We start from the raw sequence: 56,879 nt of genomic DNA, 5'->3' as shown, positions 1-56,879 counted from the left end.
GCGATCTGCGGGTTCTCGTCCTCCTGCATCCAGGAAGCGGTCAGCCCGTTCGCGATCATGCCGACGCCGTTCTTGCCAAGCGCCTGCAGCATCGTGTCGGGAATGCCGGCCGGGGTCATGATCGGAAAGTCCAGCCCGTAGCCGCGCGCCTGATTGACGAAGGCGGTCAGGTCGTCCCCCACGGCGAGCGCCAGATAGATACCGTCCGCATCACTGGACTGGATCTGCGCAATGGCGCTGGACCAATCCGCCGTGCCGACGGGGCGGCCGGCCTCGCCGGCGATCTGGATGCCGGGGATATGCGCGAATTCGGCCTTATTCGACAGGCCGTAGGCATAGTCGTGATAGACCACGAACCATTTCCGTCCGATCATGTCGGGCCGCTCGGCGAACATCGCCGCGCTGGCCTTGGCCGTATTGCCGTCATGGGGCACGGTGCGGAACATGAAGCGGCTGCACTGTTCGCCAGTGATCGGTACCGCCTGAGCGTTGGTGGTGATGATCGGCACGTTGAGGCGTGGCGCCTGGGCGTTGATGCCCAGCGTGACCGCGCTGCTTGCTCCGCCCAACAGCAGCGAGACCTTGTCCTCCAGCACCAGCTTTTGCGCCTTGCGCAGCCCATTCGCGGGATTGCCGCCGGTGTCCTCGACGATCAGCCTGACCGGCTCGCCCTTGACGGTGGCACCCTTCGCAGCCAGCAGGAAGCCATTGCGCATGTCATTGCCGAGGGGCGCCAACACCCCGGTGGTGGGCACGAAGACCCCGATGGCGACCTCGGCCGTCGCCGGGCCGCCCGACAGCACCGCGCAAGCCGCAAGAGCACACACCGCCATCCCGCTGAACCGAAACTTTCCCATTTTCTCCTCCACTCTCGCAATGCGGGCATAAGATACCTCCCGGCGCCCCCTCCCCGAGGCGCCGACGACCGGGTTCGTTCCCGCGTTGTGAACCCGTTGATTATGCTCCGGCCGAACGTCGCTCCTTTTCGAGCCGCTCGTGTATGGCCAGATCGCCTACGGTGATATCGGCCATCAGCTTTCGCACGGCCTGACGCGCCCGGACGGGATCGCCCGCGCGGATCGCCTCGCTGATCGCCTGCCAGTTGCCGGCCCAGGTCAGGCGTTCGGCCTCGTCCTGGAACAGGCGTCGCGTCAGCGGTAGGGTCTGCCGGCCCAGCGAGAACAGGATCGAGCGCGCGATCTCGTTTCCGGCCGCCTCGGCGACATACATGCTGAGTTGATAGACGATGGCGATGAACTCCTCCTCATCACCAGCCTTGTTGGCCGCCAGAAGGCTTCTGGTTCCTTCGTCCACAATCGACTGAACCTCGGGGTCCCGACGTTCGGCAAGTTCCTCGGCGCATATGCCCATCAATGCCGCGCGCACATTGAAGATGTCACGCAACCGCGCGGCGGTCAGCCGGGTGACGCTGGCGCCGCGGCGCGAGGCCATGGTCACCAGCCCCTCACGCTCCAGAATCCGTAGCGCTTCCCTGATCGGACCGCGACTGACCTCGAACCGTTCGGCCAATGCGCTTTCCTGCAATCTCTGACCCGGCTCGAACTCGCCGTTGATGATCAATGCCATGATCCGGGCGCTGAGTTGCTCGGGCAGGGTTTGCATACCCTCGGCCGGATCGGTCCGGAATGTCCTGGCCAGATCGACATGAGTGCCGAATGTCGGGGTTTGTGGATTGCTGGAAGCGCGATTGGTCAATTCTACATCCCTTTGCCGTGAACCAGTCTTGCCTGAGCACGAACGGCCCGTGATGTCGATTGATACACCGAAATTCCTTGTTTCAGGAACTTCACGCGCTGGTCGCGGACGAAATCGTCCTGGTACTTGTCGCCCGAACTGCGCAATGCCAGCGACATCGCCGCGCCGTCAGGACGCGCACGGGCAATGGAATCGCAGATCCGTTCCAGGGCGACCAGACCGGCCTCGTCGCTGTCCATGAAATCGAGCACCCAGCCCATCTCCACGAAGACCACCACCCGGTCGATGACCGGCGACACCTTCAGCAGGTTGATGATTTCCTCAAAGATGTAGCGCTCGCCGTCGCGCAGGCCCCAGACCGGGATGTCGATGGGATTGGCGACGCTGGTGCCGGGAATACCGAAGCGCCTCAGCCCTTCCTCGGTGGCCGGGTCGAGCGCAGGCACCACCAGCCCCGCCCGCGCCGCCGCATCCGAGGCGGTGACGCTGACCCCGCCGCCCGAGCCGAAGATCGCCAGCCGCGCGCCCGGTCCCCGCCCATGCGCGGTCAGCGCCAGCAGCGTGTCCATCAGGTCGTCCACATTCGAGACCTGGATGACCCCGGACTGCGCCAGCGCCGCGGCCCACAACAGGCTGTCGGTCGCCATCGCCGCCGTGTGGCTGGAGGCCGCGACCTGACCCTGCTCGGTCTGGGCCCCGCGCAGGATTACCACCGGCTTCTCCAGCGCCGCCGCCGCGCGGAAGAACAGCCCCGGATCACGCAGGGATTCCATGTAGAAGGCGATGATCTTCGTCTCGGGATCCTGCGCGGCCTGCAGCAGCAGATCGACCATGTCCACGTCCGAGCAGTTGCCGCAGGACAAGGCCCGCCCAAGCGGCAGACCCCAGACCTGCGCCCTGCGCACCACGTCGCCGGCAAAGGTGCCGCTTTGCGAGAAGAAAGTGATGCCGCCGCCCTCGGTCGGGTTGTAGCGCGCCGCCCCGATCGCCATGCGCGAGCTGGCCGAAAAGGTGCCGATGCAGTTCGGCCCGACCATGCGCATCGCCCCGTCCGCGACCTGTTCCAGCATCCGGCATTCCAGGTCGGCGCTGTCGCTGGAAAACTCGGCGAAGCCCGCCGTCAGCACCTGCGCCAGCTTGACCCCCTTGGCGCGGCATTCGGCCAGCACGTCGGGCACGCGATGGCTGGCGACGGCGACCAGCGCGCGGTCGATCCCGTCCGGCGCATCGGTGATCGTCGGATAGGCCTTGAGGCCGCAGATCTCGTCGGCGCTGGGGTGGATCGGATAGATCGGGCCGGTGAAGCCGAAATCGACCAGGTTGCGGATCATGTGATGGCCCAACTTGTCGGGCGAGGTCGAGGCGCCAACGAAAGCGATGGCCTTGGGATTGAACAGCGCCCCCATCCCGGACAGCTTGGCACGGCGGGCGTCAAGCGCGGCGGCGGTCTCGGCCGCGCCGCGCGGAGTGGCGGCAGGGCGTTCGCCGCCCGCCACCGCATCGACCGCGACCGCGCGGGCGCCGGAAAGGATGATCGGGTTGATGTCAAGCTCGGCGATGTCCTCGTTCAGCAGCATGCCCTCCGGCCCGCCCACCGCCATCAGGCAGCGGACCAGCGCGACACGGCCGACCGCATCCTCGGCCGCGAAGGGGGCCGGGAAGGCCGCATCGATCATCGACCGGGCCTCCGTCTCCGTCAGCGGCGCAAGCGCGGCAACAGGCTTACCGCGTTGCTCTACCCCGCTGCCGCCGGCGCCGAACAGCACTACCGGCCCGTAATCCGGATCGATCCGCCCGCCGATGAAGACTTCAAGCCCCGCCGACACCATTTCCTCGACCAGCACGCCGTCGATGCGCGCCGAAGGGTACGAGGCCCTGCAGGCGTCCATGATCGACCGCCAGGCATCCGCCGCCCCTTCCGCCGTGACCGACAGGCGGACACCGCCAGCATCGACCTTGTGGACGATATCGGCCGAGACGACCTTCAGCGCGCAGGGCGCGCCGATCCGCGCGACGATGGCATGCGCCTCCTCCGGCGAGGCCGCCAGTTCCGGCAGCGTGGTCTCGATCCCGTAGCGCGCCAGAAGTTCCTTGGATTCGATTTCGGTTTTCATCTCGTTCCTGAATATTGTTCCGTGAAGCGCAGCCGTGCCCGATGGCGGCAGCCGCCGTTTCAACCCGTTTATATTTGCCCGTGCGGATCACTCGACCGTCAGCATCCGCTCCAGCCCTTCCCGATCCGCCAGCGCCTCATCGCGCGTGTAGCTGCGGCTGATCTGGCCGTTCTCGACAATGTGGAAGGCATCCCCGACCGAAAGCGCCAGCGGGATGCTCTGTTCGACCAGGATGACCCCGATGCCGCGCTTGCGCGCCTCTTCGATGGATTGGGCGATGGCGCCGACATAGCTGGGCGACAGGCCCTCGGTCGGCTCGTCCAGCATCATGTAGGCCGGGTTGGCCAGCATGGCGCGGGCCACGACCAGCATCTGCTGCTCGCCGCCGCTCATCGTGCCGGCCTTCTGGCCCATCCGCTCGCCCAGGCGGGGAAAGATCTCGACCGCCTCGGCAATGGTGAAGTCCTGCCCCGATCCGGTCGGCCGGCGCGCGACTTCCAGGTTTTCCTCGACCGTCAGATTGGCAAAGACCTTGCGATCCTCGGGCACCAGCGTCACCCCCATCTGGGCGCGGCGAAAGGTCGGGCCGGTCACTTCCCGGCCGTTCAGGGTGATCCGGCCCTCGGTCCGGTCAACCAGCCCCATGGTGGCGCGCAGCGTCGTGGTCTTGCCCATGCCGTTCAGGCCCAGAAGGCAGGTCACCGAAGCGGCCGGCACGTCGAAGCTGAGCCCGTGCAGGATCTGGCTGACGCCATAGAAAGCCGACAGGTTGTCGTAGCGAAGCACGGCGTTCATTCCGCGAAACTCCCATGCAGATAGGCTTGACGGACGGCCTCGTTGCCGCGGATTTCCTCGGGCGGGGCATCGGCGATGACGGTGCCGTGCTGCATGACGGTGATCCGGTCGGACAGCCGCATGATCATGCCCACGTCATGCTCGACCACGATGATGGTCAGGCCCATGGTATCGCGCAGCAGGGTGATCAGCGAGGCGATGGTCTCGCGGTCGCCGCGCGACATGCCGGCCAGTGGTTCGTCCATCAGGATCAGCCGCGGCTTCAGCGCAAGGCCGATGGCGATGTCCAGCGCGCGCTGATAGCCATGCGCCAGCATTCCGGCCTTCGCATCCTCGCGCCCGCGCAGCCCGACGCTGGCAAGGATACCCCGCGCCTCGTCGGCGTCCTCGTCCTCGTGCTGGTGCGACTGCCATAGCGCGGCAGAGCGCCCTTCGCGCGACCGGATCGCCAGCATGACGTTCTCCAGCACCGGCAGGTCCATGAAGATGCTGGTGCGCTGGAACGTGCGGGCAACCCCGCCGCGCGCCAGCCGCTCGGGCGGCCAGCCGGTGATGTCCTGCCCTTCGAACAGGACGGTGCCGGACATGGGACGGATCGAGCCGGTGATGAGGTTGAACAACGTGGTCTTGCCCGCGCCATTCGGCCCGATGATCGAGTGGATCGATCCCCGCTGCACCCGCAGGTTCACCCCGTTCACCGCCTTCAACCCACCGAAATGCTTGGTCAGTTCACTGACTTCCAGGATGATCATTGCGCGGTCCTCCGTCCCGACTTACGGGCCGACAGGCGTTCGGCGATCCGCGCCGCGCCACCGAACAGCCCGCCCGGCGCGACGATGACGATCAGCACGAAAAGCGCGCCGAAATAGATCAGCCAGGCATCGGTAAAGGTGCTGACGTAATGTTCGGCCAGCGTGAAGACCACCGCACCGATCACCGGGCCGAAGATGGTGCCGACGCCGCCGAGGACGACATACATCAGCACCTTGCCCGACTCGAGCCAGTGCAGCAGATCGGGCGAGGTAGCACCGTTGAACAGCACGAACAAAACACCGGCAAGAGAGGCGAGCCCGGCCGAGATAACATAGGACATCAGCTTCAGCTTGTTGACGTTCATGCCGATGAAGCGTGCCCGCTCACCGTTCTCACGGATGGCCAGCCAGGCCCGGCCGAGCGGCGAGCGGCGCAGATGCAACGCCCCCGCCAGCGCTAGCAGCAGCGCAACCAGCAGAATTGCATACCAGGTGGTCGGGCTGACGATCTGCATCCCGAGGAACGTGGCCATGGGAATGCCCTGCAGCCCGTCCTCGCCCCCGGTGATGTCGGAGAAGACGAAGACGATGGCAAACATGATCTGGCTGAGCGCAAGGGTCAGGATGGCGAAGGTCTTGCCGATCTGGCGCACCAGAACCGCCCCGATGACCCCGGCAACCAGGACCGTGGCTGCCAGCGTCAGCAGGCTCAGCACGACAATGTCGGAACTGGCGCTTTTCGACAGCAGCCCCGCGACGTATGAGCCGAAGCCGAACCAGGCGGCATGTCCGAAAGACAGCAATCCGGTATTGCCGGTCAGCATGTCTAGGCTGAGCGCGAGGATTGCCGCGATCAGGGCATGCGATGCCAGCATCAGCAGAAACGGCTGGCCCGCACTCGCAAAAGGCAGGACGATGCCGGCCAGCGCGACGATGGCCAAGCCGATCAGCCCGCCCCGGCTGCGCGTGCGGCGCTCTGATAGGGTTGCTCCGGTCATTCCGTTCTCCCTTCGCCGAAAAATCCGCGCGGCCAGTTGATCAGCATCGCCATGACCATGATGAACAGCAGCATCAGCGCCAACTGGCCGCCGAAATAGCCCTCGCCGAAGACAAGGATCAGGCCGACGACGTAGGCGGCGACCACCGCCCCACGCAAGCTGCCGAGACCACCGAGAATGACCGTCATGAAGGCCAGGATCAGGATCTTGTCGCCGACCACCGCATGGGCGGTGAAGATCGGCGCGGCCGCGACTCCGGACGCAGCGGCCAGTGCTGCGCTGACCCCCACGACCGAGTGCATCAGCCGCTCGCGGTCGATGCCGATACATGCGCCCATTTCGGGGTCGTCGTTGGCGGCGCGCACGCGCAAGCCCCATTTCGAGTTCTTCAGGAACAGGATCAGCGCAACCGTCAGTGCCACCGCCAAGATCGAGACGAAGATGCGGTAGGCCGGCAGGCTGATGCCACCCATCGAGATCACGCCGCCCAAGACCTGGGGGATGGGCATGATCTGGACATTGCGACCGCCAAGTTCATAGAGAATCCCGGTGATGAGCAGCGCCAGGCCGAAGGTCAGAAGCAGGCTGTCCACCATCGGACGATCGCGGATCCGGGCAAGGATCGCCCAGTCGATCAGCACGCCGATCAGTCCCACCCCCACCGGCGCGACGACCAGCGCGAGGCCGAACGGAACGCCAGATGCGACCAGCCAGACGCCGGCCATGGCTCCGGCGCTGAACAAAGCGCCATGAGCAAAATTTACGATACGGCCAACACCGTAGATCAAGGTCAGCCCAAGGCTGAACAAGAGCAGTACCGAGCCCAGAACGATACCGTTCAGGACCAACGATAGTGCAAGCATTTTCGGCTCCTCCCTCCGAATGCTCCGCTGATTCGAAGGGTGCGGATTCTTTGTCTTAATGTCAACAATCTTAAAGTTGACATTAGTAATGGACGCCATCGTTAGAGCTCTCTGGAGGTGTTAGCAAAAACGTGCTTCTGGAGGGTCTGAAGTTGTCCGATTTCTACCCCTGTCTATCCCCCGCTACGCCATCCGGCAGAAGCGCCTTCCCTGAAGCCTCGATCCCTGCTTCGCTCAAGGAAACGCAACTGAAGCGGGGTGTCGGGATGGCCGCACCAGTTCCACAGAAGCTGATCGTCGAGGTTGTTTCGCCCGGTCGGAAGCCAGCCTCCGGCCAAGCAGCCAAGCAAGCGGTGCGCGCATTGGCGCAGATCATCGGCCGTCAGATCGCCAGGGAGCAGTTCAGGAACCAGCAGGAGACGTCTCCCGAACCCCGCGACCGGGAAGCTCGGCGCGCCCAGCGAGCTCCTGATCTGAAAGAACCATGATCCTTGCCATTCACGGAAAACTTCGCGCACAGCAGTGGCAAGGAGCGCACCGCCGCCTTCAGCAACCGACAATTACTTCTGGACATGCGGCACGGATCGCAGCCAGTATTGAAGCGACGACCTGCGGAGCCGCGCTCGACGCCTATTTCCGCAGGTCCAGTACGGGACCCGCGACGGGTGTTTTACCAGATCAGGAGCCTCCGCCGCGGAATTGCGGTGCGACTTGGCTTCATGACCAGCCCGGTAGCCGGGCACAGAACACCAACGCGGCGGCAGGTGCCGCCATCGTCGCAGATCGCATCCGGGAGCCCAGCCATGACCCGCATTGCCCTTTACGCCCGCTATTCCTCCGACCAGCAGCGCGAGGCCTCGATCGAGGACCAGTTCCGCATCTGCCGCGACCGGGCGAAGAAGGAAGGCTGGCGGATCGTCGACATGTATCAGGACGCGGGCATCTCCGGCTCCAGCATGATCCTGCGCCCCGGCATCCAGTCGTTGCTGCAGGACGCGCAGGCGGGTCGCTTCGACATGGTGCTGGCCGAAGCGCTGGACCGGATCAGCCGCGACCAGGCCGATGTCGCGACCCTGTTCAAACATCTGCAATTCGCCGGGGTGCCGATCTTTACCCTCGCCGAAGGCGAGATCAGCGAGTTACATGTCGGGCTCAAAGGCACGATGAATGCACTGTTCCTGAAGGATCTCGCCGCCAAGACTCATCGCGGGCTGCGCGGCCGGGTCGAGGACGGCAAATCCGGCGGCGGCATCTCCTTCGGCTACCGGGTGGTCAAGCAACTCGATGCCCGCGGCGACCCGATCCGCGGCGACCGCGAGATCGAACCGCGGGAAGCCGAGATCGTTCGCCGTATCTTCCGGGACTTCGCCGCCGGCATCGGCCCCAAGACCATCGCCAAGACCCTGAACGACGAAGGCGTCCCCGGCCCCGGCGGCAAGCCCTGGGGCGACACCACCATTCGCGGCCACGTCAAGCGCGGCACTGGGCTGGTCAACAACGAGATCTATATCGGCCGCCTGGTCTGGAACCGCATGCGCTACGTCAAGGATCCGCGCACCGGCAAGCGGGTCTCGCGCATGAACCCGGAATCCGAATGGGTGATCACCGAGGTGCCCGAGTTGCGCATCGTAGATCAAGAACTCTGGAACGCGGTGAAGACCCGGCAGGCAGAGATCGCCGAAAAGTATGTCAACGTCACCGAGGCGGTTCGCAGGCACCATCGCGACAACCGGCTCAACGCAACGCATCGCCCAAAATCGCTGCTGTCGGGGCTGGTGTTCTGCGGCTGCTGTGGCGGCCCCTACGCGCTGCGCGGCGCCGGCCGCTTCGCCTGCTCGAACCATATCAGCAAGGGCACCTGCGCCAACAAGGTGACCATCCGCCAGCAGGAACTGGAAAGCCGCGTACTGGCCGGCATCCAGACGAAACTGATGGCCCCGGAAATCGCCGCCGACGCGATGAAGGCCTATGCCGAGGAGATGAACCGGCTCAACCGCGAGCGCCGCAGCAGCGGCAATGCCTGGCGCAGCGACCTGGCCAAGGTCGAGAAGGACATTCGCGGCGTTATCGAGGCCATCAAGGCCGGCATGTTCCATCCGAGCATGAAGGGCGAGATGGACAAGCTGGAGGCGCGCAAGGCCGAGTTGACCGAGCTGCTCGACAACACTCCGCAGGACACGCCGGACATCCTGCCGGCGGCGGCGCAGATCTACGCCCGACGGGTCGCCGAACTGAGCGAAGCCCTGAACCACCCCGAGACCCGAGCCGAATCCGCCGACCAGCTCCGCGTATTGATCGAGAAGATCGTCCTCACGCCGGGACCGAAGCGCGGCGAAGTTTTCGCCCGCCTGCATGGCGATCTGGCGACGATCCTGGAATGGGTGGCGCGTCAGGACAGACAGACCGGCACGAAAAGCAAAACTCCCGGCGGGAACCGCTCGGGAGTGTTGGTTTCAGTGGTTGCGGGGGCGCGATTCCAGAAATACTTGCCTTTGCATCAAGGCGGCTGGCAGCCGGCAGGATCCCTGGCCGCATGAGCATTACTTGTGGGAAATACTACCCCAAGATCGCACCCGAAACACCCCGGCGACCGGATTCGCGATATAGCGGGCATCAGCACTATCCCTGGATCGGCTTCGCTTGATCCAGCCGGCCCACCGTAGATGACGGCACAGATGAGAACCTCCCGCGCGCCATCGTCAACCTTGAAGACAACCACGCCCTCGCGCAGCCAGCCCTCCGCGAGCCGGGTTTAGCGAGCACAGTCCGCCTTCGGTTCATGGGTCAGGCGCAGGGCCGGAGAGGTGAGCGAGCCAAGGGTGGCGGCTCCGGGTCGCGTCTACGGGGACAGGATGTTGAGGATCATATCGGCGAATGGACGCCCTGCCAGGCCTTTGCCGCCTTGCCGATCGGCACCCTGGATCGCGCAAGCCTCGTCTCCAGGCTGCACGAGATCGGACTCTCCGCAGGCGCAAGCGGAGCAGCGGACGGCATGGATGTCGTGATCTATCACAACCCGGATTGCGGCACCTCGCACAACGTGCTGGCCATAATCCGCAAAGCCGGGATGGGGCCGCATGTGGTGGAATATCTCAAGACGCCCTCGCGCGCGATGCTGGAGCAACTGATCGCCCACATGGGCATCACGCTGCGCGCGTTGCTGCGCCAGAAGGGCACGCCCTATGGCGAACTCGGGCTGGACGGCCCGCCCTGACCGATGCGGCACTGATCGACGCGATGATGATGGCGCATCCGGTGCTGATCAACCGCCGCCGGCGATCCGCTGCTCACGCCATTGACGCCGGACCTTTTCCGGCGCGGCGGGCTCTGCCGGCTATCTCTCGCCCAGCCCGATCGCCGCCAGATCCTCAGCCATCCTGCCTGCGAGCCATTCGCAGATCTGCGGAACCACCGGCGGCAAAGGCTTCGACCGGGGTGCGATCAGCGAGTGATCGCGGCCCGTGCGCAACCTCTTGTCCGACGCTTCGACCATCCTTCCCTCGCGCAATGCGCGCGAGACGACGCTGATCCAGCCAAGCGCGATACCCTCGCCCCGCTCGGCCGCCTGCAAGACCACGGAGTAGTCGGAAAAGCTGTGCCACTGTCCCGACCGGGCGAAGCCAGGGCCCAGCAGCTTTTGCCAATGGACCCCGTGCGCGTCATCAAGGTTCAGAAAGACATGGCCTGACGGATCGTTCTTCAACGGTCCCCGCTCGGTCAGATAGTCGGGGCTGCAGACGGGCAGGATGACCTCGGGCGCGAAGGACCAGACATGGTAGCGCGGGTCATCGTCGCGCACGATTCGGGTGGCGATGTCTGCATGGGCGGGTGGCTCGCCCAGCATTCCCTGGGCCAGATCCAAGCGCAACTCGATGCCAGGAAAGGCGGCTTTGAAGCTGCCCAGCCGGGGCAGCAGCCAGTGGGTCGCAAAGGAACTGGAAAAGGACAATGTCACCCTGGTCCGGGCAAAGCGGTCCTGCGCCTCTGCAACGGCCGCGGCGATGCCGGCAAAACCTTGGGAGACGGCGTCGAAGATGCGCTGCCCGTCTGCGGTCAAGGCAACGCCCGTCGGGCTGCGGTCGAACAGGCGCAGGCCCAACTCGGCTTCAAGCTGGGCGATGGCACGGCTGATCGCCGGTTGGGTTACGTTGAATTCGCGCGCAGCGGCCGAGAAGCTGCCGGTGCGCGCGGCGGCTTCGAAAACGAACAGCGCGCGCGTGGCTGCGCCCAGTCGGAGCGGAGAGGTCATGCCTGCAGCGTATACCCCCCGTCAGGATTATCAAGCTTCCTGCCACGCCTGTCCTCGCGCAGGTTGGAAGACAGCTTGCACCCCAAAGGTGCCGCTGCAGACAGGACCACGAGATGCAGATGATCGCCCCCGACACCCGTTCCGCCGACCCGCTTCTTCGCCCGTTCCGCCTGCGGGGGCTGGAGCTGCGCAACCGCATCGTCAGCACCAGCCATGCCTCGCTGCTGGACGATGGCGGAATGCCGGGCGAACGCTACCAGGCCTATCACGAGGAGAAGGCGCGCGGAGGCGTCGCCATGACGATGATCGGCGGCTCGGCCATGATTTCGCGCGATTCCAGCTGGGGCGGGGGGCAGCTGAACCTTGCAGGTGACGCGGTTATCCCGCATCTGGCGGCGACGGCGGAGCGGATCCATGGCCATGGCGCGGCGATCATCTGCCAGATCTCGCATCTGGGGCGGCGGGCCACGGCGCTTGGCGGGGCCTGGCTGCCCGCTATTGCGCCGTCGCGGGTGCGCGAGACCCGGACCCGCAGCTTCCCGAAAGAGATGGACCGCGCCGATATCGACCGGGTGATCGCGGATTTCGCCGCCGCCGCCCGGCGCTGCCAGGAGGCGGGACTGGACGGGGTCGAGACGCTGACCGGCGGGCACCTGATCGGCCAGTTCCTGTCGCCGCGCACCAACCGTCGCAGCGACGGCTTCGGCGGATCGCCTGCCAACCGCGCCCGCTTCGCGCTGATGGTGCACGAGGCGATCCGCCGTGCCGTGGGCGACGATTTCGTGGTGGGCATCCGCTATGTCGTCGACGAAGGCGGCACGGACGGGCTGACCGCCGGCGACGCTCTGGACATCGCCCGGATGATCCAGGCCGAGGGGCATGTGGACCTGTTCGACTGCATCTATGGCCGCATGGACAGCGACCTGCTGCTGACCGAGGACAACATGCCCGGCATGTTCCAGCCCTCCGCCCCTTACCTGGCGCATATCCGCGCCTTCCGGCAGGCCGTGTCGCTGCCGGTCCTGCACGCGGGCGGCATCCGCGACGTGGCCACCGCGCGCCATGTGCTGCGCGACGGGATCGCGGATCTGGTCGGCATGACGCGCGCCCATATCGCCGACCCGCATCTGGTCGCCAAGATCGCGGCCGGGGTCGAGGATCGCATCCGCCCTTGCGTCGGCGCCTCCTATTGCCTGTATCGCAAGGCGCATTGCGTCCATAACCCCGCAACCGCGCGCGAAACCACCCTGGGCCATGCCATTCCCCGGTCCCCCGCACCGCGCCGCGCCATTGTCGTGGGCGGCGGCCCGGCGGGGATGGAGGCCGCGCGCGTGCTGGCCGAACGCGGCCACCGCGTCACCCTGATCGAGGCAGCCGCGCGCCTTGGCGGGCAGATCCTGGTGGCGGCCAAGGCTCCGGGGCGCCGCGACCTGCTGGGCATCATCGAGTGGCGGCGCAGCGAGTTGGAGCGGCTGGGGGTGGATGTCCGCCTGAACACCTGGGCCGAGGCCGCAGACATCCTGGCCGAGGCCCCAGGCATCGTCGTCGTGGCGACCGGCGGCATTCCCGACCTGGACTGGCTGGAGGGGGCCGGGCATTGCCACAGCACCTGGGATCTGCTGAACGGCGAGGTCGCGGCTCAAGGCGACGTGCTGGTTTATGACGGCACCGGGCGGCAGGCCGCGCCGTCCTGCGCGCTGAAGCTGGCCGAGGGGGACCGCAGCGTCATCCTTGCCACCCCCGACGCGGTCCCTGCAGCCGAGATGCCCTATCAGGATGCGACCAGCTTCCGCAAACGCTTCTACCAGGCGGGCATCGCCACCCTGACCGATCATGCCCTCATCCGGGTCGAGCGCCAGGGAAACCGGCTACGCGCCACTTTCCGCAATGAAATGTCCGGGGCGGAACGCAGCCTGGATACCGCGCAGGTGATCGTCGAACACGGCACGCTGCCGATGGACGATCTGTTCACCGAATTGCGCGCCTCAAGCGAGAGGTTCGCGCTGCACCGGATCGGCGATGCGGTCGCCAGCCGCGACCTGCATGCCTCGATCCTGGATGCCTATCGGCTCTGCCTGGGACTGTGACAGGGTTTTGAGAGGCGGCGGGCGTTACAGCCCGCCGAAATGGAACGCCTTGGTTTCCAGATACTCCTCGATCCCGTCCTGCGCTCCCTCGCGGCCAAGGCCCGATGCCTTGACGCCGCCGAAGGGGGTTTCGGCATGGCTGACCGCGCCGGTGTTCAGGCCGACAAGGCCGAACTCCAGCGCTTCGCCCAGGCGGAAGGCGCGCGCGATGTCGCGGGTGAAGAAATAGGCGGCCAGGCCGAAGGGCGTGCCGTTGGCGATGGCAAGCGCCTCCTCCTCGGTCTCGAAGCGGAAGATCGGGGCGACCGGGCCGAAGGTTTCCTCGGCGGCCAGTTGCATCTCGGTCGTGGCGCCGATCAGAACCACCGGATCGGCATAGGCATCAGGCAGATCGCGCAGGGCTGTCGCGCGGGTCGCGCCCTTGGACAGCGCGTCCTCGACATGGGCGCGGATCTTGGCGATGGCGGCGCCGTTGATCATCGGGCCGATGGTCGTGCCCTCGGCCGTGCCGGGGCCGACCTGCAGCGCATCGACGCGCTTCGCCAGCGCCGCGACAAAGGCGTCGTGGATGCCCGATTGCACCAGGATCCGGTTCGCGCAGACGCAAGTCTGCCCGCCGTTGCGGAACTTGGACAGCATCGCGCCTTCCACCGCCGCATCCAGATCGGCATCGTCGAAGACGATGAAAGGCGCGTTGCCGCCCAACTCCAGCGACATGCGCTTCAGCGTCGGCGCGCATTGCTCGGCCAGCAGCGCGCCCACGCGGGTCGAGCCGGTGAAGGACAGCTTGCGCACCACCGGGCTGGCAGTCAGTGTGGCGCCGATCGCCGCGGGGCGGCCGGTCAGGATGTTGATCACGCCCGCGGGAATCCCGGCACGTTCGGCCAGGACGCCAAGCGCCAGCGCCGAATAGGGGGTGAAGTCCGAAGGTTTCACCACCATCGTGCAGCCCGCCGCCAGGCCAGGGGCGACCTTGCGGGTGATCATCGCGATGGGGAAGTTCCAAGGCGTGATGATCGCGCAGACGCCCACCGGCTCCTTCATGGCAAAGACCTTCTTGCCCGGCACCGGCGAGGGGATGATCTTGCCGTTGATCCGCCGCGCTTCCTCGGCAAACCAGCGCAGGAAGGAGGCGCCATAAAGCACTTCGCCCCGCGCCTCTGCCAGGGGCTTGCCCTGTTCTGCGGTCAGGATCTGCGCCAGGTCGTCCGCGTGGTCCAGCATCAGCTGATACCAGGCCATCAGCAGGTCGGCGCGCTCGGCATGGGTGCGCTTGCGCCAGTCCACCATGGCCCGTTCCGCGGCGGCGATGCCCTGCGCGGTTTCATCCGCCGTGCAGTCGGGCATCGTGCCCATGGCGCGGCCGGTGGCGGGGTTCGTCACCTCCATGTCGGGGCGGGCGATCCATTGGCCGTCGATCAGCGCGGCTTGGCGGAACAGGCCGGGATCGTTCAGCTGCGGGCCGAAATCGGTCATGTGGTTCATGCTTGCTTCTCCAGCGCAGCCAGGACGGCTGCGGTAATGGCATCGGTGCCGTGCAAGCCGGGGCGGATGCCGATACCCCGGGCGGTGGCGGATTCGATGGCGGCCAGCACCGCATCGGCGGCGGGCTTCTCGCCCAGGTGCTCCAGCATCATCGCGCCCGACCAGATGGCGGCGATGGGGTTGGCGACATTTTTCCCCGCGATGTCGGGGGCCGATCCGTGGACGGGTTCGAACATCGACGGGCCGCTGCGGTCGGGGCAGATATTGGCCGAGGCCGCGAAGCCCAGGCCGCCCTGGATCGCCGCACCCAGGTCGGTCAGGATGTCGCCGAACAGGTTCGAGGCCACGATCACGTCCAGATCCTGCGGCGCCATCACCATCTTGGCGGCCATGGCGTCGATATGCATGGGGCTGACGGTCACGTCCGGGTATTCGGCGGCAACCTGCTGCGTCACCTCGTCCCAGAACACCATCGAATATTTCTGCGCATTGGATTTCGTGACCGAGGTCAGGTGCCCCCGCCGCGCCCGCGCCTGTTCGAAGCCGAAGCGAATGATGCGCTCGACCCCCTTGCGGGTGAAGATCGCGGTTTCGGTGGCGACCTCGTTGTCGCGGCCCTGGTGGACGCGGCCGCCGGCGCCGGAATATTCGCCCTCGGTATTCTCGCGGATGCAGAGGATATCGAAGCCTTCCGCCCTCAGCGGGCCTTCCACGCCGGGCAGCAGCCGGTGCGGGCGGATATTGGCATATTGGTCGAAGGCCTTGCGGATCGGCAGCAGCAGCCCGTGCAGCGACACCGAATCCGGTACCGTGGCGGGCCAGCCGACCGCGCCCAGATAGATCGCGTCGAAGGGGCGCAGCTGCTCGATCCCGTCCTCGGGCATCATGCGGCCGGTCGCCAGACAGGTCTCGCAGGACCAGTCGAAGCGGGTCGGTTCCAGCGTGAAGCCGAAGCGCGCGGCGGCGGCGCCCAGCACCTGCATCGCGGCGTCGGTCACATCCACGCCGATGCCGTCGCCGGGGATCAGCGCGATCTTGTGGGCGGTCATGGTCTTCTCCTTCAGATGTCGATCAGCACCGATTTCGTGCGGCGGTTCGCGGCGAATGCCTCGCGCCCCAGATCCTTGCCAAGCCCTGAGGCCTTCCAGCCGCCGGTCGGCAGGATATGGTCACGCGACCGGCCATAGCGGTTGACCCAGACCGTCCCCGCTTCCAGCCGCCGGGTCAGGCGCAGCGCGCGGGACAGGTCGCGGGTGAACAGCCCGGCGCAAAGGCCATAGGTCGGGTGCTGGGCCAGGGCCAGCCCCTCCTCCTCGGTGTCGAAGGTCTGGAAGGTGGCGACCGGCCCAAAGATTTCCTCGGTCACGGCGGGATTGTCGGCCGAAACGCCGCCGATCAGGGTCGGCCGGTAGAAGCTGCCCTCGTGATCGAAGCGGGTGCCGCCGCACAGGATCTCGCCGCCCTGCGCCCGCGCCGCCTGCACGATGCCGTCGATCCGCCGCAGCTGCGGGTCCGAGATGATGGGCGAGAAGCCGGGCCTTTCCGCCCAGGTCGGCGCAGGCCGCGGCCTGGCGAAGCGGTCGGCCAGCCGCGCGGCCAGCGCATCGGCGATGCCGCGCTGCACGATGATGCGCGATCCGGCGATGCAGAACTGGCCCGCATTGGGCAGGATGCCGCGTTCCAGGCAGGTGGCGGCCAGGTCGATATCGGCATCGTCGAACACCAGCATCGGGCTTTTTCCGCCCAGTTCCAGGGTCATCGGCTTGATGCCGGTGCGCGCGATATTCTCCATGATCGCCGCGCCCGCGCAGGTCGAGCCGGTGAAGCTGACCTTGTCGATGCCGGGATGCCCGGTGATCGCCGCTCCGGTGACCGGCCCGTCGCCAAGGACGACATTGACCAGCCCCGCGGGAATGCCTGCGCGCACCGACAGTTCGGCCATGTAGAGCGTGGACCAGGGCGTCATCTCGGACGGTTTCAGCACCACGGCATTGCCTGCGGCCAAGGCCGGGGCCAGCTTCCAGCCCGCCATCGAGATCGGGAAGTTCCAGGGCGCGATGGCGCCGACCACGCCATAGGGTTCGGCGGCGATGAAGCCCAGGCTGCCCGCGCCCGTGGGCACCAGGTCGCCGCCTTCCTTGTCGGCGAATTCGGCGAAGAAACGGATCTGTTCTGCCGTCACCGGCACGTCGCCTGCGGCCACATGCGCGACGGGGCGGGACGAGCAGACCGCCTCCAGCCGGGCGAGCACCGGGGCCTCGGCCTCGATCAGGTCGGCCCAGGCATGCAGCGCGCGCAGACGGTCGCGGGGATGCAGGGTCGCCCATCCCGACACGGCAAGCGCCCGCCGCGCCGCCGCCACCGCGCGGTCCACCATGGCCGCATCGGCCACCGGGACATGGCCGACCACCCGGCCGCTGGAAGGCGCGCGCACCTCGAGCCGCGCCTCGTCCTCGACATAGGCGCCGTCGATGAAATGGCCTGCGGGCAGGGTCAGGGACAGGGGATCGAAGGCAAGGGTCATGGCATCCTCGGCTGTTGGGACAAGGGTGGCGCGGGGCGGTCGGCGAAAGCTGCCGAAGGGGCGCGTCGGGCAGCAGAAATCACCGTGCCGCACCGAGGCACGGAAGATTATGCTGTCAGTCCTCCAGCAACGCGCCGACGGGCACCGGGCGCACCGGGGGCTGGCCGCGCAGCCGGCCCGCCTCCTGCGGGGCAAGACCGGCGTGGCGGGCGATCAGCGCGGCGGCGGCAAGCTGGCAATAGCGGCCCTGACAGCGGCCCATGCCGATGCGCCCCAGGGACTTCACGCGATTGGCCTCGGCCCCGCCCAGGCCTGCAGCATCGCGCATCTGCCCCAGGGTGATCCCCTCGCAGCGGCACAGGACAGCCGCATCGGGCAGCGCATCCAGTTGGCCCGAGGGCCAGGGAAAGGCGTGTGCCATCGCGGCGGCGAAGCAGTGCAGCCGCCGGGCGCGGCGCAGCAGCGCGCGCGTGCCGGGCGTGGCGATCCCCAGGTCGGTCAGGCAGGCATTGGCGGCCAGGGCACCCGCGACCTCGGCGCCGTCCGCGCCCAGGATGCGCAGCCCGTCTCCGGCCAGATAGAGGCCCGGCCCCGCCCGGCCCATCTCATCCGCGACCGGCAGCCATTGCGCCCAGGTGTCGGACCATGCAAAGCGCGCGCCCGCCAGGTCGGCCAGTTGCGTTTCCGCCCGCAGGTGCCAGCCAAGCGCCACCGCGTCGCATTCCGTGACCTGCGCCCGGCCCCAGCCATCGCACCAATGGACCGCATCCGCGGCGATCCGTTCCAGCCGGACGCCGGCGTGATACAGCCGCCCAAGCCGCGCCCGCATCGCCAGCCCCCGCGCCGTCACCGCCGGGCGGGTCAGGGCCATGCCGATGCCGCCCCGCATCTGCGTCGCCAGGGACGAGGTGTCCAGCACCGCCGCGACCCCTGCCCCCGCCGCCAGCAGCTGCGCCGCCACCAGGGTCAGCAGCGGCCCCGATCCTGCCAGCACGATCTGCCGCCCGATGGCCACGCCCTGCGCCTTCAGCGCGATCTGCGCCGCGCCCAGGGAATAGACCCCGGCACGCTGCCAGCCATCCACCGGGACCAGGCGGTCGGTGGCCCCCGTCGCCAGGATCAGCCGGTCATGGGGAATGCGTGCCGCGCCGACATGCGCCACCCCGTCGCGGATCGCATGGACCGCGGAGTGCGGGCGATAGTCCACCTGCCCCGCCGCCACCATTCCGTCGAACAGCGCGTGCAGCGCCCGCGCCTTCCCGGCCTCGGAGCCGTAGAGCTTTTCCGGCGGGCGGGTGAAGCCCTCGGGCGGGCGGCGATAGATCTGGCCGCCGGCCCGCGCGGCTTCGTCCACCACGACCGGGCGCAGGCCCGCGCGGACCAGCCGCTCTGCCGCGCGGATGCCCGCAGGCCCGGCGCCGACGACCAGCACCCGCGTCATGCGGGCCACCCTTGCGGCGCCTCGGAAAGCAGCCGCATCCCCGCCGCAAGGGGCGTCGAGCAGGCGCGCAGGCGCGAGCCGTCCTCGGCCCAGATCCAGCAATCCTGGCAGGCGCCCATCAGGCAGAAGCCCGCACGCCGCTCCGGCCCGAACTCGGCCGGGCGCAGCGATCCGGCGCCGGTCAGGATCGCGGTCAGCACCGTGTCGCCCATCAGCCCGGTCATGTCCCGCCCGTCGAAACGGAAGGCGACCGGCGCGCGCCCCGTCTCGGCCAGCCGGACCAGTTGCCCGGTCATTCCGCGGCCTGCGCAAGGGCCGGGCGCGGCAGGTCGGGGAAACGCGCGCAGACGGCATCGAAGGCGCGGTGCACGGCCTCGGGGCCATTGCCCTCCATGCGGCGGAAGATCTCGGTCTTGGCGAAGAAGCGCCAGTGGATCGGCAGCGCCGTCAGGATCGCCGTCAGGGCCTCATAGGCGGCGCTGGTCCAGCGCGCCTCGAAGCCGTCGCGTTCGGGGCCGAAATGGAAATGCCCCTGATGTTCCGTCGCCTGCGCCCGCAGCGCCGCCGTGGCATCGGCATCGCCGACGACCACGCCGTAATCGCGCCGCGCCGCATCGACCGAGACATAGCCCCGCGCCACATCCTGCTCGACGCGCCAGACCTCGCGCTCGAAGGGGTTGCCGCGCCCGCCGCCCCCGGCGGAACGGATCATCAGCACATCGCCGGGGCCAAGGATCGCGGTGTCGGCGGACCCGGTGCGCCGTTCGTCGGGCGTTCCGGGGTTCACGATCATCTCGGCCAGGCCCGCCGCCTTGCCGCCCAGGATCCCCCAGGGGCGGAAGACGCTGCGGTCGCGGTTGCGCGCGGTGATGCTGCTGTCGGGGGCGAAGACGCGGAAGGCCATCTCGGTGGCCAGCCCGCCCCGCCAGCGACCGGCCCCGCCGCTGTCCTGCGCAAGGCCGTAGCGGACGAATTCCACCGGCACCTCGGTCTCGGTGATCTCGATGGGGGTGTTCTTCAGATAGGCCGCGTCCGCGCCCGAGCCGTTGGTGCCGTCGCGCCAGGGCATGCCGCCGCCGCCGCCCACCACCGGGTTCACGGCAGCGATGACCGTCTTCTGCGTGCGCTCGTCCCGCGTCATCACGTTGATGATGCAGTTGTTGCCGGCGGGCGCGGCGGGCATCCGGTCGGGAATGGCCTGCGAGAATGCCCCGAAGATCACCGACCGCAACCGCGCGCAGGTCAGCGACCGCATCCCCACCGCAGCGGGCGCGACCGGGTTCAGCACCGTGCCTTCCGGCGCGATGCAGGTGAAGGGCCGCGTCAGCCCGGTGTTCAGCAGGATGCGCGGGTTCAGCGTATAGAGGACGTAATAGACCCCCACCAGCAGCATGGTATGCCGCGGATCCCCGCCCGAGGGCACGTTCAGCGAACTGCCAAGCTGCGGGTCCGATCCGGTGAAATCCAGCACCGCGCTGTCGCCCCGGATCTTCAGGGTCAGGTTCAACCGGCAGGGATTGGCCTGGTCGCTGTCCTCGTCGGCGTAATCGGCGAAATGGTAATCCCCGTCCGGGATCGCGCGCAGGATGTCGCGGGCCTGCGCCTCGGCCTGGTCCTTCAGCGCCGCGACGCCCTGGACGAAGCCCTGCTTGCCGAACCGGGCGATCATCTGGTGCACCTTGCGCTCGCCGGTGTTCAGCGCGCCGACCAGCGCCTTGATGTCGCCGATGTTCAGCGCGGGCTTGCGGACATTGGTCTGCATGATCCGCAGGATCTGCTCGTCGAAGACGCCTTCGTTCACCAGCTTCATCGGCGGAAAGCGGATGCCTTCCTGGTGGATCTCGGTCAGGGACCGGGACAGGGACGCCGGCACCGCGCCGCCCATGTCGGTGTTGTGGATATGCCCGCCGGTCCAGGCGACGATCTCGCCATCCGCGAAGACCGGCTTCCACAGGTGGGTGTCGGGGGCATGGGTCGCGACATGGCCGGAATAGGGGTCGTTGGTGAAGGCCACGTCGCCGGGGCGGTAATCCTCCACCATGGCGATAGCCCGGCCATAGGTCAGGCCCGGATACCAGGTCGCGCCCAGGTCCATCGGCACCGCGAAGGTGTCGCCGCCCTTGTCCATCAGCATGACGGTGAAGTCCTGCGTTTCCTTGACGAAGGCCGAATGCGCCGTGCGGTGCAGCGTATGCGCCATGTTCTCGGCCGCCGCGCGGGCGTGGTTGGCCAGGACCTGAAGCGTCATCTTGTCGAACATGGGCTTACTCCGCAAAGCTCAGGTGGATGTTCAGGTGGTCGTCCACCTGGGCCGTCGCGCCTTCGGGGATGGCGAAAGTGGTGTCTTCCTGCGTGACGATTGCGGGGCCGTGGAAACGCGCACCCCCCGTCAGGTCCGCGCGGTCATAGAGCGGGATCTCCTGCCAGGCCCCCAGATGCACCGGCACATGGCGCGCGGGCCGGGGGGGGGCGGGATCGCCCGTCTCTACCGGGAATTCGGGCTTCGGCCCGGCACCGATGGCGGACAGGCGCAGGTTCACGATCTCGATCCGGCCCTCGGGGTCGTCGAAATCGTAAAGACGCAGATGCGTGGCGTGGAAGGCCTGCGCGATGCGGGCGGGATCGTTCAGCCAAGCGGGTTCCAGACCGACCTCGATCTCGTAGCTCTGGCCGGCATAGCGCATGTCGGCGGACAGGTGCAGGTCGGCGGCGCCGTGATGGCCCTGGGCGGCCAGCCAGGCGCGACCGTCATCGGTCAGCGCCCGGAACGGCGCGGTCAGATCCGCGCCCAGATCGGCAAAGACCGTGCGGATGAAGTCGCCGCGCAGATCGGCTACCAGACCGCCAAGCGCAGAGACCACGCCCGGACGGCGCGGGGCGATGACGCGCGAGATCCCCAGCTCGCGCGCCAGGAACGCCCCCAGCATCGGCCCGCCGCCACCAAACGGCATCAGCGCGAAATCCCGCAGATCGACGCCGGCGCGCGAGGACAGCTTCTCGACCTCGACGAACATCTCGGAAATCGCGATGTCGAGGATCGCCTGCGCGGTTTCCTCGGGGCCGCGGCCAAGCTGCTCGGCCAAGGCAGCAACGGCCTGCCGGGCCAGCGCCACGTCCATCTGCAACTGGCCGTAGGCCATCTGGCTGTGGCCCAGCCAGCCGCAGACCGCCATCGCATCCGTCACCGTGGCCTGTGTCCCGCCGCGTGCGTAGCAGGCCGGACCGGGGTTCGATCCCGCCGATTCCGGCCCGACGCGCAGCACCCCCTGCGCGTCCACGCTGGCGATGGAGCCGCCGCCGATGCCGATGGAACTGACCGAGACCGAAGGGATGTGCAACGGAAACTCGCCGATCAGCTCGTCCGATCCGAACTGCACCTGCCCGTCCACGATCAGCGCGAAATCGGCCGAGGTGCCGCCGATGTCCAGCGTCAGGATGCGATCCTCGCCGGCCTGGCGGGCCAGCCAGCTTGCGCCGATCACGCCGGATGCCGTGCCCGACAGCAGCATCGACACGCAGTCGCGCCGCCCCTCGGCCGCGGTCATCAGCCCGCCGTTCGACTTGGTCAGCATGGCGCGGGCCGGAACCCCCTGCCCCGCCAGCCGCGATTCCAGCGCCGTCAGATAGCCCGCGACGCGCGGATGGACATAGCCGTTCAGGATCGCGGTCGAGCTGCGCTCGTATTCGCGGATCACCGGCCAGACCTCCGCCGAGGTGAAGACGAACAGATCGGGCGCCTGCGCCTCGATCTGCGCCTTGACGGCGGCCTCCTGCGAGCCGTCGCGCCAGGAATGCAGCAGCGCCACGATCACCCCCTCGGCGCCTGCGGCCTTGGCGCGGGCCACGGCATCGGCGATGGCGACCCCATCGGGGGCGAGGGTCTGGCGGCCGTCGGCGCGCATCCGGGCTGGGATGCCGAAGATCATGTCGCGCGAGACCAGCGGGTCGGGCCGGTGGCAGAACAGCGAATACATCTCGGGCATCCGCAACCGGGCGAGCTCGATCACATCCTCGAAGCCCGCATTGGTGATCAGCGCCAGGCGCGCGCCCTTGCGCTGGATGATGGTGTTGATGCCGACCGTGGTGCCGTGCACGAAGCGGCTGACCGTCGCCGGATCCAGCCCTTCGCGTTCAGCCAGCAGCCGAAGCCCTTCCAGCAGTTCGGCGCCGGGATCGTCGGGCGTGGTCAGCACCTTCAGCGATGCGACGCGGCCCGAGGTCGCCTCCAGCGCGCAGAAATCCATGAAGGTGCCGCCGATATCGACGCCGATCTTCCAGTCCGCTACGGTCCCGTCCATTCCGCCACTCCATCATTGGTCGAGGCGATGGAACCAGAAGCGGCGATCCGCGTCCAAGACGCAAAGCGGCGCGGGCTATAAGTCGGGCTTATGCCTTCGGATCGTGTCCCGCATCAGGCTTTCCGCGCGCGACAGCACGCGGCCCTTCAGCGTCAGCAGCGACAGGGGCAGCGCCGCATCGTCCAGCAGCGGGCATTGCCGGATGCCCGCGAACTGCGCCCAGGGCAGCAGGGAATCGACCACCGCAATCCCCAGCCCCGCCTGCACGAAGCCCACGGCGGTGATCGACATGTCGATCTCCAGGATCGGCTCGAACCGCAGGCCCTGGACGCGGGCCGCCTGGGACAATTCATGATGTGGGCGGGTCGCCGCGCGATAGGAGATCAATGCCTGATCCTGCAGATCGGCAAGTCTCAGCCCGTCGCGGTCCACGAACGGATGGTCCGGCGGCAAAAGACAGGTAAACCGCGTGCCCCCCAGCGGCTCGACGTCGATATCGGGCGGCATCGTGTCGTCCAGCGCCAGCGCCAGCATGGCATCCCCTGCGCGCAGCATGGTGATCAGCGAGGCGACCGGGGCGACATGGGCGCGCACCAGGATGTCGGGATGCGCCTTGCGATAGGCGGCCAGCACCCCCGGCAGGAAGGACATCGCCGGCGGGGGCGAGGCCGCGATGCGCACCAGCCCCGCCCGCCCCTGCCGCAGGTCGGCGGTCTTGCGGCGCAACCCTTCCAGCCCGCCGAACAGCCGCTCGGCATCGGGCAGCAGCTCCAGCGCCTCGGGCGTGGGGTGCAGGCGGCCCTTTTCGCGGGTGAACAGGGGAAAGCCCAACTCGTCCTCGGCATGCAGCAGCACCTGGCTGAGGGCGGGTTGCGAGATGTTCAGCATCCGCGCCGCAGCGGTGATCGAGCCTGCGCGCATCACCGCCACGAACACCTCAAGCTGCCTGGCCCGCATCATGCCCCCATAGGTTCGACTTATGGTTCACCCAAGAACTCGTCCTTGACCCTTCATGCCCCCCGGCGTTCCCTTGGGCAAGGTTTTCGGGGGAACGCGGATGTCGGTGATCGTTCTGGGCGGCGGCTTGATGGGCAGTGCAACGGCGTTCTTCCTGGCGCGCCGGGGCATCGCCACGACCCTGATCGACAGCGGCCGCATCGGCGCCGGGGCGACCGTCGCATCTTTCGGCAACATCCGGCGCAGCGGGCGCTACCTGCCGCAATTGCCGCTGGCGCATCGCTCGCTTGCCCTGTGGCACCGGCTGGAAGCGCTGCTGGGCCGCGACGTGGAATTCCGCGCGGCCGGCCACCTGCGGCTGATCTTCAACGCCGAGGGCCTGGCGCTGATGCGCCGCTTTGCCGAAGACGCCCGACCCTGGGGATTGGAGCTTGAGGAGCTGGGCCCGGACCAGATCCGACGGCGCTTTCCGGGGCTTGGGCCGGAGGCCATCGCCGCGTCGTTCTCGCCCCGCGACGGGTCGGCCAACCCGCGGCTGATCGCGCCGGCCTTTGCCGATGCCGCGGCGCGGGCGGGCGTGCAGGTGGTGGACCAGGCGCAGGTGCTGTCCGTCCAGCCCGGCTTTACCGTCGAAACCGCGCGCGGGACGTTCCATGCTGATCGGTTGGTCAACTGCACGGGCCATCACGGCGCGGCTCTGGCGGCGCAGTTCGGCGAACCCGTGCCAATCGAGGTTCGCGGCCCGCAGATGGCCGTGACCGAGCCGCTGCCGCACCGCATCCTGCCGGTTGTCGGGGTCTGGTCGGCGGATCACGGCGCCTATCTGCGGCAGGTCGAACGCGGCAACGTGGTCTTTGGCGGCGCGGTGGACCGGGGGACGGTCGGCGCGGATGGCCGCGCCCATGCCGACCCCGCCCGCCTGCCCGCGCAATTGCGCGCGGTGGTGCGCCTGTGCCCGGCCCTGCGCCATGTTGCGGTGATCCGGCAATGGTCGGGGGCCGAGGGCTATGTCCGCGACGGCTTGCCGGTCATGGGCGCCTCGGGGACCACGGCGGGGCTGTTCCATGCCTTCGGTTTCTGCGGCCACGGCTTCCAGCTGGGCCCCGGCGTGGGCGATGCGATGGCGGAACTGGTCGCAACAGGCCGCTGCGAAACGCCGCTGGAGGATTTCCACATCGGGCGTTTTGCGGCATGAGCTCAGAACTTCGCCACCTTGCCCCATTGGCTGCCCTTGAAGCGGTCCAGCCGGTATTGCGCGATCTCGGTGATCGGCGTCCGGCCCAGGATCATGTCGGCCACCAGATGCCCGACCCCCGGCCCGATCCCGAAGCCATGGCCCGACAGGCCCGCCGCCAGGACCAGGCCCGGCAGGCCGCAATCCGCGTCAATGACCGGCACCCCGTCGGGCGTGCTGTCGATGAAGCCCGCCCAGCTGGCCTGCACGGGAATGTCCCGCAACGCGGGCAGCAGGCGGCGGGCGCGGGCCAGCGTTTCCCTGACCAGGGCCTTCGACGGATGCGGGTCGAGAATCCGCACCCGCTCCATGGGCGTTTCGCGATCCAGGGACCAGCGGGCGCGGGTCTCGAACCCCGCAGCCCAGCCCTGCAGCCCGCCGGGGCGCAGGGCGCGCCAGCGTTTCGCGAACATCGGCAGGAAATGCCTGGCGCCGGCGATCATCCGCGGCGTCGGATCCACATTGGCCCGGCCCGAGATCGCCAGCGTATAGCCGCCGTCGCCCCGGCGCGTGGCCGATACGGCAGCGGTATGCAGGGCATCGGGCAGCCCCTCGGCGCCCGGCATCACCGACAGGATCGAACTGCGCACCGAGGCTTGCGGGAAGCCGATCCCCAGCTGGTGCAGGAAACTGCCGGCCCAGGCCCCGCCGGCCATCACCACCGTGCCGGTGCGGATCGTGCCGCGCTCGGTCACGACGCCCGCGACGCGGCCGGCCTCAAGCTCCAGCCCGCGGGCGGCGCAGGACTGGATCACATGGCCGCCATGCTTGACGATGCCCTGCGCGATCAGCGGCGCGGCGCTGGCGGGGTCGGCAATGCCGTCCGTGGGCGACCAGACGCCGCCCAGCCAGGATTTGCCGGTGGCGCGGCCGCGCTCGGCAGCCTCGGGGCCCGACAGCATCCGCGTGTCGATGCCTTCGCCTTGCGCGAAGCGGCCCCAGGCGGCCCAGCCTTCCAGCTCGGCGGGGTCATCGGTCAGATACAAGAGCCCGCAGCGGCGAAAGCCGATGCCGGGGCCCAGGTCGGCGGCCATCTGCTCCCACAGGTCCAGGCTGCGCGTGGACAAGGGCAATTCGCGGGCATCGCGATTCTGCTGCCGGCACCAGCCCCAGTTGCGGCTGGACTGTTCCGCCCCGATGCGTCCCTTTTCCAGCAGCACCACGCTTTGCCCGGCACGGGCCAGCCAATAGGCGGCCGAGACACCGACAACGCCGCCGCCGATCACGACGCAATCGGCGCGGGCGGGCAGGTCTCCGGCGGTCTCGATGGACAAAAGCGGTGCGGGCATGGGGTTCTCCGGTCGTGTCACCGCAGGCTAGCGGCGGGTGGCCAGCCGCATCTGCCGCATCTCGCGGCGGCAGCGGCATTTCCTGTCGAATCGCAGCCGGTTGGCAGCGAGGCCGAATTGCAGCAGAAGGGACCCGGAACGGGAAGGAAGATCGAATGGCACCGCCGCTGAAACTGGACCGCATCGATGTGAAGATCCTGGCCGAACTGCAGAAGAACGGCCGCATCACCAATGTCGAGCTGGCCGATCTGGTCGCGCTGTCCCCCTCGCCCTGCCTGATGCGGGTCAAGAAGCTGCAGCAGGCCGGATACATCACCGGCTACAGCGCCCAGATCAACGTGGCGAAGCTGGGCGAGACGCTGACCGTCTTTACCGAATTCACCCTGAAGAACCACCGCCCGCCGGACTTCGCGCGCTTCCAGGAGGCGCTGGAAAAGATCGACAGCTGCATCGAATGCCATCTGGTGTCGGGCGGATACGACTATCTGGCGAAATTCGTGACCTCGGGGATCGTGGACTACCAGAACATCATCGAATCGCTGATCGACCGCGACGTCGGCGTGGACAAGTATTTCAGCTTCGTGGTGATCAAGACGCCCTTCGTCAAGACGCAGATCCCGCTGACCCGACTATTCGCGGAACGGTCCTGACGCCCGGCCGGACGAGACAGGCGGCGCCCGCCGGGCCTGTGCGGTCCGGCGGCATCCGTGGACAGGACAGCTGGTCGCGAAGGCTTGGGCCCTTGCCCGTCGCAGCTACCGTCCCGCGAACTGCGCCATCAGGGCGGGGTCCTGTTCCAGCCCCTTCAGCCAGCCGGTATCCAGCTGGGGGATCGAGCCGATCAGCAGGCGCGAATAGGGATGCGCGGCCTCGGTCGACATGCGCGCGGCGGGCAGCGCCTCGACCACCCGGCCCTTCAGCATCACCAGGACCTCGTCGCAGATCGCCTCGACCGTGGACAGGTCGTGGCTGATGAACATGTAGGACAGGTTCAGCTCTCGCTGCAGTTCCTTCAGCAGGTCCAGGATGGCCGCCGCGACGACGGTGTCCAGCGCCGAGGTGATCTCGTCGCACAGGATCAGCTCGGGCTCGGCGGCCAGGGCGCGGGCCAGATTCACCCGCTGCTTCTGCCCGCCCGACAATTCCGAGGGCAGGCGGTGGCGCAGGTGGCCGGGCAGGCGCACCATGTCCAGAAGCTCGATCACCCGGGCATTGCGCGCGGCCCCGGTCATGCCGTGATAGAAGGTCAGGGGCCGGGCCAGGATCGTCTCGATCGACTGCGCGGGGTTCAGCGCGGTATCGGCCAGCTGGAAGACGATCTGGACGCGGCGCAATTCGTCCTTGCTGCGCTGTTGCAGCGAGGGCGCCAGTTCCTTGCCGTCCAGCAGCAGGTTGCCGCGATAGGCGGGCAGAATGCCGGCGATGGCGCGGGCGAGCGTCGACTTGCCCGACCCGGATTCGCCGATCACGCCCAGGTTGCGGCCGCGTTCCAGCCGGAAGCTGACATCCTGCAGGATCTTCGCCGCCGGCACGCCGCCGCGGATCACGCCATAGCCCGCGCAGAGGTCCTGCACCGCAAGGATCGGCTCGGCCGCGTCGGGCCGGGCCATGGGGACATGCGGCACCGGCTCGAAGGCATCCAGCAGCTGGCGGGTATAGGGGTGCTTCGGCGCGTGCAGGATCTGCTCGGTCGGGCCTTCCTCCTGCACCACGCCGTTCTTCAGCACGATGATGCGGTCGGCGATCTGCGCCACCACGGCCAGGTCGTGGCTGACATAGACCCCCGCCATGGCGCCCTTGTCCATGACCGACTTGAAGGCGCGCAGTACCTCGATCTGGGTGGTCACGTCCAGCGCGGTCGTCGGTTCGTCGAAGATCACCAGCGCCGGATCGCCGATCAGCGCCATGGCCGCCGACAGGCGCTGCAACTGCCCGCCCGAGACCTGGTGCGGATAGCGGCTGCCGATGGTGTCGGGATCGGGCAGCGCCAAGGCGCGGAACAGCTGCCGTGCCTTGGCCTCGGCCTGCTCGCGCGGCATCAGCTGGTGGATGGCGGTGATCTCGACCACCTGGTCCATGATGCGCTTGGCCGGGTTGAAGGCCGCCGCCGCCGATTGCGGGACATAGGACACCTCGGTCCCCCGCATGGCGGCGCGCTGGCGCTCGGGCATCGCCGTCACGTCGCGGCGGCCCACGCGGATGCTGCCGCCCTGGATGGCGCAGCCGGGCCGCGCATGGCCCATCAGCGACAGGGCGATGGTGGTCTTGCCCGACCCGCTTTCGCCGATCAGGGCCACGATCTCGCCCGGGGCGATGTCGAAGCTGACGCCCTTGATGATCTCGACCTCGCGGCCCGAGTCGGTCCTGGCGCCGATCTTCAGGTCGCGCACGGAAACAAGCGGCTGATCCATCATTCGCTCCTGTCGCGGATGCGGGTGGGCAGGTTGTCGATGAACATGTTGACCGAGATGGTCAGCGAGGCGATGGCGATCGAGGGAAAGATCACCGCCGGCGCCCCTAGGCTGAGGCCCTCGATGTTCTCGCGCACCAGGGCGCCCCAGTCGGCATTGGGCGGCTGCACGCCAAGTCCCAGGAAGGACAGGCCCGACAGCACCAGCACGATGAAGACGAAGCGCAGGCCCAGATCGGCCAGAACGGGGCCCAGGATGTTGGGAAAGATCTCGCGCAGGATGATATGGCCGAAGCCCTCGCCCCGGGCGCGGGCCACGGTGACGAAATCCATGGTATTGACGTTGACCGCCAGCGCGCGGGCAAAGCGATAGGAGCCCGGCAGGTACATGGCCGCCAGCGTCACGATCAGGATCGGGATCGAGGATCCGACGGCAGCCACCACGACCAGGCCGAACAGCAGGTGCGGAATGCCGTTGAAGGCGTCCAGGAAGCGCGACAGCAGCGTGTCGAACCAGCCGCCGACCACGGCCGCGATCATGCCCAGAAGCACGCCGCCCGCGCAGGCCAGCATCACCGCGGCCAGCGCGATGCCGACGGTATAGCGCGTCCCCATGATGATGCGGGACAGGATGTCGCGGCCCAGATAGTCGCTGCCCATCCAGAACTGGCTGCTCATCGGGCCGAAATAGTCGAAATCGACCATGTCGCCGGGGGGATAGGGCGCGATCCAGGGGCCGATGATGGCGATCACCGCCCAGAACAGGATCACGGCCAGGCCGATGCGGCCCACCCAGTTGAAGGAATATCCCAGCCGGGCCGGGGTCGGAAGGCGCAAAGCAAGGGACATCAACGGCGCAACCTCGGGTTGGAGAGAATGGCGATCATATCGGCCAGCGTGATCAGCAGCAGATAGCTGATGCAGAAGATCATCGCGCAGCTCTGGATCAGGGGCAGGTCCCGGGTGGACACCGCGTCGACCATCAGCTTGGCGACACCGGGATAGTTGAAGACGGTCTCGACGATGATAACGCCGCCGACCAGATAGGACAAGGACAGCGCCACCGCGTTGGCAATGGGGCCAAGCGCGTTCGGCAGGGCGTGGCGCAGGACCATCCGCGTCCGCGACGCACCCTTCAGCAGCGCCATCTCCACATAGGGGGTGTTGATCGTCTCGATCACCGCGGCCCGCGTCATGCGGATCATCTGGGCCGAGACGACGAAGGACAGCGAGATGACGGGCATCGCATAGGCGCGCAGCATGTCACCGATGCTGTTCACATTGACCCCGAAGGACAGCGCGGGCAGCCAGTCCAGCCAGACGGCGAAGACCAGCACCGCCAGCGTCGCCACCATGAATTCGGGCACCGAGATGACGGAGATGGTCAGCACCGAGACCAGGCGGTCCAGCCAGGATCCGCGCCACATGGCGGCGGCGATGCCCAGGGTCAGCGCCACGGGCACGCAGACCAGCGTGACGATGCCCGCCAGGCGCAGCGTGTTCATCAGCCGCCCCGACAGCAGGTCGGCCACGGCCATCTTGTTGACATAGGACATCCCCAGATCACCCGTAGCAAGTCCGCCCAGCCAGGACAGGAAGCGCCAGATCGCCGGCTCGTCCAGGCCCATGGCGGTGCGCAGCCCGGCCACGGCCTCGGGGGTTGCGGCCTGACCCAGCAGCACCTCGGCCACGTCGCCGGGCAGCAGTTCGGTCGCGAAGAAGACCGCGAAGGACACGATCAGCAGCGTGATGAGCGCGATGCCCAGGCGCTGGCCGACCAGGATCCAGGTGGTTGCGGAACGCAGCATGTCACACCTCCATCAATGGGGATGCCCCTGCGCGCATTGCGCAGGGGCGCGGGGCGTGGGGATGTCAGCCCTCCAGCCAGACATATTCGGCGAAGGCATAGCCCATCTGGCCGCCCAGGGGATTGGGGCGCATGCCCTTCATCTTCGACGAATGCGCATCGACGTTGGAAATATAGGCGGGAATGATGGTGCCTGCCTCGGCCGCGATCATTTCCTGCATCTCCCAATAGATCGCCTTGCGCTTTTCCTCGTCCAGCAAGCCGCGCGCTTCGACCAGCATGGCGTCGAACTTCTCGGACTTGTAATGGCTTTCGTTCCAGGGCGCGTCGGAGGCGTAGAGCAGCGAGAACAGGATATCCGGCGTCGGGCGCGGGTTGATGTTGCCGAAATGGATCGGTGCCTTCAGCCAGTAGTTCGACCAGTATCCGTCGGACGGCACGCGCTCGATCTTGAAGGGCATGCCGGCCTGGGCGCCGGCCTGCTGGACGACCATGGCATAGTCGATGGCCGAGTTCGCCGCGTCCGAGGTGACGATGGGGATCGCCTGGCCCAGCACACCGGCCTTTTCGAACAGCGCCTTGGCGCGCTCGGGGTCGAATTCGCGCGGCTTCAGGTTCGGGTTGTGATAGCGGTCCATGGCCGAGACGGGCTGGTCGTTGGCGACCTCGCCCAATCCGCGCAGCACGCCGTTCACGATGGCCTCGCGGTTCATCAGGTATTTCATGCCCTCGATGAAGTCGGCCTTGTCGCCCGGCGCCATGTCCAGCCGGATGTTGAGGTTGGTATAGTTGCCCGCCGTCGAGATCGAGCTGACGACATGGCCCTGCCCCTCGATCATGCGCATCGACCGCGGGTTGATCGCGGCGGCCAGGTGGATATCGCCCGACAGCACGGCGTTGACGCGCGCATTGTTGTCCGAGATGGCGAAATATTCGAAGCTGTCCAGATAGGGGCCGGTGCCCTTGAAGTAGTTCGGATTGCGCGTGCCGATGGACCGCACGCCGGGCTCGAAGGTTTCGCAGAGGAAGGCGCCGGTGCCGTTGGCCTTGCTGAAATCGCTGGTGCCTTCGGCCAGGATCATGAAATGGTGCAGCGACAGGATCGTGGGCAGGTCGGCATTGGCCGCCGCCAGCACGATGCTGACGGTGCGGTCGTCCACGGCGGTGATCTCGGCCATCTGTTCGGCGATGGCGGCGGCCTTGGACCCCACGGCCGGATCCTGATGGCGCTTGAGCGACCAGACCACGTCCGACGCCGTCAAGGTCTTGCCGTCGTGGAAGGTCACGTCGGGCTTCAGCCTGATCTGCCAGGTCTTGCCGTCCGTCGTCTCGATGGACTCGGCCAGTTCCATCTTCACCTCGCTGCCCTCCTCGAGGAAGGTCAGCCGGTTATAGAAGGCGCAGCAGCGGGTGTAGTCGGTGGACAGGGACGCCTTGGCCGGGTCCAGCGTGTCGGCGGTCGAGGCCGACCAGCCCGCGGCCTTCAGGTGCCCGCCGGTGACCGGGGTTTGCGCAACGGCCTGACCGGCGCGCAGCAGCAGCGACCCGCCCGCCGACAGCGCCACGCCCGACGCCATCAGCATCTTGAGCAGGTCCCGGCGCGAGGCGCCGCGGCGGATTGCGGCCTCGACCATCGCGTCGTCGCGGCCCGTCCAGTTGTTCGGCTTGAGGTCTTTCATGTCGTCATCCCTGTTGCTTGCCCGGCGGCTCTCGTGTCCGCTCGGGCGGGTGAAGTCAGTTGTCGAAGGCCTTGTCGGCGGCCTCGGCCAGGTCGATCAGTGCGTGGAAGTGGTAGTCGGGTTCGGTGAATTCCGCGGGTTCGATGGTCCCGCCATAGCCTTTCTGGGCATGCCGGCGCTGGATCCAGGCATTCGTCATGCCCAAGGCGCGCGAAATGCCGATGTCGTGGTGCTGGCTTTGCGCGGTATGCAGGATGTCGTCCTTGGTCCCGCCATTCTTGCCGACGAAGTCGAACACCTGCCGGAAGAAGGCCGGATCGGGCTTTTCGGTGCCGGTATCGTCGGTGGTGAAGCTGGCCCAGAAGGGATTGCCCAGCTTTTCCTCGTATTTCTCGAAGGCCCAGCGGCGGGCATTGGTCATGGCGATCAGCTTGTAGCGCGCCTTCAGCCGGGCCATCGCCTGGACGCTGTCGGGAAAGGGCTGCGCCTCGCCCACGGCGTCGATCATGAACCGGCGGTTTTCCGGCGTGTCGGGCAGGCCGGTCGCTGCCGCGATCCGACCGTAGCAGCGGCCCAGGTCGTCCGGGAAGCGCAGCGCGTCCGGCTGATAGCGGGCGTTGCGGTAAACCGCCAGCGCCTCCTCGCCGTCGACGGTCATGCCGGCATCGGCCGTGATCGTCGCCAGCGCGCCGGTGATCGCACCCTCGAAGTCGATCAGCGTGCCGACCACATCGAAGGTGACATAGGAAAAGCGGTCCAGGGGTCTTGCCGCCGTCAGGGTGGCCATGGGGTGAGCTTCCTTTCGCAGATGCCGCGGGCCGCGGCGGTCAGATCGGCGGACGCGCGGGTCGTCACATCCCCTCACATCCAGATTGCGCCATTCCGGGGCTGCAAAACGCCGAAACGGGCGGCCGGCGCAGCAGATTCTTTCGTATTGGGCGGGGGCGCGGCATATCGCGAGCGCCCTAGTATCCCCGGCTGCGGTCCACCAGCCCCGGCACCGGCTGTCCGTCACGGTCGGCGCGGATGACGGCCAGGGCGTGGCGCGCGCCTTCCTCGGCATCGGTATGGGCGGCTATATGCGGGGTGATCAGCACGCGCGGATCGCGCCAGGCCCAGTGATCGGCGGGCAAGGGTTCGGGGTCGGTCACGTCCAGCATGGCGGCAGAAAGCCGCCCGCCGTCCAGCGCCCGGCGCAGCGCCGCCATGTCCAGCTGCGCGCCGCGCCCGGCATGGACCAGTTCCGCGCCCTGCGGCAGCCGGTCGAAGAAGCCGCTGCCCATCAGGCCGCGGGTTTCGTCCGTCAGCGGCAGCAGGCAGACCAGGATATCGGCCCCGGCCAGAAAGGCGTCCAGCCGATTCGCGCCGAAGATCTCGACCTCTTCGACCGGCCTGCCCGAGCGGCTGTATCCCGAAACGGCAAAGCCCAGGGCTTGCAGGCTTGCGGCGGCCAGACGCCCGATCCGGCCCATGCCCATGATGCCCACGCGCCGCGTGCGCGCCAGCCGCGCCGGGCGGGGCTGCCATTCGCCGCGCGCGGCATGATCCAGATAGAACGGCAGATCCCGGTGCAGCGCCAGCGTGGCCATGACCACCCAGTCGCGCACCATCGCCTCGATCCCCGGCGCGATGGTGCGCGACAGCGCCACGCCCTCCGGCAAGGCCGGGAAATGGTCGGTGCCCGCCCCGACGCAGATCACCGTGCGCAGGTTCGGATAGCGCGCCAGATCGGCGGGCGGCGTCCAGCAGGCCAGATGCGTGACCTGCGCGGGGTCTGTCACGCTGGCCTCGTTGGGGATGAAGCCCTCGCCCGCCTCGGCGAAGATGCGCCCCCAGACAGGGCCGCGTTCGGGGGTGGAATGCAGCAGCAGCGCCATCAGCGCAGGACCGCGCGGATTTCCGGGTCTTCCAGCGTCAGATCCAGCACCTTGCGGGTGCGGGCGACGATCTGGTCGATCTGGTCCTCGGTGCAGCACAGGGGCGGCGCATAGCCGAAGATGCCCTGCGCAAAGGACCGCACGATCAGCCCCTGTTCCCAGGCCCGGTCGAACAGCCGCGTGGCGGGCTGGACCTCGGGCGGCAGAGGGGTCCTGGCCTCCTTGTCCACGACCAGCTCGACCGCCGCCAGCATCCCCCTGCCCCGCACATCGCCCACCAGCGGATGATCGCGCAGGCTTTCCAGCCCGGCCTGCAACCGCGCACCTGCGCGGCGGCCGTTTTCCAGCAACCCGCCTTCGTAGAGCGCCAGCACCTCCAGCGCCACGGCGGCGCTGACCGGATGCGCGGAATAGGTGAAGCCATGGCCCACGGCCTTGGCCCCCGCACCGTCGGCGATGGTCTCATAGACATGGTCGCGCATGAAGACCGCGCCCATCGGCACATAGCCCGAGGTCAGCCCCTTGGCCGTGGTCATCAGGTCGGGAACGATGCCCTCGTCCTCGCAGGCGAACAGCGGGCCGGTGCGGCCAAAGCCGGTGATCACCTCGTCGGCGACGAACAGCACGCCGTATTCGGCGCACAGATCGCGCATTGCCCTGATCCAGCCCTTGGGCGGCACCAGCACGCCGCCCGAGCCCTGGATCGGCTCGACATAGAAGGCGGCGACGCGGTCGGGACCGAGCGATTCGATCTTCGCCCGCAGTTCCGCGACCGAGGCCTCGGTCACGGCCTGCGGATCGCGGCCCGCCGGGTTGCGATACAGGTCATGCGACGAAATCTTGTGCTGCCAATCATAGGGCACCCCGAAGCCGTCGTGGAAACCCGGCAGCGCCGTCAGCCCCGCCCCCATGGTCGTCGAGCCGTGATAGCCGTTGGCGACCGAGATGAACTGGTCGCGGCCCGGCTGGCCCTTGGCGTGCCAGTAATAGCGGATGAAGCGGATAGTGCTGTCCACCGCGTCCGATCCGCCCAGCGTGAAATAGACGTGGTTCAGATCGCCCGGGGCGCGTTCGGCCAGGGCGGCGGCCAGGCGGATCGGCGCCTCGGCGCCCAGGTCGAAATAGCCGGTGGCATAGGGCAGCTTGCGCATCTGCTCGGCGGCGGCCTCGACGATGCTTTCGTGGCCATAGCCCGCGTTCACGCACCACAGGCCCGCGAAGCCGTCGATCAGGGTGCGCCCCTCGCTGTCGGTGACGGTCGCGCCCTGCCCGCCGGTCAGGATGCGCACGCCGCGCTGTTCGTGCCCGCGAAAGGACGAAACCGGGTGGATCAGGTGCCGGCGGTCAAGCTCGGCCAGGGAATTGCTTAGCATGGGGGTCTCCGGGTTCAGCCCAGGGCTTGCGAGATCAGGGCCTGGGTCGTGGGTGCGGGGGTGCGCAGGTTGCGGGTCATGGCGGTGCCGCCGCCGGCATGGGCCAGGCCCAGCGTCGCCGCGAAGCCGCCAAGACCCTGTTCCGCGCGCAGATCGACACGCAGGAAGCTGCCTTCGCAGCGGCGCGCGGCCTCGGCCAGCAATGCGCGGGCGGTGGCGGTGTCGGGGGCGACAATCGGCCCGACCACGCGGCCCCGCCCGAAATCGCGCAGCAGGGCAAAGCCGGCATCGCAGGTCAGGACCTCGCCGCCGCCGGCGATGTCGCGCAACAGGGATGCGCGGTCCATGCCGCTGGCGGCGCGGTCGGCATCGGCGAGCCGGTCGATATCGGCGGGACGGCCGGTGGCGACGGGCCGTTCCGGCGCGGTTGCGACAGCAAGGCCCTGATGCTGAACGATCTGGCCGCTGGCCCGGAAGCCGAGTTTTTCGTAAAGCGGCAGCCCGTCCGTGGTGGCGATCAGGCGCATTTCGCGGTCGCCGGCCAGGGCGATGATCGCCTCCATCAGCGCGCGGCCCAGGCCACGCCCGCGCATCGCCGCGTCGACGATGATCATGTTCAGCGTGGCGACTGCGCTGAAGGGCGAACACAGCGCGGTGCCGACCACGCGGCCTTCGTCCAGCGCCACGACGCCCTGCGATACGGACAGGGTCAGCGCCCAGTCCTCTGCCCGGTGGGGCCAGCCGGCCTGCTGCGACAGGCGCAGCGCCTGCGGCAGATGGGCGGGGGTAAAGGCGGCAAGTGCAGGGGTGATGGTCGTGGTCATGCGGTTTGTCCTTCTTGGCACCATCCTGCCACGGGCGCGCCCGCAGGATTGCCGATCTGGCAAGGGCGCGCGGCATGTCCTGCGGATCGCAGGACTGCCGCCGCAGAAAATGCTGTCATGGGCAGAGCCGCCGCCCCAGGCGACGGATCAGGGCGCAGGCGTCCTGCAATTCGGCCATCGTCAGGTATTCCTCGGGGCGGTGCGCGCGGGCGATGTCGCCGGGGCCGCAGATGATCGCGGAGATCCCGGCCTGCTGGTAAAGCCCGGCCTCGGTGCCATAGCTGACCGCGCCCAAGGGCGTCGCGCCCGTCAGCTCGGCCAACAGCCGCGCCAGCGGGTGAGCGCCGTCAAGCGCAAGCGCCGGATAGGAGGACAGCCAGTCCACGGCCAACCCCCCTGCCGCCGCGACCACCGGCTCCAGGACCGCCCGGGGATCGACGCCGTGGATCGCGCGGGCCTCGATCTGCGCCTCGGCGCGGTCGGGGATGATGTTGACGGCCTGCCCGCCCGCGACGGTGCCGATCTGCAGGCTGGACCAGGGCGGCGCGAAGCGCGGGTCCTGCGGCCCGGATTGCAGCGCCACGGCCTGCGCCGCGGCTGCGTTCAGCGCCGGCAGCAGCGCGTGGATCGCGTTCGCGCCCAGGTCGGGGCGCGAGGAATGCCCCGCCATCCCCGTCGCCACCAGCCGCAGCGCCGCCTTGCCCTTGTGCGCCAGCACCGGCACCAGGCCGGACGGCTCGCCGATGATCGCCCCCAGCGGCGGCGCGCAAAGCCCGGGCAGGGCCGCCAGCAGATGCGGCACGCCCCGGCAGCCCGCCTCCTCGTCATAGGAAAGCGCGATATGGACCGGCGCGGACAGCGGCATCGCGACCAGTTCGGGCACCATCGCCAGGGCGGCGGCGACAAAGCCCTTCATGTCGCAGGCCCCGCGCCCGATCAGCCGGTCGCCGTCGCGGCGCAAGACGAAAGGATCGGCCCGCCAATCCGGTTCGCCCGCCGGCACCACGTCCAGATGGCCCGACAGGACATGGCCGGGGCGCGAGGCGTCGCCGATGCTGGCGAACAGGTTCCAGCGGTCGCCCTCGGGTCCGGGGACCAGCGTGGGCTCGATCCCGTGCCCGCGCAGATAATCCGCCACGAAGCCGATGATGTCGCCGTTCGGGCCGCCCACGACACTGGGAAACCCGACCAGCCGGGCCAGAAGATCAGTCGGCGAAGACATAGATCTTGCGCACGGTTTCGATGGTTTTCCAGATACCTTTGAAGCCGGGCTTCATCAGGAAGCTGTCGCCTGCGGTGAAGCGGCTTGTCTCGCCCCCGTCCTCGGTCAGATCGACCACCCCGGAGAGGATATGGCAGAATTCCAGCGCCTCGCCCTTGGCGGAACGGGTGGTGCCGGGCGTCGCTTCCCAGATGCCGGTGCGGATCTTCGACCAGTTGCCCAGGGGCACCTCGTCCAGGGCCCAGGTCTTGAAGGCGGGGGTGCCCTCGATCAGTTTCTCTGGGGCGGCCACGTCCTCGCGCGGGGCAAAGGCCGGGGCGGTGTCGATGGGGGTCAGCAGGGTCATGGGGTTCCTTTCCGTTACGCCGCCAGCCTGGCCCGATCCGCGCAGGGTCGGGCACCGTTGTCGGGTCATGGGCGGCAGGGCCTGCCGTCCATTGCCGGAATTTCGCAATCTCCTGCCGTCAGGCGCCCGACTGCCGCATGCGCTGTCGCAAGACCGCGCCAATGATGGATCAAACGGACCAACAGGAGGCCCCCATGGCGCTGCGCCCGAAATTCATTACCTTCGACTGCCACGGCACGATGATCTTCTTCGACATGGCGGGCGCCGCGCGCGACCATTACGGCGCGCAGCTCAGCGGCCCGCAGATGGAGAAATTCATCGCCAATTTCGCGGCCTACCGCCTGGACGAGGTGCTGGGCGCCTGGAAACCCTATGCCGAGGTGGTCCACAACGCGCTGGAACGCACCTGCAAGCGCAACGGCATCGCCTTCGATCCCGCGGTGGCCGAAGACATCTATGCCCGCGTGCCGACCTGGGGGCCGAACCTTGACGTGCCCGCGGGGCTCACGCGCATTGCCGGGAAGATCCCGCTTGTCGCGCTGACCAATTCGATGAACGACCAGATCCCGCACAACATCGCCAAGCTGGGCGCGCCCATCGACCATGTTTTCACCGCCGAAAGCGCGGGCGCCTACAAGCCGCAGATGCGGGCCTTCGAATATATGTTCGACCAGCTTGGCTGCAGCCCCGAGGACGTGCTGCATGTGTCGTCATCCTTCCGCTATGACCTGATGACCGCGCATGACCTGGGCATCCGCAACAAGGTCTGGGTCAATCGCGGCCATGAGCCGGCCAATCCCCATTACGGCTATATCGAGGTCAGGGACATCTCGGGCCTGGCCGAGGTGGTGGGGCTGTGACGAAATACGCATCCTATTGGCACGATGGCGTGCCCCCCTTTGCGGGCGCCGAGGCCGGCCCGGTCGAGGGCCGCTTCGACGTGGCCGTGATCGGCGGCGGCTTCACCGGGCTGAACGCCGCCCGCAGCCTGGCGAAAGCCGGGGTGCGCGTGGCGCTGCTGGAGGCCGAGCATGTCGGCTGGGGCGCGTCGGGCCGCAATGGCGGGCATCTGAACAACGGCATCGCGCATGGCTATGCCGATGCCAAGGCGCATCTGGGGGCAGAGTGCGCCCATGCCCTGTATCGCGCCTATGACCGGTCCATCGACATGATCGAGCAGATCGTGGCCGAGGAAGGCATCGCCTGCGATTTCCGTCGGTCCGGCAAGCTCAAGCTGGCCTCCAAGCCCAGCCATGTCGCGGGGCTGCGGGCGAATTTCGACCTGATCCATGCCGAGGTCGATCCCGACACCCGCTGGCTGGACCGCGACGAGGTGCGAAGCGAGGTCGGGTCCGACAGCTTCCACGGCGCGATGCTTTATGAGAAATCCGCGATGATGCATATGGGCCGCTATGCCCAGGGGCTTGCCACAGCGGCGCACCGCCACGGCGCGCGGATCTGGGAAGGCGCGCCCGTGACCGGCAGGACAAAGCTGGCCGATGGCTGGCAGGTGCAGACGCCGCGCGGCAGCCTGACCGCGGACCGCGTGATCGTGGCGACCGGGGCCTATGGCACGACGGCGCCCTTGCGGCATTTCCGGCGGCGTATCATCTCGGTCGGGTCGTTCATCATTGCCACGCGGCCCCTCACCAAGGCAGAGGTCGCCACCACCTTGCCCGGCGACCGGACCTGCGTGACCTCGATGAACATCGGCAACTATTTCCGCCTGTCGCCCGACCGGCGGCTGATCTTTGGCGGGCGGGCACGGTTCTCGGCCCGGTCGGACCAGACCTCGGACGCGAAATCGGGGACGATCCTGCGCCGGTCCATGGCCGCGATCTTTCCGCATCTGGCGGATATTCCCATCGATTATTGCTGGGGCGGGCTGGTGGACATGACCAAAGACCGCTTCCCCCGTGCCGGAGAGGTGGACGGCATGATCTATGGCATGGGCTACTCCGGCCATGGCGCGCAGATGTCCACGCTGATCGGGCAGGTCTTGGCGGACATCGCCCTGGGCCAGCGCGGCACGAACCCGCTGGAGGGCCTCGCCTGGCCCGCGATCCCGGCGCATAGCGGCAAGCCCTGGTTCCTGCCGCTGGTGGGGTTGTGGTTCGGGCTGAAAGACCGGCTGTCCTGATCGCGCGGGGATGGAAAGGCTACCCCAGCGAATGCGACGCCAGGCCATAGGTGACCGCCCCTTCCGTGGCACGACGGTGGGGGCCGATGCACATTTCCGTAACCGTGTCGAAGGCCAACAGCCCGGCATCGGTCAGGAAGGACAAGAAGCCCTCGCTGTCCACCGGCGTATCGAGGCGCGTGAAACGTCCGGCATTCGCCCGGATCAGCGGGGCGATCAGGGCTTTTGCCATGGCGTCCCCCTCTGCCACGACGGGACCGATCACCGTGCCTTTGCCGAAATCGCGCTGTAGCGCAAAGCCGCAAACGGCACCGTCGCGCAGCGCGACCGTGCCGCTCGACAAGGGCAGCAGCGCATCCAGCACCCGCGTTCGCTTTGCGCCATAGGCGTTCGCATCCAGGGCCCGAAGGCCCGCGTCATCCTCTGCCCGCAGATCGCGGACCAGGATGCCGAGCGCGTCAACGGGCCCGATATCCCGCGCCATGCCCTGCTGCTGGCGGATGATGCCCACCGGCCGGAACCCCGCCGCCGTATAAAGGCGATACCCCGAATGCGTCGCGCTGAGCCGCAGATCCCGGCCCGCGCAATCGGCCATCACCCGCTGCAGCAGCCACTTGCCCGCCCCCCGCGCCTGCAACCGCGGCACCGTGACCATCATCCCCAGCATGGCGAAATCGTCGCCCGTGTGGAAATACATGGCCGATCCAAGGGGACGGCCGATCTCGTCGACCGCCAGGTAGCCCTGTCCCAGCGACAGGAACAGCTCCAGGTCGCGGGGACGGTGCGGCCACAGCACGCCCACCGTCAACTCGTGCAGCAACTGCCGCTGCGCCATGCGCAAGGGTTTGGCGCTGGCATCATAAGCGTCGATGCGCAAATGCGGCAGGAGGTTGCGATCGCCTGCCGCCAAGCCCGCTTCGTTCTGGCCCATGTTGCCCCGCTTCAAGACTATTCCCTGGGCAGTATGCCCGCTGTCCTTCGCCATTTGATGCCGTATCACGGGGTGCAGGACAAAGATCGTGCCGCCGGGCCTGGTGGCCCGATCGGGTGCGCCCGCATTGCTGGTGCTGAAATCTTCTGTCCCAGGGTCCGGGGAAGCGCTGCCTAGCGTGCCGGCATGGGGGATGCGGACAGTTGCGCGCTCGTCGCGTCCTCCTGGACCAGGAAGTCGACCACCGTGCGCGCGACAGGAAGCTGGCCGCGCTGCTTCGCGCCGAAACTGTTGCACGGGCCACGGTGAATTCGGCCCTTCAATGGCTCCAGAACCGGACCGTAGCAAAGGAAACGCGCGCCATAGCGGCGATCTTCGCGGCAAAGCACGGTGTGGCACAGCAGAAGCGGACAGTGCGCACCTCATATGAAGACGAACCCTCCGATTATGTCCGCAGTGCTATCCTATATTCTCCGAAGTATCTGACAGTAGTGGAGAAGAAGACCTGCAAACGGGCTTGGGGTGGCCATAACGCGATCAATACGCTGATCGCTCAGACCATCTAGCAGATGCCCGCTCACAAAATAATTCTAAGGAGAGATGCCAATATCCAGGCGACGCTAGAGCCGGAGGTAGAGCATCGCGCGGTTCCGCTGACGAAGTAAATGGCTCGGTGCGACGAATAGTCTGCGCGTAGATCGGTCTGGCCTTACTGATCAAAAAGTGACTGTTGCCCGATATTCGCTTCATACTCTGAATACTGACCGAGTATCGCCCGGACCGCTTCCGGCGGAAATGGATCAGCCAACTTATCACCATTGAATTCCAAGACGCGTAACACTCGCCGGTTTTTGGGACGTCCGTCCGTATTCTGGAATGCCCACTGCACCTTGAGGTTGTCCAGCACTTCCACGTGAAGCGCCTTGTTCTTCACCTTATACCAGAATTCGGTATCTTCGATGATGAAGTAGCAGTCTCGCCTGATCTGGTCCTTTCCCTTCCACTGTCGCGTCTTCTGGTCTTCCCTGTCCCAATTCGGTGAAGTGACATAGATGCTTTCGATTGACACAGACCATTCAGGCGGCTCTTCATCTTTCGGCTTCCTCGCGGGTTTCTGAGCACGCTCTGGAAAGGAGTTGCGAGGAATGGGGAAATCGTCATCCGGTGTGAAGCCCTGGACTGCCCCCACCGAGTGGTCCGGGTTGATTGTTAGTGCATCGTCGGCCGCTGGTCTATTGGGATGACGGCTTCCGGTGCGGGTGGGCGGTATCCCAGGGAGCTGTGCGGCCTGACAGTGTTGTAGTGGCTGCGCCATCGCTCGATGAGGATCTGGGCCTCCCTGAGCGAATAGAAGACTTCTGCATCCAGGAGTTCGTCGCGGAATCGAGCGTTGAATCTCTCGCAATACCCGTTCTCCCAGGGTGAACCCGGCTCGATGAACGCGGTCTTGGCACCAACTGCGCCGATCCAGCCCTGCACCTTCTTGGCAATGAATTCCGCGCCATTGTCGGACCTTATGAACGCAGGCGGGCCACGCAAGATGAACAGATCCGTCAGGGCGTCGATTACGTCGGTGGAATTGAGCCTGCGGTTTACACGGATCACCAGCGCCTCCTTCGTGAATTCGTCGATGATATTGAGCGTCCGAAACAGCCGTCCGTCATGTGTCCGGTCCTGAACGAAATCATAGGACCAGACGTGGTTCGGGTGCTCCGGCCGGAGACGGACGCAGGACCCGTCGTTCAACCAGAGCCGACCCTTCTTTGCCTGCTTTTGCGGGACCTTCAGCCCTTCACGCCGCCATATCCGTTCCACGCGTTTATGATTTACATGCCAACCGGCGTTGTTCAGCAATCCGGTGATCATCCGATAGCCATATCGCCCGTAGGTGCGAGCGAGCGTGATGATGTCTTCCGTCAGCCGTTCTTCGTCCGGGGCGCCGCAAGGAACCTTGCGTTGCGTCGAGCGGTGCTGCCCGAGGATGCGGCAGGCGCGGCGCTCGGATATGCCGAGCGCCTGCCGCACATGGTCAATGCACTGGCGACGGCGCGAAGGGCTTAGAAGTTTCCCCGTGCAGCCTCGCTCAGGATCATCTTGTCCAAGGTCAGATCTGACACCGCGCGCCGCAACCGCTGGTTCTCCGCCTCAAGCTCCTTGAGACGCTTCAGCTGATCCCGGTTCATGCCGCCATACTGCTTGCGCCAGCGATAATACGTCGGCTCGGTCACGCCGATCTGCCGCACCGCGTCGGAAATTGCCATTCCCTGTCCATGAAGCACTTCAATCTGTCGAAGCTTCAGAACGATGTCTTCCGGTTTGTCTCGCTTGCCTGCCATCTGATGGTCCTCCTGAACAGGATATTTCTATCCCAGTGGGTGGACCACTTCAGTGGGGGCACTCCAGTCTTCGATACAGGCAGTATAGAAATCAGCGCGGGCATCAACTCTTCCTTACAGGTATCACTCTCGCTCATTGTCGGTGCTTCCGGCGATCCTTCGATCACTTCAACGCGCGTATTCTCTTCGTCTGGTTCCGTGGTCTCCTCCGACGCGCCCTCAATCAAGGTGCGGTGATACTCCCCGAATGATTTTGCCCACTCAGATGGGGAACGGCCTGTCAACCCTTCCACGTAAGCTCCGCCTACGTCTGTGTTGAGAAATGCAAAAACCGCTGCCGGGCCTGCCACTAGTGGACTGCCCCCACCGAGTGGTCCGGGTTGATTGTTAGTGCATCGTCGGCCGCTGGTCTATTGGGATGACGGCTTCCGGTGCGGGTGGGCGGTATCCCAGGGAGCTGTGCGGCCTGACAGTGTTGTAGTGGCGGCGCCATCGCTCGATGAGGATCTGGGCCTCCCTGAGCGAATAGAAGACTTCTGCATCCAGGAGTTCGTCGCGGAATCGAGCGTTGAAGCTCTCGCAATACCCGTTCTCCCAGGGTGAACCCGGCTCGATGAACGCGGTCTTGGCACCAACTGCGCCGATCCAGCCCTGCACCTTCTTGGCAATGAATTCCGCGCCATTGTCGGACCTTATGAACGCAGGCGGGCCACGCAAGATGAACAGATCCGTCAGGGCGTCGATTACGTCGGTGGAATTGAGCCTGCGGTTTACACGGATCACCAGCGCCTCCTTCGTGAATTCGTCGATGATATTGAGCGTCCGAAACAGCCGTCCGTCATGTGTCCGGTCCTGAACGAAATCATAGGACCAGACGTGGTTCGGGTGCTCCGGCCGGAGACGGACGCAGGACCCGTCGTTCAACCAGAGCCGACCCTTCTTTGCCTGCTTTTGCGGGACCTTCAGCCCTTCACGCCGCCATATCCGTTCCACGCGTTTATGATTTACATGCCAACCGGCGTTGTTCAGCAATCCGGTGATCATCCGATAGCCATATCGCCCGTAGGTGCGAGCGAGCGTGATGATGTCTTCCGTCAGCCGTTCTTCGTCCGGGGCGCCGCAAGGAACCTTGCGTTGCGTCGAGCGGTGCTGCCCGAGGATGCGGCAGGCGCGGCGCTCGGATATGCCGAGCGCCTGCCGCACATGGTCAATGCACTGGCGACGGCGCGAAGGGCTTAGAAGTTTCCCCGTGCAGCCTCGCTCAGGATCATCTTGTCCAAGGTCAGATCTGACACCGCGCGCCGCAACCGCTGGTTCTCCGCCTCAAGCTCCTTGAGACGCTTCAGCTGATCCCGGTTCATGCCGCCATACTGCTTGCGCCAGCGATAATACGTCGGCTCGGTCACGCCGATCTGCCGCACCGCGTCGGAAATTGCCATTCCCTGTCCATGAAGCACTTCAATCTGTCGAAGCTTCAGAACGATGTCTTCCGGTTTGTCTCGCTTGCCTGCCATCTGATGGTCCTCCTGAACAGGATATTTCTATCCCAGTGGGTGGACCACTTCAGTGGGGGCACTCCATCCGGACCCGATCTGAGGCACAGGCTCGATCAAACCTTTGAAACGCAAAAAAGCCGCCCCCCGGTGTGAGCCGAGGGGCGGTCTTCGTGGTGGGTTTAACAGTAGCACAAGAGGCAGCGCGCGTTCGGCTGCCGACCCGATATAACCACAGCATGAGGCGAGACGCAACTGCACAACCTAAACGGGTCCGAGCGAGGTTGACCAAAAAGGCAACTTCACCTCGCGGAAGCTCTCGTGCAGATTGCAGGGGTCGGTGGCGAGTAGTCCTTTTTCGTGGTGGTAATTGGTTTGTGGTTGCCCCGACCTGATCGGGAGGGCTGTGTGGTGCGGCCCGCCCGATGTCGTTCCAGCGGTCAGGTGACGCCGCCGCCCTTCTTGGCCCAGATCCGCCAGAGCATGCTTGCGCCGGCCGAGGCACCCCCGCCTAGGAACAGCATGAGTGCCGTGGCCGTCGCATCGGCGACAAAGCGGGTGTCGAAGCAGTAATAGCCGAGATCGGCGGTCGCGGTGATGATGCCGGCCGATGCCAGCATCCCGGCAAAGACGAGCAGAACTTGGCGCAGCACTAGCGCGAGGGCTCCCTTGAGCATGGTCACTGTCCTTTCAGTGCATTGAGGCAGAGTTTCGTTTCGGCCGCGCGCCGGTTGGTCAGGCCCTTGACGGGCTTGCCGCCGGCCTTGTCCCAGCGCCGGAGCTGGTTGCAGGCGCCCTGCCAGTCGCCGGCATTGGCTTTCTTCGCGAGCGTCGAGCCGCAGGCCGCGCTCGTCCCGACGTTGTAGGACCAGGACACCAGCGCCACCTGCACCCCTCGGGCTGCTGCGGCAGCGCCGGGACGCACCGGGTCAGGCCGTCGCGATAGGTCGCAAGCGCCTTCATCAGCATGTCGGTGCATTGCGCGCTGGTGTAGCGGTCGCCGACCTTCACGCCGCGCGTCTCGCCGTAGCAGACGGTCCAGACCGGGGGCTTGGCGATGCGGTCGAGGTAAGCCTCGGTGCGCTCGCCTTCCCACGGCCAATGAAGATGGCAGCGGCGGCGATGACCCCGGCCGCGCCGGTCGCGCCGGCCGCCTTCTTCGCCTTGGACTTGGAGCCGAACACGTTGGAGAGCCACGCGCAAAGCGCGGCAATAGGATTCGTCATAGGTTCCTCACATGGAAAAACCCGCCGGGGCGGGGCAGGTTGATGTTTGTTTAAGGCTGGTGGCGCCGGGTCGCGGGCGGCCCATATGCACTAGATCCTCGGTATCATCCGGGGGCATTGGGAGGGCTCGACATGAGCGCCGGACAAGACAACAAGCAGTCGCCGCAAGACGACAAGACCCGCCAGCAGGAACAGAGGGATCAGAACCCGTCGCAGCAGCGCGACGATGATCGTTCGAAGGAACAGGGCGGGCAGAAGGGCGACCAAGAGGGGCAGCAGCGCGATCAGCGCAGCTGACTTTGCCTCCTTCCAGACAGGCTTAACGTGGGCGGCGGGCTTTGTTCCGCCGCCCTTTCGCTGCGCGCACTGTGGGCGAACATCCTGCGACGATCTGAACTAACGCGCGTTCACCTTTGGGATTGTCTTTGTTCGCGGAACTAAACCAATAGGTTTAGTAATGTTCCGGGATGTTCTCTCAATCTTATCCAGCGATTGCCGGAAAAGGCAGGTTCCAATGCCGCGCCCACCGTCGCACCCTGCAACCGTTACGAGTGCGATGTTGCGACGGTCAGCATGTTCGGCTGGCCGTCCGCACCCTCCCATCCCTTGAGAACCACGGAGATTATTTGATGAAATTGCTGACGATGCTGATGGCCGTTCTGGTGGTCGCTGCTTGTGCCGACGCCAAGCAGCCCTGGGAGAGCACGCCCGTTACGGTGAACACGGATCAAGGACCGGTGACGTGCCAGCTCTATACTGAGAAGGCGGTTCTCTGGGACCGCGCGACCGCGCGCCCCTCTGGCATCACCGACGACACGGCAAACCGCGTCTGCCGCGCAGAAGGTGAAATGCGCCGAGGCGGCGCTACCCAGAAGGTCGCTGTCGACGCGCTCTGACCTGGATGGCCTGGTCAAGGAGGGCAAACCGGCGCGTTGCTTTATGTGAAGCCGAGGAACGGACCACCCCGAAATCCGACCGGTTGCGTGGCGTCTCAACGTCGCAGTTCCCAGCGCCCTGAGCGCACCTGGCGCTAGGGGCACCGGCCTATCAAAGAGTCAAGTTGACGTGCACGTCAAGCCGGTGCAAATACCACACATGGCCGGAGGGTTTGTGTGCTGTGTTTCCGAGTTTCCCTCCGGCCAAGGTTGTGTCGGCGGAACCGTCCTCTCCGACCAGTGACGAGACCGCCCGGCGTTCACCCTAAGATTTTACTTTGCATTCAGAACTAAACCTATTGGTTTAGCAATGTTCTCGGATGTTCCTTTTGCGCAAAAAATTACCAGTTGCCCCGACGTCATAGGTGGCGATCCCGCGGGAACCCACATAGGGGAACCGACAGGAGATCGCGCCGACAAGGATCAGTCTCATTCTCTTCTGGAAGCGCGGGTCGGTCTTCAACAGGTTGTCCGATGAGAAACCGCTGTGGCCGCGATCTTTCTCGGTGATGGCCAAGGGTGTGCCGAGGCAGCACCTGGCCGTCACGCTAGCATCCGATCGGCGCGGGCTTGGTGCTGCCCTATCGACTCAATCTTTCCGCCGCTTATCTTTACCTCAGCAACAGCGCGCAACGGGCCATCGGCCACTCCGACCTGTTCCATGATCGCCATGCGGACGGTTTCTGGCGTGAGACGCCGCTCTGGCTGCGGGACGGGCGAAACCCGTGGCCGCAGCGCATCACGCTGCGGGCGGATCCTGCGCCAAGTGGCGAAGCAGGCTCTGCGCCGGCGCGGAGAGCTCGGTGCCGGCCCGGATGCAGACCGACAGGCGCCGCAGCGCCCAACCGTCGGCGAGCCGGATGATCGCGATGCCCGACAGCCGCTTCATGCGCCGGGCGGCAGTTTCAGGAACGATGCCGATGCCGGCACCCGCTCCGGCCATGTGGCAGATCGCCTCGAAGCTCCGCAGTCTGACGCGATAGCGCAACGCCATCCCCATCGCCGCGGCCTGCGCCGCGATGTGATCCTGCAGCGCGCTGCCGGACAGGCCAATGAAATAGCGCCCGGCGAGGTCGGCGAGGCGGACCTGCCGCATCCGGGTCAAGTCGTCCTGACGCGCCACGACGACGACCAGCCGGTCCTCGGCAAAGGGGCGCAGCACCAACCCGTCCTGCGCCGCCGCCGCCGAGAGAATGCCGAGATCGGCAAAGCCCGCCGCCACGCTGCGCGCGATCTCGATGCTCTGACGTTCCTTCAGGTCGAGGTCGATGCGCGGATTGGCGGCCATCCAGTCGGCAAGCCGAGGCGGCAGCAGCTCGGCCATGGCGGCGGTGTTGGCCAGGACCCGCAGGGTCGAGCGCAGCCCCGTGGCATATTCGCCCAGTTCCCCGCGCATCATCGCCATCTGGCGGCTGATCAGCCGCGCGTGATGGGCCAGCGCCTCGCCCGCCTCGGTCAGCGTCACCCCGCGCCGCCCGCGCTCCAGCAGCCTGACGCCGCCGGACAGCTCCATGTCCCGCAGCCGCTCGCTGGCGGCGGGCAGCGAAAGCCCGGCATCGGCGGCGCCATGGGTGATGCTGCCGGCTTCGGCCACGGCAAGGAACAGGCGAAGGTCGGTCAGGTCGAAGCGCATTCCGGCAGCATAGGCCAGAACCAGCCTTCGGTCCAGCCGAAGCCTGGCTGCGGCAAATCCGCATTGCCGGCTGCCGTCCCACCGCTATGCAGGGACCATGAACGATCTCACCATTCCTCTGGTCGCCGTCACCTTCCTTGCCGCCGGGATCGTCAAGGGCGTCACCGGCATGGGCCTGCCCACGCTCGCCATGGGCGTCCTGGGCGCGCTGCTCTCCCCCTTGGCGGCGGCGAGCCTGCTGATCGTCCCGTCCATGGTCACCAATCTCTGGCAGCTGCTGGCCGGTCCGCGCATCGGCGCCTTGGCGCGGCGGCTTTGGCCGATGATGGCGGCGAGCATGGCGGGGACATTGGCCGCCGCCCCGCTGCTGGCCAGCGGGAATGGCGGGGCGACGACAACGGTCCTCGGCGCCACGCTGGTCGCCTATGCGCTTTATACCCTCATCGCCCCGCCCTTCCGGGTCGCGGCTGCCCAAGAGCGCTGGCTCTCGCCGCTGGTCGGGCTGATCACCGGGGTGATTGCAGGGGCGACCGGCGTGTTCGTGATACCCGCCGTTCCCTACATGCAGGCGCTCGGGCTGGAGAAGGACGACCTGGTCCAGGCGCTCGGCATGTCCTTCACGACCTCGACCATTGCCCTGGCAATCGGCCTGGCCTCGCATCAGGCTTGGCAGGTCGACCAGCTTGCGCTTTCCGCATTGGCCGTGGTTCCGGCGCTGATCGGCATGTGGGCGGGACAGATCCTGCGCCGCGCCGTCAGCTCCGCCACCTTCCGGCGCTGGTTCCTGATCATGCTCGCCCTACTGGGAGCGGAGATGCTGCTGCGCGGCGTGGTGTGAGACGGCGTAAGGGGCAAGTTGATGAGACGCTGATCGCGCTTCCTTGTCATCGAAATATCGCCCCACTTGCCCCGGAAAGTATCGTCCCGCTGGACCAAAGGCCGGTCAGGCACGAACTTTTAAGCCGCACCACTCGGCTGGGGCTGATCAGCGCCTTCATGAAAGTGCTGTCGATCATCAGCGTGTCGCCATGGACTCTAGACGAAAACGAAATCCGACATGGCCAACTGGCCCACGCCGTTCAGCGTCGCAAGCAGGATCGGGCTCGAGCCGCCTCCGCTGCCGTCGGCATCATACCAGAGCCGCCGAGCGTCCGTCTCGAAGACCAGCGCCGGGGCCAGGCCAGCGACCACCGGATCCGTGGCATTCACCAAGCGCAGCCCGGCACCGAAATCCGAGCGATCCAGGCGGATCACGTCCTGGCCACGCCGAAAATCGGTGATCAGGTCGCCCTCCCATTCATGGCCGGAAAAGTCCGTGAAGTCGAACACATCGCGGCCCACGCCGCCCGTCAGGATGTCCGCACCCGCGCCGCCTGTCAGCGTGTCGTTGCCGGCCCGGCCATTCAGGATGTCGCCACCCCGGCCCCCGATGAAGGTGTTGTTGCCCGCGCCACCCATGAAATGATCGTCCATATAGGTGCCCTCCAGCACCTCGATATTGCGCAGGGTCTTGCCATAGGCCAGCCCGGTATTGCGCGCCTGGTTCTCAAGATCGACCACCGCGCCCAGCTCGGAACTGGTAAAGACGACCTTGTCCCAGCCGAGTCCGCCGTCGATCACCGCCCGATAGGGCAGGTTCACGTCCTCGTCGAAGCCGATGAAGAACTGGTCGTTCCCCGCCTCGCCCCACAGGGTGTCATTGCCGGATTCGTGGTAAAGCACGTCGTTGCCGACGCCGCCGCGCAGCATATCGTTGCCGCGCCCGCCATCCAGCGTGTCGTTGCCGCCGGCGCCAGCCAGCACGTCATGGCCACCATTGCCTTCGATGCGGTCGGCAAGGTTCCAGCCGGTGATGACATCGCGGGCGCTGCCGCCCTCGTAATCCAGGATCTCGGCGTTCGCAACGCGGGTGCCGTTGGCGAATTGCTTCGCAGCCGCAGAGAAGGACCAGACGATCTGCGCCGTGACCTGCGTGAAATCGACATGAATGCGGTCGAAGCCCACGCCGCCATCGGCATGGTCATTGATCCCGATCGACAGGCTGTCATTGCCGAGATTGCCGATCAGGATATCGCGCTCGCGGCCGGTATCCGAATAATAGCTATCGCTTCGCAACTCGTCATTGCCGTCGCCGCCGATCAGGCGGTCGCTGCCTGATCCGCCTTCCAGATCGTCGTTTCCACCGCTGCCATCCATCCAGTCGTTGCCGCTGCCGCCCCGCAGCGCATCATCGCCGGCATCGCCCCAAAGGGAGTCGTTTCCGGCGTCGCCATAGAGGCGATCGGCATCGCCGCCGCCGCGGATCTGGTCGTTGCCTTCCTCGCCGGACAGCGCATCCGATCCCAGGCCGCCCAGCAGCGTATCGTTGCCCAGGCCGCCGTCCAGCGTGTCATCATGGATCCACCCGGCCAGCCGGTCGGCATAGTCGCTGCCCGCGATATCGAAGGACTCGATCTCGCGGAAGGTAAAGGCGGGGGCCGAGCCGAAGCGCAGCGTCACGGTGACCGTGGGATCCTGGAGGGCGAAGCGAACCGGACCGGCGACGGCGCCGAAATCCAGCCGCAACAGGTCGATGCCATCACCGCCGAAGATACGGTCGCCGGGGGCGTCGATCAGGTTGGTCTGGTCGAAGGTGTCGTTGCCCGCGCCGCCGCGCATCAGATCGCCGCCCGCGCCGCCGACGAAATGGTCGTCTCCGGTATCTCCCCAAAGCGTGTCGGCGCCGGTCCCGCCATAAAGCCGGTCGTCCTGATAGCCGCCGAACAGCACGTCATTGCCGGCATCGCCGTAAAGCCAGTCGTCGCCGAAGCCCCCGTGCAGCGTATCATTACCGCCAAGGCCGGAAATGTCGTCGGACAGGAATGTCCCGACCAGGGCTTCCGAATTGTTGGTTCCTTCTATCCGAGCCATGTCGCACCCCCAGAAGAATGAGACTCCACTACGCCCGCCGCGCCGGAACCTGTCAATCGCTTCGGCCAGGGACAGCGCCGATCCGCCGAGCGGGAACGCGGCGGGCATGGGAAGCCCAAGCCGCGCCCCAGACCGGCCGGCAGCTATTCGCGCATGACGATCTGCAGCTTCACGTCGGTCTCGCGGGCCAGGGCGGCGCGAAGCCGGCGATGCTGTCCTCGATGGGGATCGAGGCCGAGATCAGTGGCTTCAGGTCCACCGTGCCCGAGGCGATCAGTGCGATGGCGCGGTCGTAGACATTGGCATAGCGGAACACGCTCTCGACCCGCAGTTCCTTGGCTTGCAGCCCGACGATATCGACCGGCACCGGATCGACCGGCATGCCGACCAGCACGATGGCGCCGCCGGGCCGGGCAAGCTGGTGCATCGACAGGATCGCCGGCGCGACGCCCGAGCATTCAAAGACCACGTCGGCGCACCAGCCGTCAGTGGCCTCGGCCACCGCCTCAGCCAGCGGGCGGCGTTCGTTGCCAGTTCATGCAGCGCCATGGCAAGCCTCTGCACCATGCTCGACCACAGGCCGATGCCACGCAGACCTTCGAGGAGCACCTTTTCGGCGCCCCCCAGGCGGGACACGCGCGCCGGCGCCGCCAGCCGGTGGCCGAAACGCCCCTGGAAATCGGCGACGTCGCGACTGGTCTCGCCGGTGCGGTCGGCCATGACGCGCACCACGCCGATAAGACTCCTGGTGCGATGCTGCGATCCGGCGACCTGGACCGCCATGCGGCCGGCCGGCTCCTTTTCCTCGGTAAAGCTCTGACCAATGCCCCCGATGCGGACCGTCCGACCCCGCACGTCGCGGATGGAAAATCGGTATCGCGCAGCCAGCGGACTTGGCTGTCGCGAGCCGGCGCATCCGGTATTCGGAGGACGCCCTTTCGCCGTCGCGTGTCCTCTGTATCATGGCGCTCGGGTGCTGCCGGTCCTCCGGCAGTTGCGGAAATTGTTGCCCTACAGCGCCTCGTCGCGCGAAAGGGCATAGATCGTCTCGAAGGCCGAGGCAGGTATTGCCATTGCTGGGTCTCGGCATCGCGAATCCACAACATGTCCTGCGAGGCTTGGCCGAATTCGCGAGCCGCTCCTCGCTTTCGCGCAGCGCCGTGGCGTCGCCCTTGTCGGGCCGCAGAGTCGCAACCTGGACGGGAGGCACTCTCAAAGTTCCCTCTCTGACGTCGCGCTCGTCACAATTGTGCTGTTCTGCGCTATGAGCAGCGGCCGATCGAGGTAAAGCGGACCGGCCGCTATTATTTGCTATCTGCCAAGCAGAAATGCGCCCAAAAGCACTACGGACAAACATTGACCGCATCATCGAATTCGCATAACCTTCAGATGGGCGAGCTTGAATTAACACCAGGCGATCTTGGTATCGCCCCATAGTTCGAGCCTTCGTGGAAAGGTTACGTGAAATGAAAAGCGATCAACCAATTTATATTGGGGTTTTATTTTCAAAATCCGGCTGGACTGCCGTTACAGAACGGAGCATGCTGTCCGCCACGGAGTTTGCCATTGATGAAATTAACATGGCCGGCGGAATAGGTGGTCGCGAGCTTGTTCCTGTCTATCGCGATCCTATGGGAGATCCGGAATCCTACCAGAAATTGGCAGAAGATCTGCTCATCGAAAGCAAGGTCAAGATTATACTCGGCTGCTACACGTCCAGACAACGCAAGGCCGTCCTGAGCGTTCTCGGCAAAGAGGCAGGACTTCTTTGTTATCCCGCGCAATATGAAGGGTTTGAATATTCGGATAATATCATATACTTTGGCGCCGTGCCAAACCAGAACAGTCTTTTCTTGGCGCTCCATCTTCTCGAAAATTTTTCTCCGCGCGTATATATTGTTGGATCGGACTATGTATGGCCGCGAGAATCGGGAAGAATAATGGCCGACTTGCTCGCATCCGGCGGAGGGGAGGTGTTAGGACAATCTTACCTTGGAGATGACGCCTCGGCTACGGATTTTGATGCGCTGATCAAGAATATAAAGGCATGCAGTGCGAACATTATTTTCAACAATTTCGTTGGCCGTTCAAATATAAAATTTTACGAAGCGCTTGCCGAAAATAGTTTGGATAATGAACAGATCGTGGTGGCGAGCCTGACCACCAGCGAGGCGGACATTCGTGAAATCGGCGCCGCGGCAACCGCAGGACACATCACCGCAGCCACCTATTTCGCATCGCAGTCCAATCCCAGCAACCTGGCTTGTCTCGAGCGGTATAAAGCCTTTCGAGGCGAGCAGCCCGACGCGAACATGTGCTGGGATGCCGCCTATACGCAGGCGCATGTGGTCGCGCAGGCGATGCGCCATTGCGACCCTGAGAACATCAATTCGATCCGCTCTGAAATTCTGGGCACCGCCTTTGACGCGCCGCAAGGCAGGATCATGATCGACCCGTTGAATGCGCATTGTCACGTCTGGCCCAAGATCGGTGTGGCGCGCAAGGACGGGCAATTCGATATCATTGCGGAGACCAATCAAGCCATCCGACCCGACCCCTATCGAACCACCTACTCCCTTTTCGGCGAGGGTGAACTGCCGCCGGAAGCCAATCCGCCCGATTTCCATTGGCCTCGGAGCCTGAGGGTTTACAGGTAGAGCCGGAATCACCATGGGGTGATAAGTCTTTCCGCAAAAGGATCTGCAATGCGACCTGGAAGAAGCGAGCCCTTTGCCAGTGAAAAAGGCCAGCCCTTCTTGATCAAGGATCTCCGGTCATTGAGGGTTTTGCTTGTACAACCCCAGAACAATGACAGCTTGGCATTGCGGTCACACTTGGAGCGGATCGGTTGTCAGGTCGAGGAATGCTGGCCGCCCCCATCCTCCTATTCCGATGATATCGATATTGTATTCGTCATGGTCGACCGGGTGACCGAAAGCAAGCTGACATTCCATTGGCAGGCGGAGGAACCTTCCGCCGTTCTGATCGCGGTTATCGACTATGAAAGTCCGCTGTCGATCGACCGCCTGCTTCATATGCGCGTGAATGCCGTTATTGGCCTGCCGATTAGGCCTTTTGGAATCCTGACCAACCTCCTGGCGGCAGTGAACAACCATCGACGTGAGTTGCGGCTGCGTATGAATCTCGATCGCTTGCAGGCCAAGCTCGAATCCTGCCGGACCGTCGAGCGGGCCAAGCTGGCTGTCATGTTGACCGACAGTCATTCCGAGAAGGAAGCCTATCGCATATTGCGCCACCTTGCAATGAAGCGGCGGACAACGGTCGACGTTGTGTCCAGCCAGATCCTCTCGGGATTGAATTGGCGGGAGGGTGAGGAAAATCTCATGCGGGAGGAATAGGGAGATAATACCGGCATAGAAAGAGCTGCACGAATGCGCGTGCAGCCCGTCAGGCGTTGGCTTTATTGGGTGGCCAGACCGATCTGCCCGGCGGTGTCGTTATGGGCCCGTGCCTCGGCCCGGGCTGCGACCAGGAACTCGCTGCGATCCGAGGCGCAGGCCAGACAGATCGGCTCGTGATCCGATGACGGATCTCGGTCCATTTCATGCGCGATATAGGCTTGGCCGCAGTGATGGCACCGGATTCTTGCCGTCCAGGGATCGTCGACCTCCTTACGGGGATCGTGGGGGCGATCCTCGACATACCAGTTGCGGCGGGCCACCCCGAGAGCGGCGGCATAGATGACCACAGCGATGGCAAGGGTGATCGGAGGTGCCCAGATGCCGCCAAAGCTGCCGCCGAAGACCATCAGGAAACAGCCCACCGCCGAGGCGATGATCCACGCGCCCAGGCCGCCCGGATTGACCAGCGGCACCCGGCCGGGCCGGAACTCAAGCATATCGGCCCTGATGCCGCGCAGGGAGCACCAGCCGATATGGGTCATGGCGACGCCCACCCAGGCCACGATGATCACGCCCTGGAACTGCAGCGTCAGCAGCAGGTAGCCGAAGACGTTGGTGAGCATGATCAGGAAGATGATCACCGTCATGATGACCACCCAGACCGTGCGCGGCCATGAGATCTTGAACGCGCGGGCGAAGAAGTTCTGCATGTTCGTCGAGGAAAGATAGAAGTTGATCGTGTTGATCCGCGTCTGGCTGGCCCAGACCAGCAGCACGCCGAACGGTCCCATCAGCGCGACGATGCCGATGATGGCCGAGGTTTCGGACAATTGCCCCTCGATCGGGATGGTGTGCGCGATGAACATCCCCACGGCACCGTTGATCAGCAGAGTGACGACATAAAAGGGAATGCCGAAGGTGAAGTTGCCGTTGTAGCGGGAATCCTCCTTGCGCCCGAAACGCGCGACGTCCCAGGTCATCATCACCACGACCCAGACGCCCATGTAGACGGTGAAGGCGAACCACCAGCCGGGCACGCCGAGGTCGGCGTGGCCCGCCGGAAGCTGCGTCAGCCAGGCGCCCGAGTAGCCGTGCTTCGAGATCGCCCAGATGACGCAGGCCATCAGGCCGAAGACGTAGAGCGGCAACAGGATGCCGTTGATCCGGTCCAGCCAGGTCCGCACGCCCCGCATCACCAGCGGCGCGCTGTAGAGGCAGACGACGAAATACCACAGGCTCATCGGCCCGCCGAAATAGTCCTGCAGCGCGATGGCCACGATAGAGCCTTCGGCAATGGCGTAGTAGGTGATCGTCACGCCGAACAGCAGGGCGGCGAAGGTGGCGCCGACCTGCCCGAAGACCGCGCGGGAAAACAGCGCCACGCTGGTGCCGCTGCGCGCGGCGAAGCGCGCCGCGATACTGCACAGGATCCCGTAGACGACCGTCGAAAGCGCGATGCCGATCAGCGTGTTGATTGTGCCGACGGTCAGGGCGACGGTGCTGCCGACTACGACCCAGAACATGGCGCTCATCAGGCCGAACCAGGCCATCGAGAGCGAAAACCGGGAACTTC

General features: G+C 66.3%; 50 protein-coding genes and 2 pseudogenes (2 of these 52 cut by a window edge). 14 read left to right on the top strand and 38 right to left on the bottom strand.

The window, feature by feature from the left end:
* The 7 genes from ASV56_RS14715 to ASV56_RS14685 form a co-directional block, all read right to left on the bottom strand.
* Window positions 1-857 carry the 5' portion of an ABC transporter substrate-binding protein gene (locus tag ASV56_RS14715; RefSeq protein ID WP_010397863.1) on the bottom strand. The gene continues 346 nt to the left of window position 1, outside the view, so only the first 857 of its 1,203 coding nucleotides appear in the window; it begins with the start codon at window positions 855-857; its stop codon lies off the left edge, out of view.
* A gap of 100 nt (window positions 858-957) precedes the next feature.
* Complete coding sequence (locus tag ASV56_RS14710) at window positions 958-1,716, bottom strand: GntR family transcriptional regulator (RefSeq protein ID WP_010397861.1); 759 nt, start codon at window positions 1,714-1,716, stop codon at window positions 958-960.
* Between the two features lie 2 nt (window positions 1,717-1,718).
* On the bottom strand, window positions 1,719-3,830 hold the full coding sequence (locus ASV56_RS14705; protein ID WP_010397858.1) for an acetate--CoA ligase family protein: 2,112 nt from the start codon (window positions 3,828-3,830) through the stop codon (window positions 1,719-1,721).
* 87 nt (window positions 3,831-3,917) lie between these two features.
* Window positions 3,918-4,625 (bottom strand): ABC transporter ATP-binding protein, encoded by a 708-nt coding sequence (locus tag ASV56_RS14700; RefSeq protein ID WP_010397856.1) that lies wholly within the window; start codon window positions 4,623-4,625, stop codon window positions 3,918-3,920.
* Complete coding sequence (locus ASV56_RS14695) at window positions 4,622-5,377, bottom strand: ABC transporter ATP-binding protein (RefSeq protein WP_010397854.1); 756 nt, start codon at window positions 5,375-5,377, stop codon at window positions 4,622-4,624. The genes ASV56_RS14700 and ASV56_RS14695 overlap by 4 nt, the downstream gene beginning before the upstream one ends.
* Complete coding sequence (locus ASV56_RS14690) at window positions 5,374-6,375, bottom strand: branched-chain amino acid ABC transporter permease (RefSeq protein WP_062562776.1); 1,002 nt, start codon at window positions 6,373-6,375, stop codon at window positions 5,374-5,376. Before ASV56_RS14690 ends, ASV56_RS14695 begins: the two co-directional genes overlap by 4 nt.
* A complete protein-coding gene (locus tag ASV56_RS14685; RefSeq protein ID WP_253880057.1) occupies window positions 6,372-7,223 on the bottom strand; it encodes a branched-chain amino acid ABC transporter permease in 852 nt (283 codons plus the stop codon). Before ASV56_RS14685 ends, ASV56_RS14690 begins: the two co-directional genes overlap by 4 nt.
* Before the next feature lie 167 nt (window positions 7,224-7,390).
* Between ASV56_RS14685 and ASV56_RS23655 the strand changes: the two genes are divergently transcribed.
* The 3 genes from ASV56_RS23655 (at window position 7,391) to ASV56_RS14675 (ending at window position 10,452) form a co-directional block, all read left to right on the top strand.
* Window positions 7,391-7,726 (top strand): hypothetical protein, encoded by a 336-nt coding sequence (locus ASV56_RS23655; protein ID WP_147304489.1) that lies wholly within the window; start codon window positions 7,391-7,393, stop codon window positions 7,724-7,726.
* Window positions 7,727-7,729: 3 nt separating this feature from the next.
* Entirely contained in the window at window positions 7,730-9,775 is a 2,046-nt protein-coding gene (locus tag ASV56_RS14680; RefSeq protein WP_253880055.1) for a recombinase family protein, read from the top strand.
* Window positions 9,776-10,230: 455 nt separating this feature from the next.
* Window positions 10,231-10,452: an ArsC/Spx/MgsR family protein gene (locus tag ASV56_RS14675; protein WP_437435923.1), complete on the top strand. Its 222-nt coding sequence runs from the start codon at window positions 10,231-10,233 to the stop codon at window positions 10,450-10,452.
* A gap of 120 nt (window positions 10,453-10,572) precedes the next feature.
* Here ASV56_RS14675 and ASV56_RS14670 read toward each other — a convergent pair whose 3' ends face one another.
* Window positions 10,573-11,487: a LysR substrate-binding domain-containing protein gene (locus ASV56_RS14670; protein WP_062562773.1), complete on the bottom strand. Its 915-nt coding sequence runs from the start codon at window positions 11,485-11,487 to the stop codon at window positions 10,573-10,575.
* Window positions 11,488-11,600: 113 nt separating this feature from the next.
* Between ASV56_RS14670 and ASV56_RS14665 the strand changes: the two genes are divergently transcribed.
* Window positions 11,601-13,574, top strand: a complete 1,974-nt coding sequence (locus ASV56_RS14665; RefSeq protein ID WP_062562772.1) for an NADH:flavin oxidoreductase — start codon at window positions 11,601-11,603, stop codon at window positions 13,572-13,574.
* Between the two features lie 24 nt (window positions 13,575-13,598).
* Here ASV56_RS14665 and ASV56_RS14660 read toward each other — a convergent pair whose 3' ends face one another.
* The 8 genes from ASV56_RS14660 to ASV56_RS14625 all read right to left on the bottom strand — a co-directional run bounded on the left by ASV56_RS14660 (window position 13,599) and on the right by ASV56_RS14625 (window position 24,279).
* Window positions 13,599-15,059 (bottom strand): NAD-dependent succinate-semialdehyde dehydrogenase, encoded by a 1,461-nt coding sequence (locus ASV56_RS14660; RefSeq protein WP_301336097.1) that lies wholly within the window; start codon window positions 15,057-15,059, stop codon window positions 13,599-13,601.
* Window positions 15,056-16,108 (bottom strand): tartrate dehydrogenase, encoded by a 1,053-nt coding sequence (locus tag ASV56_RS14655; RefSeq protein ID WP_062562770.1) that lies wholly within the window; start codon window positions 16,106-16,108, stop codon window positions 15,056-15,058. The genes ASV56_RS14660 and ASV56_RS14655 overlap by 4 nt, the downstream gene beginning before the upstream one ends.
* 11 nt (window positions 16,109-16,119) lie before the next feature.
* A complete protein-coding gene (locus ASV56_RS14650; RefSeq protein WP_062562769.1) occupies window positions 16,120-17,583 on the bottom strand; it encodes an aldehyde dehydrogenase family protein in 1,464 nt (487 codons plus the stop codon).
* A 115-nt stretch (window positions 17,584-17,698) separates the two neighbouring features.
* Window positions 17,699-19,024, bottom strand: coding sequence for an NAD(P)/FAD-dependent oxidoreductase (locus tag ASV56_RS14645; RefSeq protein ID WP_062562768.1), 1,326 nt, complete (start codon window positions 19,022-19,024; stop codon window positions 17,699-17,701).
* Window positions 19,021-19,320 (bottom strand): (2Fe-2S)-binding protein, encoded by a 300-nt coding sequence (locus tag ASV56_RS14640; RefSeq protein WP_028716727.1) that lies wholly within the window; start codon window positions 19,318-19,320, stop codon window positions 19,021-19,023. The genes ASV56_RS14645 and ASV56_RS14640 overlap by 4 nt, the downstream gene beginning before the upstream one ends.
* Window positions 19,317-21,284 (bottom strand): hydantoinase B/oxoprolinase family protein, encoded by a 1,968-nt coding sequence (locus ASV56_RS14635; protein ID WP_062562767.1) that lies wholly within the window; start codon window positions 21,282-21,284, stop codon window positions 19,317-19,319. The genes ASV56_RS14640 and ASV56_RS14635 overlap by 4 nt, the downstream gene beginning before the upstream one ends.
* Before the next feature lie 4 nt (window positions 21,285-21,288).
* On the bottom strand, window positions 21,289-23,322 hold the full coding sequence (locus ASV56_RS14630) for a hydantoinase/oxoprolinase family protein (RefSeq protein WP_062562766.1): 2,034 nt from the start codon (window positions 23,320-23,322) through the stop codon (window positions 21,289-21,291).
* 75 nt (window positions 23,323-23,397) lie between these two features.
* Window positions 23,398-24,279, bottom strand: coding sequence for a LysR family transcriptional regulator (locus ASV56_RS14625; protein ID WP_062563330.1), 882 nt, complete (start codon window positions 24,277-24,279; stop codon window positions 23,398-23,400).
* Between the two features lie 100 nt (window positions 24,280-24,379).
* On the opposite strand from ASV56_RS14625, the gene ASV56_RS14620 reads away from it, so the two are divergent.
* Window positions 24,380-25,474, top strand: a complete 1,095-nt coding sequence (locus ASV56_RS14620) for an NAD(P)/FAD-dependent oxidoreductase (RefSeq protein ID WP_062562765.1) — start codon at window positions 24,380-24,382, stop codon at window positions 25,472-25,474.
* 2 nt (window positions 25,475-25,476) lie between these two features.
* Here the strand turns inward: ASV56_RS14620 and ASV56_RS14615 are convergent, their stop codons facing one another.
* The gene (locus ASV56_RS14615; protein ID WP_062562764.1) at window positions 25,477-26,802 is read right to left on the bottom strand and encodes an NAD(P)/FAD-dependent oxidoreductase; all 1,326 of its coding nucleotides are present in this window, start codon (window positions 26,800-26,802) and stop codon (window positions 25,477-25,479) included.
* Window positions 26,803-26,957: 155 nt separating this feature from the next.
* On the opposite strand from ASV56_RS14615, the gene ASV56_RS14610 reads away from it, so the two are divergent.
* A complete protein-coding gene (locus ASV56_RS14610; RefSeq protein WP_198019337.1) occupies window positions 26,958-27,452 on the top strand; it encodes an Lrp/AsnC family transcriptional regulator in 495 nt (164 codons plus the stop codon).
* Between the two features lie 105 nt (window positions 27,453-27,557).
* Here the strand turns inward: ASV56_RS14610 and ASV56_RS14605 are convergent, their stop codons facing one another.
* From ASV56_RS14605 to ASV56_RS14560, 10 genes are all read right to left on the bottom strand, one after another.
* The gene (locus tag ASV56_RS14605; RefSeq protein WP_082724853.1) at window positions 27,558-29,213 is read right to left on the bottom strand and encodes an ABC transporter ATP-binding protein; all 1,656 of its coding nucleotides are present in this window, start codon (window positions 29,211-29,213) and stop codon (window positions 27,558-27,560) included.
* Window positions 29,213-30,061: an ABC transporter permease gene (locus ASV56_RS14600; protein ID WP_062562762.1), complete on the bottom strand. Its 849-nt coding sequence runs from the start codon at window positions 30,059-30,061 to the stop codon at window positions 29,213-29,215. The genes ASV56_RS14605 and ASV56_RS14600 overlap by 1 nt, the downstream gene beginning before the upstream one ends.
* Window positions 30,061-31,020 carry an ABC transporter permease gene (locus ASV56_RS14595; protein ID WP_028712723.1) on the bottom strand — a complete coding sequence of 320 codons (960 nt, stop codon included), beginning with the start codon at window positions 31,018-31,020 and terminating at the stop codon, window positions 30,061-30,063. The genes ASV56_RS14600 and ASV56_RS14595 overlap by 1 nt, the downstream gene beginning before the upstream one ends.
* Before the next feature lie 64 nt (window positions 31,021-31,084).
* On the bottom strand, window positions 31,085-32,698 hold the full coding sequence (locus ASV56_RS14590) for an ABC transporter substrate-binding protein (RefSeq protein ID WP_062562761.1): 1,614 nt from the start codon (window positions 32,696-32,698) through the stop codon (window positions 31,085-31,087).
* A 55-nt stretch (window positions 32,699-32,753) separates the two neighbouring features.
* Complete coding sequence (locus tag ASV56_RS14585) at window positions 32,754-33,485, bottom strand: HAD-IA family hydrolase (protein ID WP_062562760.1); 732 nt, start codon at window positions 33,483-33,485, stop codon at window positions 32,754-32,756.
* A gap of 178 nt (window positions 33,486-33,663) precedes the next feature.
* Window positions 33,664-34,575, bottom strand: coding sequence for a 2-hydroxyacid dehydrogenase (locus ASV56_RS14580; protein ID WP_062562759.1), 912 nt, complete (start codon window positions 34,573-34,575; stop codon window positions 33,664-33,666).
* Window positions 34,575-35,948: an aspartate aminotransferase family protein gene (locus ASV56_RS14575; protein ID WP_028712719.1), complete on the bottom strand. Its 1,374-nt coding sequence runs from the start codon at window positions 35,946-35,948 to the stop codon at window positions 34,575-34,577. The genes ASV56_RS14580 and ASV56_RS14575 overlap by 1 nt, the downstream gene beginning before the upstream one ends.
* Before the next feature lie 14 nt (window positions 35,949-35,962).
* On the bottom strand, window positions 35,963-36,772 hold the full coding sequence (locus ASV56_RS14570) for a GNAT family N-acetyltransferase (protein WP_062562758.1): 810 nt from the start codon (window positions 36,770-36,772) through the stop codon (window positions 35,963-35,965).
* 115 nt (window positions 36,773-36,887) lie between these two features.
* The gene (gene argE, locus ASV56_RS14565; RefSeq protein WP_062562757.1) at window positions 36,888-37,994 is read right to left on the bottom strand and encodes an acetylornithine deacetylase; all 1,107 of its coding nucleotides are present in this window, start codon (window positions 37,992-37,994) and stop codon (window positions 36,888-36,890) included.
* The gene (locus tag ASV56_RS14560) at window positions 37,978-38,340 is read right to left on the bottom strand and encodes a cupin domain-containing protein (protein WP_062562756.1); all 363 of its coding nucleotides are present in this window, start codon (window positions 38,338-38,340) and stop codon (window positions 37,978-37,980) included. Before ASV56_RS14560 ends, argE begins: the two co-directional genes overlap by 17 nt.
* A 194-nt stretch (window positions 38,341-38,534) precedes the next feature.
* Between ASV56_RS14560 and ASV56_RS14555 the strand changes: the two genes are divergently transcribed.
* Both ASV56_RS14555 and ASV56_RS14550 read left to right on the top strand, forming a co-directional pair.
* Window positions 38,535-39,200, top strand: coding sequence for a haloacid dehalogenase type II (locus ASV56_RS14555; protein ID WP_156429192.1), 666 nt, complete (start codon window positions 38,535-38,537; stop codon window positions 39,198-39,200).
* On the top strand, window positions 39,197-40,480 hold the full coding sequence (locus tag ASV56_RS14550; protein WP_062562754.1) for an NAD(P)/FAD-dependent oxidoreductase: 1,284 nt from the start codon (window positions 39,197-39,199) through the stop codon (window positions 40,478-40,480). The genes ASV56_RS14555 and ASV56_RS14550 overlap by 4 nt, the downstream gene beginning before the upstream one ends.
* A gap of 19 nt (window positions 40,481-40,499) precedes the next feature.
* Here the strand turns inward: ASV56_RS14550 and ASV56_RS14545 are convergent, their stop codons facing one another.
* Window positions 40,500-41,411 carry a GNAT family N-acetyltransferase gene (locus tag ASV56_RS14545; RefSeq protein ID WP_216635395.1) on the bottom strand — a complete coding sequence of 304 codons (912 nt, stop codon included), beginning with the start codon at window positions 41,409-41,411 and terminating at the stop codon, window positions 40,500-40,502.
* Window positions 41,412-41,614: 203 nt separating this feature from the next.
* Between ASV56_RS14545 and ASV56_RS23990 the strand changes: the two genes are divergently transcribed.
* Window positions 41,615-41,977, top strand: coding sequence for a hypothetical protein (locus ASV56_RS23990; protein ID WP_172823776.1), 363 nt, complete (start codon window positions 41,615-41,617; stop codon window positions 41,975-41,977).
* Window positions 41,978-42,120: 143 nt separating this feature from the next.
* Here ASV56_RS23990 and ASV56_RS14540 read toward each other — a convergent pair whose 3' ends face one another.
* The 6 genes and pseudogenes from ASV56_RS14540 to ASV56_RS25060 form a co-directional block, all read right to left on the bottom strand.
* A complete protein-coding gene (locus tag ASV56_RS14540; RefSeq protein WP_156429190.1) occupies window positions 42,121-42,600 on the bottom strand; it encodes a hypothetical protein in 480 nt (159 codons plus the stop codon).
* A gap of 20 nt (window positions 42,601-42,620) precedes the next feature.
* Window positions 42,621-43,747 (bottom strand): IS3 family transposase gene (locus tag ASV56_RS14535; RefSeq protein ID WP_156429189.1). Its coding sequence is split into 2 segments (ribosomal slippage): window positions 42,621-43,483 and window positions 43,483-43,747, totalling 1,128 coding nucleotides; the frame shifts between segments, so codons are not numbered across the junction.
* A 387-nt stretch (window positions 43,748-44,134) separates the two neighbouring features.
* A protein-coding gene (locus ASV56_RS14525) for an IS3 family transposase (protein WP_152988090.1) occupies window positions 44,135-45,261 on the bottom strand; the annotation gives its coding sequence in 2 pieces (ribosomal slippage) (window positions 44,135-44,997 and window positions 44,997-45,261; 1,128 coding nt in all).
* 419 nt (window positions 45,262-45,680) lie between these two features.
* On the bottom strand, window positions 45,681-45,917 hold the full coding sequence (locus tag ASV56_RS14515) for a hypothetical protein (RefSeq protein WP_036744604.1): 237 nt from the start codon (window positions 45,915-45,917) through the stop codon (window positions 45,681-45,683).
* 2 nt (window positions 45,918-45,919) lie between these two features.
* Window positions 45,920-46,126, bottom strand: coding sequence for a lysozyme (locus ASV56_RS24495; RefSeq protein WP_253880053.1), 207 nt, complete (start codon window positions 46,124-46,126; stop codon window positions 45,920-45,922).
* Window positions 46,127-46,212: 86 nt separating this feature from the next.
* Window positions 46,213-46,437: pseudogene (locus ASV56_RS25060) on the bottom strand (glycoside hydrolase family protein); the annotation flags it as partial.
* 161 nt (window positions 46,438-46,598) lie between these two features.
* On the opposite strand from ASV56_RS25060, the gene ASV56_RS23650 reads away from it, so the two are divergent.
* Together ASV56_RS23650 and ASV56_RS14505 are read left to right on the top strand one after the other, a co-directional pair.
* Window positions 46,599-46,763, top strand: a complete 165-nt coding sequence (locus tag ASV56_RS23650; RefSeq protein ID WP_156429188.1) for a hypothetical protein — start codon at window positions 46,599-46,601, stop codon at window positions 46,761-46,763.
* Window positions 46,764-47,095: 332 nt separating this feature from the next.
* On the top strand, window positions 47,096-47,362 hold the full coding sequence (locus ASV56_RS14505) for a hypothetical protein (RefSeq protein ID WP_062562750.1): 267 nt from the start codon (window positions 47,096-47,098) through the stop codon (window positions 47,360-47,362).
* 778 nt (window positions 47,363-48,140) lie between these two features.
* On the opposite strand, the gene ASV56_RS14500 is transcribed toward ASV56_RS14505, so the two are convergent.
* A complete protein-coding gene (locus ASV56_RS14500; RefSeq protein WP_062562749.1) occupies window positions 48,141-49,034 on the bottom strand; it encodes a LysR family transcriptional regulator in 894 nt (297 codons plus the stop codon).
* 97 nt (window positions 49,035-49,131) lie between these two features.
* Here ASV56_RS14500 and ASV56_RS14495 point away from each other — a divergent pair, with 97 nt between their 5' ends.
* Complete coding sequence (locus tag ASV56_RS14495; RefSeq protein ID WP_062562748.1) at window positions 49,132-49,872, top strand: sulfite exporter TauE/SafE family protein; 741 nt, start codon at window positions 49,132-49,134, stop codon at window positions 49,870-49,872.
* A gap of 197 nt (window positions 49,873-50,069) precedes the next feature.
* Here the strand turns inward: ASV56_RS14495 and ASV56_RS14490 are convergent, their stop codons facing one another.
* Together ASV56_RS14490 and ASV56_RS14485 are read right to left on the bottom strand one after the other, a co-directional pair.
* Window positions 50,070-51,944, bottom strand: coding sequence for a calcium-binding protein (locus tag ASV56_RS14490; RefSeq protein WP_062562747.1), 1,875 nt, complete (start codon window positions 51,942-51,944; stop codon window positions 50,070-50,072).
* Between the two features lie 143 nt (window positions 51,945-52,087).
* A pseudogene (locus ASV56_RS14485) lies at window positions 52,088-52,461 on the bottom strand (zinc-binding dehydrogenase); the annotation flags it as partial.
* 949 nt (window positions 52,462-53,410) lie between these two features.
* On the opposite strand from ASV56_RS14485, the gene ASV56_RS22900 reads away from it, so the two are divergent.
* Both ASV56_RS22900 and ASV56_RS14475 read left to right on the top strand, forming a co-directional pair.
* Entirely contained in the window at window positions 53,411-54,601 is a 1,191-nt protein-coding gene (locus ASV56_RS22900) for a transporter substrate-binding domain-containing protein (RefSeq protein WP_082724852.1), read from the top strand.
* 48 nt (window positions 54,602-54,649) lie between these two features.
* Complete coding sequence (locus ASV56_RS14475; RefSeq protein WP_062562745.1) at window positions 54,650-55,303, top strand: ANTAR domain-containing response regulator; 654 nt, start codon at window positions 54,650-54,652, stop codon at window positions 55,301-55,303.
* A 62-nt stretch (window positions 55,304-55,365) separates the two neighbouring features.
* On the opposite strand, the gene ASV56_RS14470 is transcribed toward ASV56_RS14475, so the two are convergent.
* On the bottom strand, window positions 55,366-56,879 hold the 3' portion of the coding sequence (locus ASV56_RS14470; RefSeq protein WP_062562744.1) for a purine-cytosine permease family protein. 115 nt of this gene lie beyond the right edge of the window; the window shows 1,514 of its 1,629 coding nt (coding positions 116-1,629); the start codon falls outside the window, past its right edge; the stop codon is at window positions 55,366-55,368.

The sequence above is a fragment of the Paracoccus aminovorans genome (genome assembly GCF_001546115.1).
GTDB classification, from domain to species: domain Bacteria; phylum Pseudomonadota; class Alphaproteobacteria; order Rhodobacterales; family Rhodobacteraceae; genus Paracoccus; species Paracoccus aminovorans_B.
The sequence above is the reverse complement of the archived record's forward strand: the minus strand, read 5'-3'. Positions and strand labels throughout refer to the sequence as shown.

What these genes read in the sequence shown, in the direction of transcription:
- ASV56_RS14705 (WP_010397858.1), bottom strand. Translation starts at nt 3,830, where the DNA reads ATGAAAACCGAAATCGAATCCAAGGAACTTCTGGCGCGCTACGGGATC.
- ASV56_RS14700 (WP_010397856.1), bottom strand. Translation starts at nt 4,625, where the DNA reads ATGAACGCCGTGCTTCGCTACGACAACCTGTCGGCTTTCTATGGCGTC.
- ASV56_RS14695 (WP_010397854.1), bottom strand. Translation starts at nt 5,377, where the DNA reads ATGATCATCCTGGAAGTCAGTGAACTGACCAAGCATTTCGGTGGGTTG.
- ASV56_RS14690 (WP_062562776.1), bottom strand. Translation starts at nt 6,375, where the DNA reads ATGACCGGAGCAACCCTATCAGAGCGCCGCACGCGCAGCCGGGGCGGG.
- ASV56_RS14675 (WP_437435923.1), top strand. Translation starts at nt 10,231, where the DNA reads ATGGATGTCGTGATCTATCACAACCCGGATTGCGGCACCTCGCACAAC.
- ASV56_RS14670 (WP_062562773.1), bottom strand. Translation starts at nt 11,487, where the DNA reads ATGACCTCTCCGCTCCGACTGGGCGCAGCCACGCGCGCGCTGTTCGTT.
- ASV56_RS14665 (WP_062562772.1), top strand. Translation starts at nt 11,601, where the DNA reads ATGCAGATGATCGCCCCCGACACCCGTTCCGCCGACCCGCTTCTTCGC.
- ASV56_RS14660 (WP_301336097.1), bottom strand. Translation starts at nt 15,059, where the DNA reads ATGAACCACATGACCGATTTCGGCCCGCAGCTGAACGATCCCGGCCTG.
- ASV56_RS14655 (WP_062562770.1), bottom strand. Translation starts at nt 16,108, where the DNA reads ATGACCGCCCACAAGATCGCGCTGATCCCCGGCGACGGCATCGGCGTG.
- ASV56_RS14650 (WP_062562769.1), bottom strand. Translation starts at nt 17,583, where the DNA reads ATGACCCTTGCCTTCGATCCCCTGTCCCTGACCCTGCCCGCAGGCCAT.
- ASV56_RS14645 (WP_062562768.1), bottom strand. Translation starts at nt 19,024, where the DNA reads ATGACGCGGGTGCTGGTCGTCGGCGCCGGGCCTGCGGGCATCCGCGCG.
- ASV56_RS14640 (WP_028716727.1), bottom strand. Translation starts at nt 19,320, where the DNA reads ATGACCGGGCAACTGGTCCGGCTGGCCGAGACGGGGCGCGCGCCGGTC.
- ASV56_RS14635 (WP_062562767.1), bottom strand. Translation starts at nt 21,284, where the DNA reads ATGTTCGACAAGATGACGCTTCAGGTCCTGGCCAACCACGCCCGCGCG.
- ASV56_RS14630 (WP_062562766.1), bottom strand. Translation starts at nt 23,322, where the DNA reads ATGGACGGGACCGTAGCGGACTGGAAGATCGGCGTCGATATCGGCGGC.
- ASV56_RS14625 (WP_062563330.1), bottom strand. Translation starts at nt 24,279, where the DNA reads ATGCGGGCCAGGCAGCTTGAGGTGTTCGTGGCGGTGATGCGCGCAGGC.
- ASV56_RS14620 (WP_062562765.1), top strand. Translation starts at nt 24,380, where the DNA reads ATGTCGGTGATCGTTCTGGGCGGCGGCTTGATGGGCAGTGCAACGGCG.
- ASV56_RS14615 (WP_062562764.1), bottom strand. Translation starts at nt 26,802, where the DNA reads ATGCCCGCACCGCTTTTGTCCATCGAGACCGCCGGAGACCTGCCCGCC.
- ASV56_RS14610 (WP_198019337.1), top strand. Translation starts at nt 26,958, where the DNA reads ATGGCACCGCCGCTGAAACTGGACCGCATCGATGTGAAGATCCTGGCC.
- ASV56_RS14605 (WP_082724853.1), bottom strand. Translation starts at nt 29,213, where the DNA reads ATGGATCAGCCGCTTGTTTCCGTGCGCGACCTGAAGATCGGCGCCAGG.
- ASV56_RS14600 (WP_062562762.1), bottom strand. Translation starts at nt 30,061, where the DNA reads ATGTCCCTTGCTTTGCGCCTTCCGACCCCGGCCCGGCTGGGATATTCC.
- ASV56_RS14595 (WP_028712723.1), bottom strand. Translation starts at nt 31,020, where the DNA reads ATGCTGCGTTCCGCAACCACCTGGATCCTGGTCGGCCAGCGCCTGGGC.
- ASV56_RS14590 (WP_062562761.1), bottom strand. Translation starts at nt 32,698, where the DNA reads ATGAAAGACCTCAAGCCGAACAACTGGACGGGCCGCGACGACGCGATG.
- ASV56_RS14585 (WP_062562760.1), bottom strand. Translation starts at nt 33,485, where the DNA reads ATGGCCACCCTGACGGCGGCAAGACCCCTGGACCGCTTTTCCTATGTC.
- ASV56_RS14580 (WP_062562759.1), bottom strand. Translation starts at nt 34,575, where the DNA reads ATGGCGCTGCTGCTGCATTCCACCCCCGAACGCGGCCCTGTCTGGGGG.
- ASV56_RS14575 (WP_028712719.1), bottom strand. Translation starts at nt 35,948, where the DNA reads ATGCTAAGCAATTCCCTGGCCGAGCTTGACCGCCGGCACCTGATCCAC.
- ASV56_RS14570 (WP_062562758.1), bottom strand. Translation starts at nt 36,772, where the DNA reads ATGACCACGACCATCACCCCTGCACTTGCCGCCTTTACCCCCGCCCAT.
- argE (WP_062562757.1), bottom strand. Translation starts at nt 37,994, where the DNA reads ATGTCTTCGCCGACTGATCTTCTGGCCCGGCTGGTCGGGTTTCCCAGT.
- ASV56_RS14560 (WP_062562756.1), bottom strand. Translation starts at nt 38,340, where the DNA reads ATGACCCTGCTGACCCCCATCGACACCGCCCCGGCCTTTGCCCCGCGC.
- ASV56_RS14555 (WP_156429192.1), top strand. Translation starts at nt 38,535, where the DNA reads ATGGCGCTGCGCCCGAAATTCATTACCTTCGACTGCCACGGCACGATG.
- ASV56_RS14545 (WP_216635395.1), bottom strand. Translation starts at nt 41,411, where the DNA reads ATGGGCCAGAACGAAGCGGGCTTGGCGGCAGGCGATCGCAACCTCCTG.
- ASV56_RS14515 (WP_036744604.1), bottom strand. Translation starts at nt 45,917, where the DNA reads ATGCTCAAGGGAGCCCTCGCGCTAGTGCTGCGCCAAGTTCTGCTCGTC.
- ASV56_RS23650 (WP_156429188.1), top strand. Translation starts at nt 46,599, where the DNA reads ATGAGCGCCGGACAAGACAACAAGCAGTCGCCGCAAGACGACAAGACC.
- ASV56_RS14505 (WP_062562750.1), top strand. Translation starts at nt 47,096, where the DNA reads ATGAAATTGCTGACGATGCTGATGGCCGTTCTGGTGGTCGCTGCTTGT.
- ASV56_RS14500 (WP_062562749.1), bottom strand. Translation starts at nt 49,034, where the DNA reads ATGCGCTTCGACCTGACCGACCTTCGCCTGTTCCTTGCCGTGGCCGAA.
- ASV56_RS14495 (WP_062562748.1), top strand. Translation starts at nt 49,132, where the DNA reads ATGAACGATCTCACCATTCCTCTGGTCGCCGTCACCTTCCTTGCCGCC.
- ASV56_RS14490 (WP_062562747.1), bottom strand. Translation starts at nt 51,944, where the DNA reads ATGGCTCGGATAGAAGGAACCAACAATTCGGAAGCCCTGGTCGGGACA.
- ASV56_RS22900 (WP_082724852.1), top strand. Translation starts at nt 53,411, where the DNA reads ATGAAAAGCGATCAACCAATTTATATTGGGGTTTTATTTTCAAAATCC.
- ASV56_RS14475 (WP_062562745.1), top strand. Translation starts at nt 54,650, where the DNA reads ATGCGACCTGGAAGAAGCGAGCCCTTTGCCAGTGAAAAAGGCCAGCCC.